This window comes from Phycisphaerae bacterium, assembly GCA_035275405.1.
Taxonomy (GTDB): Bacteria; Planctomycetota; Phycisphaerae; order UBA1845; family UTPLA1; genus DATEMU01.
In genome coordinates this window covers 172,387-230,057 of sequence record DATEMU010000013.1, presented here as the reverse complement: position 1 = coordinate 230,057, position 57,671 = coordinate 172,387, and the positions used below count along the sequence as shown (strand labels likewise).

The following is a 57,671-nucleotide window of genomic DNA, read 5'->3' as shown; positions in this document are numbered from 1 at the left end:
CTTGGCGCCGTGCAGTTCACGATTACCGAAGTGGGCAGCGACCTGGTGCCGACCAGGACCGAGTTCCAGGTTATGCACAATGGGCGAAGCCGTACAGTGTCGAGTGACGTCGGGATCATGCTAACGCCGACTTACGCCCGATCCCGCGGCTTCGACGTAGGCGAACTGCGTCGGCGCGGCTTGATCGTGGACCGGTCTTTAAGGCCAAACCGCACTGAGTCGGGCAACGGCCAAGGCAGCGCGAGGTGATGGCGAACTAGGCCCAAGGAACTTGTACGGGCTGGAACTTAAGCCCCTGACGGGCGGAACCTACTCCCTCGTCGGCGGCTTCTGGCCCGCCGCGCCGTGTAGTTGCGTCGGCGATCTGAACTTCGACGACTAGGGAATCGGCCAAGACGTGCAAGGCTACGTCGATTGCGTGCTGAGCGACGGGAATAGCCCCAGCCGGCATTCTCCCTGGCCAGCCGCCTGATCAGCGCCCGGACGTTCCTGACAATCCTCGGTCGGCCGACGCGCCGGGGCTAGCGCCCTTCCCTTTGCTCCACGACCCACCGAGAATAGGTTTGAGGCGTGACGATGCCTCCCACGCTATGGTTTAATTCAGCACCGAGCGCCAACAGCCGGGCACGGTTATCCGGACTGGGGATGACGCGATTGCCGCCGAGCTTGCGGCGGAGAATCTCGACCTCGGCCTTGAGGAACCGGATGCGGGCATCCCGATGAGCCGCATTCGCTTCAACGAGGAGATGCGGAAGGATGTAGAGCCAGCGGAACATGTCTTGTGAACCTGGATTGAAAACCGGCAATCACGCAACAATGAGGGGCTCTCGACATTTTGGACCCGCGCTGGTGCCCGAACAACTCTCGGTGATGAAGAATCAAACGACGGGCCGTATGCGACTGCAATGGAAATCCAGTGGTGTTCGCTTGACCATGGTGATCCATGAAAACTATGCTGGTCTGAGTAAAGCCTCGGACATCACCGAGCTTAGTGCTAAATCCCGGTTCAGCCGGAAGTTGTGAAAATCAGCTTCCGCCATGCCATTACCTGGAGGCGCGGTACAATGGCTCCGCACGGCACGGCAGCGGAGCCGCGCCAGGTCATCTGGGAAATGCAGGTTCAGGAGACGCACATGAAGCGACTTACTAAGTCAATCAGCGTACTTCTAGTATTGGCCGGCGGGGTTGGCACCGCGTGGGCGGCAGAACCAGACGCTAGTCGAGAAGCGGTGGCGAAACTCAAGGCCGCCGCTCCCCAGGCGATCATCCACCAGGAAGGCTCCCGAATCACGCGTGTCGGCGGCCAGCCGCTCGCCTTCGGCGCCACACCCGAGGAGGCCGCTGAGCAGTTTCGACAAGTACACGCGGATGTTTTTGGGGTCGGTGTGGAGGACCTTGTAGCAGCACCCGTTACGGAGGGCGGCCGGTTCGTTCAGCCGGTCATGTACGAGCCGGAGCGGGGCGACTACAAATTCATGTTGGTGCGTTTCGGACAGCAGAAAGACGGGATTCCCGTCTTCCGGTCCGACCTGCGTTTGTTGTCGCGCAACGAGCCGGGTTTTCCGCTCGTACTTGCTGCGTCAGCCCTGCGAAACCTGGGCGGTTTTGTCCCGGACCAGACCACCCTACGGAACCCGTTTCAGCCCGCCGCCCATGTCGATCGGCCGCTGGAGTCGTTTTCAAACCCGCAAGTCGTGATCTGGGCCGGCGTCGATGATTCCGTCACGACGCCGGAGCTGGCGTACGCATTCGTCGCGGAAAAGGGGTCTTCCGGGGACGGGGACTACGAGAGGTGGCTGTATGTCGTCGACGCGGCCAACGGCAAGATCCTCTATCGCGAGAACCAGATAATCTTCACCGACCTCACCGGCAACGTGAGCGGAATGGCGACGACCGGCCCCAAAGCGGACTTCTGCGCGGCGGAGCAGGCCACCGCCCTGCCCTGGGCCATCGTAAGCGTCGTGGGTGGCAACAGCACGTTTGCCGACGCCGACGGCAACTTCACGATTCCCAACGGCGGCAGCGCTCAGGTCACGGTGCAGTCGCCGATGAGCGGGCAGTACTTCTTCGTCGACAACGTGCAAGGGGCCGAGGAGACGCTGTCTCTGGCGGTGACGCCGCCCGGCCCGGCGGACTTCATGCACAATGCCGCGAATACTGACGAGCAGGTCCGGGCGCAAATCAACGCCTATGTCCAGGCGAACGTCGTCCGCGATTTCTGTCTGACGTACAACCCCAGCTACCCGACGATCAGCACGCAGACGGACTTCCCGATCTACGTCAACCGCACTGATGGCTATTGCCCCGGCAACGCGTGGTATGACTACAGCTCCATCAACTTCTGCCTCTCGAGCGGCAGCTATCCCAACACAGCCTGGAGCAACATCGTCCACCACGAGTACGGCCACCACATGGTCACCTCAGGCGGCAGCGGGCAGGGACAGTACGGCGAAGGCATGTCCGACTGCATTGGCCTGCTCATCGCCGACGACCCGGTGTGCGGCTTCGGCTTCTTCGGCGACTGCAATTCGGGGCTGCGGAATGCGGACAACACGATTCAATACCCGTGCTCGGGCGAGATTCACGACTGCGGCCAGCTTATTTCCGGCTGCGTCTGGAGCACGCGGAACGAACTCCTCGCCACCAACCCCGCTACCTACCTCCAGATTCTCTCCAACCTGACGGTGAACTCGATTCTGCTCCACGGCGGGACCCAGATCACCCCGCAGATCACCATTGACTTCCTGACGCTCGACGACGACGACGGCAACATCAACAATGGCACGCCGCACCGGACGGAAATCTGCGCCGGCTTTGGCGCCCACAACATGGACTGCCCGCCGCTGCCGGTCGGGCTGAGCGTCATTCCGGCGACGGGCCTGGACTCGGCCGGACCCGTGGGCGGACCATTCTCGCCCGACAGCGTGACCTACACCCTGGAAAACCTGTACGACACGCCGATCGACTATAGCGTGTCCAAGACCGCGGCTTGGCTCGATTTGTCGAACATGTCGGGTACGCTGGCCGGACATGCCACGACGACCGTGATCGTGTCGATCAATTCCAGCGCCGACGGCCTGGCGACCGGTGCGTACACCGACACGGTGAGCTTCACGAACCTTACGGACCAGGTCGGCAACACGACACGTCCGGTGGCGCTGGCAGTCGGCGCCCCCAGCCTCCAGATAGAGTGGAACCTCGACACCAGTCCCGGCTGGAGCATGCAAGGTGAGTGGGGGTTCGGCCAGCCCACCGGCCAGGGTGGCGGCTACGGTTTCCCTGATCCGACGAGCGGATATAGCGGCACGAACGTGTATGGCATCAATCTGAATGGCAATTACTGGGTCTACGAACTCGTCGGCATGAACTACCTGACCGCGGGGCCGATCAACCTGAGCGGCATTGCCCTGGTCAATCTGAAATTCCGTCGTTGGCTCAACAGCGACTTTGAACCGTACGTGAATTGCACCGTCGAAGTCTCGAACAACGGCACGAACTGGACACAGGTCTGGTCGATCGGCGAGAGCGAGATCACGGAGGACGCCTGGTCGCTCCAGTCGTACGACATCAGCTCCGTCGCCGACAACCAGCCGAACGTGTACATCCGCTGGGGCCACGGCGTGGAAAACTTCGGGGCGGTCCCGTATTCCGGCTGGAACATCGACGACATCCAGATCTGGGGCGTTGGGTCGCAGGAGTCCACGCACACGCTCAACGTTGGCGCGGTCGGTCAGGGCAGCGTGGCGCTGAACCCGACCGGCCCGATCTACCCCGATGGCACCACAGTGACGCTGACCGCGAATCCGGCCGCGAACTGGCACTTTGATCATTGGACGGGCGATGTCACCGGTACGACCAACCCGGCCACGCTCGTCATGGACGCCGACAAGAACGTGACGGCGGTGTTCGCAGCGGACACGCGCACGCTGACGGTCAACGTCACCGGTCAGGGTACGGTTGCGCTCAACCCGCCGGGCGGGACCTACCCGTACGGGACGTCGGTGACGCTGACGGCAAATGCCGCCCCGGGCTGGCGCTTCGATCATTGGGAAGGCGCGCTGACCGGCTCGACGAACCCGAGGACGCTGTGGATGATCGTCGACTACACCGTGACGGCCGTGTTCGTGCAGGACACCTTCACGCTGACGGTGAACACTACCGGCCAGGGCAGCGTCGCGCTCAATCCCCCGGGTGGGAGCTATCTGTCGGGCACGACGGTGACGCTGACGGCGACGCCGGTCGCCGGCTGGCACTTCGATCATTGGGAAGGCGCGCTGACCGGCTCGACGAACCCGACAACGCTGCTGATGAACTCCAACAAGACCGTGACGGCGGTGTTCGTGCAGGACACCTACACGCTGACGGTCAACATCACCGGTCAGGGCAGCGTGGCGCTCAATCCCCCGGGTGGCAGCTATCTGTCGGGCACGACGGTGACGCTGACGGCGACGCCGGTGGCCGGCTGGACCTTCGATCGTTGGGAAGGCGCGCTGACCGGCTCGACGAACCCGACGACGCTGCTGATGAACTCCAACAAGACGGTGACGGCGGTTTTTCTGAACGTGCCACCCAACGCGCCGAGCAACGTGACCGCGACGGACCTCGGCGGCGGCCAGGCGCGCGTAACGTGGCAGGATAATTCCGGCAATGAGACCGGCTTCCAGATTGAGCGGCAGAAGCGCGTGGGCAGCAACTGGACGAATACGACGACGTTCAACGTCGGGGCCAATGTGACGACGTACACCGACGCGCCGGGCGCCGGCCAGTTCCGGTACCGCGTGCGGGCGTTCAACGGCAACGGCAACTCGGCCTGGTCCGCGTACGCGACAGTCAAAGTGAGATAGCGAACGAGCAACGAGAAGGGGATAGGTTCGATATTCCCAAACGTGAACCTATCCCCTTCTCCGGCTTAGGCTGTGCTAATCCAGCGCGAAGCAACGGACGTTGCGAAAACCGGCATTAAGGCACTCATAACCCGGAGGGTCTTTGTGATCCGCCGGTTCGCTGTTGTGTGAAGTTCATCACGTCTTCGCGGCGAATCTCGAATGATTTGCCAATCACCCGGCTAAGGAGCGAGATAGGCGACCACGAACGGAGCGATGTCCGCCCCGTTGACGACGGTGTCATGGTTCTTATCGAGCATGCAGATCAGGACCGGGTCCGTAATCTGGTCAAGGAGCAGGGCGACGAAGATGGCCAGATCTTCCGATTCAGGATCGCACTCATCCGGCAGGGCATTGAGGTTGCAGTCGGTGCTCGTCCCGAGAAAAAGGTCGCGTGCGTCATTCACCGAATTGCCGTTGCAGTCTCCCTGGGGACCGGCATAGACCGTCAGAAAAGCCGTGAAATCGTTGTCGTCAACATCGCCATCCTGATCAATGTCCATGATCGCGCAGGGGTCGTCGGGCGTATAGCCCCCGGATCCGTCGTAACAATCAGCCATTGCGATCAGATCGGCGGCGTCGATGTCGTTGTCGCCGTCGGCGTCGAACTCGGCGCGGCCGAGCGAATCCAGGAAGGCAATCACCTGCTGCTTCTGGGCCGGCAACAGGGCTGCGTACGCGGTCGCAGAGGGGAGGGCTTCGCTGCCGAAGCCGCCGTGCTCGGTAATCGCGGTCGTGATGCGCGAGGCAAAGGTACCGGCGGCGGCCCGGCCGTCGTGCAACATGGGGTCGCGTGCGCGAATTCCCCACAACGGCGGCGTTCGCATCTCCCGAACTTCGGCGTCGCCCTGACCGATGCCGTCGCCGAGGGCGCCCATGTCGTGAAGAAGAAAATCAGAGTAGGGCCGGATCGTTTTGTTGCGGATCGCCGTTTCCAGCGACGGGCTGTTCGACGTCACAAAGGAGGGAATGTGGCATTGAGCGCATCCGACCGAAACGAACAATGCTTCTCCGGCCATGCCCGACTTCGGGGTTTGGGGCGGTGAGGCGAGAAACCGCTGAAAATCGGTTACGCGATCGATGAAATCAAAGCCTTCGCCATCGGGTCCGTCCTCCGGATCCGCGACCGTGTCACATTCGCCGAGCGTGGGTGGATCGACGCCATTGGGATCGTTTTCGGCCAACACAAAGCGGTTGGTAATCCCCATTTCGTTTAGCGCGGCGTCAGCGGAAAAGGTCAGCACCGTGGCGACCTGGGCCTTCCAGCCGAACCGGCCGACGCGAAGCGGGCTACCCGGCGGATCCTCAAAGGCGGTCACCATGTGCGCGCGGCCGCTGATCGTTGGTCCGGGACTTTCATTCGCGAGAAGGTCCGCGTCCGGGATGGCCTCGAGCAAGCCGATGCCGAGGGAAGAGGTGGTGATTCGAAGCGTCGTGACGTTGGCCCCGGGGGGAATGACTTCGGCGCAGGTTTCGTTGATGGCGAGATTCTGGAGAAGCGATCCGCCTTGCGATTCCATCGGAAAGAAGCCGCCGCCTTTTTCGTCGAACAAGCCAAAGCGCGTAACGGCAATGGACCCGGAGCCGCCCACCGGGTTGTTGTGGCAACTCGCGCAACTCTGCTGGTTCATGATCGGGCCGAGCCCCTCTTCGATCGTGAACGTCTTTTCGAATGCCGTCTTGCCGGTGTTGAAGCGAGCCAGTTCGACGGGCGACATTCCGGCGAGTGGTTGCCCCATGCGCGGCTGAGGGTCGACGGCCCAAAGCGCACCGGCGTAGATCAGTGTCGCCAGGATGGCCGACACTCGAATCGCGATGTGTCTCCCACGCATGGTGAAAATTGTCCCCTCCGGAATCATCAAGGTGGACATTCGTCGCCGACGAGAAGCGTATCAACAAATAGTGGAATATCGGCGTCCTGCATACCCACCGTCCCGTCGAGGTTTCCGCAAGCGCAGTTGGATCCCCCGCCCAAAAAGCACGCAAGGAACTCCTGAATGTCCAACCCGGAGCGCTGTTGGTCGCCATTCAAATCGGCAGGGCAGGCGCACGGGGATGCGCAGACATATTTGGATATTTCGACGACGTCGATCGCCGCCTCCGTGACCGAGTTATTCGGTGTATCCTGAATCGAGAATCGCACCCGGACATTGGCCGACAGCGGCTGCCCGGGAAAGAAATCGCCGACTTGGAAGCTATTCGTCTGCCAATTTGCTGAATCAGTGGTGAAGGCCTCGACCTGGGTCCAGTTGGCGCCATCGTTGTTTGAGACGGAGACGATCAGTGAATCCGGCGTTGACGCTCCGCCCGTCGAGCTGTAAACCCAGCGCGCATAGGAAATGATCGCGTCCGAGTCCGTCAGGTCGATGAGTGGCGAGATCAGGTGGGTCGGGCCCCCGTCGACGTCGTTAGCGCCGGCGGCGCCGCCAACCGGACCGTCGTCCGAGACAAAGCAATAAACTTTGTCGGTGCCCGCCTGGGCATCATCCTCGGGAGCGGCCGGGGCGGTGGAATTCAACGTCCCGTTGGGGTCCGCGCGTTCCCAGATTCCCAGAGTAATCCCGTTTTCATTCAAGACTGTCCAACCACCGGCTCCGCTTTCGAAATCTTCAACCGTGGATTCGAGGCCAATCGCGGCGACGGCGGAATGGTGCGATCCCGGTGCCCCCGGCGGCCCGGTAAAGGCCCCGCCGCCAACGGCATCCGCGCTGAAATAATAATCGATGCGCTGCGGACAGGGCGCGGAAGGCAAGACCGCCTCATAGAGACCGGGCGGTCCGAGCGCGGTCAGTCGTTGCGAACTCCAGGCGCCGCCGTTGATTCGGTAAAAAACGGCCACGCTCTCTTCGTCGAAGATGGTGCCTTCGACGCCGGTCGCCTGAACTTGAAACGTGGAGATCATTCCAGGCGGGACATTGGAAGGCAACCCTTCTGGATACGTGAAGAGGACGCCGGTCGGAGGTACGTTGATCCAGACCTCGGTGGTGTTGCAACGCCCGATCACGAGATCGAGCCAGTTGTCGCCGTTGATGTCGAAGACGGCGAAGTTGTGCACGCCGACCAGCATGTTGGACGGGATATCTCCGGGATCGGCGACGAAGGTAACACTGGGCGCGTTTCCATTGTTGCGAAGGATGTCGCCCTGACGCGATCCGCACGGACCTATATCCACGTCCACGTCGGAGATAAGGACGTCTTTCCAGTTGTCGCGGTCCAAGTCGGCGGCGACGGACTGGCTGCCGAAACCGCCTGTGGCGGCGGGAAAGGTGAACGTGCTGAACGTGGCCAGGCCCTGGACGTTGTTGCCGTTGTTGAGAAGGTAACGATCGGTCGCGTCATCCGTTACGATGAGGTCCATCCGATTGTCATTGTTCAAATCCGCGGGCGTCACAAAGTACGGCGCCGAGGTGTAGACGCTCTGGTAAGTGTCAAAGAAACCGGGCGTCGCCAGCTTGTTGTAGGCGATTCCAATGTATTGCGGAGGGTTCAGCGAAGTTTGCTTGACGATGTCCAGTTTTCCGTCGTTGTTCATGTCGACGATGGCCGCCGCGGCGCCGAAGGCCGATCGCCGGAACGGATAGGGCGTGCCGCCGACGGTAATGGTGCCGGAGAACCGCGTCGGGGTTTCATCCGTGAAGAACCCGTTACCGTTGTTGATCAGCAATCGGTCGTCAAAATCAGCGCCCGCGGGTTCGGAGACACCGCCGGCGCCGCTGCTGTCGTAATCGCCGAACCAAAGTTCCGGCGCGCCGTCCCCGGTCAGGTCCCCAGCGGCCACGCTGCAAAAACGCGGGTTGAAGCTGCCGCCCGTCAGGCTCGTCATTGTCGGAATTCTCGAATTCTCGAAGCGGAAACCCTGCCAGACGCCGCCGGATTCGGTCTTGTTGATGTAAATGCGGGGATGGCCGATGTGCTTCGGGTCCCCGTCGCTGATCGTCGTCGCCGTGACGATGTCGAGCCAGGTGTCGAGATTGACGTCCACGAGCAGGACGTCGCGATCGTTCGTCGGCGTCAGAAACCCCATGTCCCCGACGACATCCGCTTCAGTCGCATACAGCGAGGTGCGATCGGTCAGCACCCCGCCTTCGTTCATGTAGAGTACGTTCGTCCGTTTGCCGGCCGACGTGAAGGGTTCCTTCCGCACACTCACCAGGTCGATGTCCCCGTCTTTATCGACGTCGCCCCACGCGTAATCCTTCTCATCCACGTCATTCGTGCCGTTGGCCGGAACGGCCGAGAGCCGGGTGGCGGACTCGTTGTTGAAACGGACCCATTGTCCCTGCGCCGGATAGCAAAATAAGAAAATGACTATGGGGGCGAAGAAGAAAGACCGTGAATTCAATCGAACCATTCTGGTTGCCCCGACGCTGGCTATGGAGTTTCAAAAAGTCCGATCCGAGCCTCAGTTTAACGTTTACCCGGCGTTATTTCAATGCGCCGATAAAGCGCTCACCGCGCGTCGGGGCGCTGGGCATTCAAGCGTTCCATGAACGCCGCGTCGTCCGGGCGTGCTCGCGATCGAAGGTCGCGCGCCAGGTCCGCGAGATTCCTCGGTACGTCAAAATACCAGCGACCGGGAAAGACGCTTCGCTTGTGCGGTGGCACACGGTCGCCCCCGTAAGTAGACGCATCCGATACCAGATCGTCCAAACCCACTTTTCCGATGTAGATGACTTGGAGCTTCCCGGCCGAATCCACCAGCAAACTAAGCGGCAAAGATGCCAGGCCCTCTCGGTCGCGCACGTGCTTAAGGACGGCATCAAGCGCTTCGATCGTACCCGGCGCGGCCTCCAACGATTGCCAGTCGGCGGAATCCTTCCCCGTCTTTATGGCGCGCTCAAACACAGCCGCTGCTTTCGTGCGATCCTCCGGCTTGTCGACGTTCAGCGGGCAGACGCGGAGCCCGACTTCCGCGAGCCTCGTTTTTTCGCGAGCGAGTTCCTGCAGCTCGGAGAGGCATGGCGCGCACCAACTTGCCCAGAGCGCAATCAGGGAAGCACGATTGGAGTCCCGCGACGCACCAGTTTCGGCGAGCAACCCCGGCGGCAATGAGAATGGAACTTTCAAAACCAACCTCGCTGAGGCCGGCGGCTCCGCCGGCTCGATCGGCCGATCTTCCAGTCGCGAACGGCGGTCCGGAAGGCGCTCCGGACGATCCGAGCCTTGCGTGATGCGGTAGCGGGCGTTCGCCTCAAGTCCGGTGAATTCGCTGGACGGACCGCCGGGCCACTTTACAGTGACCCGTTGGATGTCACCCGTCTCCGGCAGACCGAACTGCAGCCACTTGCTGGACTGCGATAAATAACCATCACCGGCGGCGACCGCGCGTATGGCGCGTTGACCGCCGATTTCCAACAACACCTTTCCGCCGATGGCGTCGCGGTTGCACGACTTTCCAACCAGTTGAAATGCGACCCAGCGGCTAGCGGGGGGTTGATCGTTTCGCAAAAAGCGAATCTGCGGTCCGGAGCGGAACTTCATCCATAGATCAAGGTCACCGTCACCGTCCCAGTCGGTCGTCGCAACGGCGCGGCCGTCTTCCACATAATCAATTCCCGATAGCGCTGACACATCCGCGAAGCTGCCGTCCCGCAGATTGAGGAACACGCATTTGCGCTCCCGCCCGCTCCAGGAAAAGCCGCACAACATCAAGCGACTCATGTCGGCCCAACTGGTGAAGTAGGGCTGCTCGGCGGGGGACCGGCGCGAGCCAAATCCACTGGACTTCCGCGACGCGACGCGCCGCCAGAAAAAACTTCACAGGTCGTCCGGTCGCGGACCGGTTAGAAACCCGTTGGGGCAAACGATATCATCCCATCCGTCATTGTTGATATCTACGAATTTCGCCCCCCAAGCCCATCGCCCCATGGCGGCGCCGGCCCCGTCGCTGGCCGTTTTGAACCGTCCATTTCCCTGGTTGATGAGCAGCGTGTTACCGCGCGTGTGCCTTTGAATCCCTTGAAGCGTCGAGGGCGCGGCCTTCTCGTGAAAGCGCGGTTGATAAGCGATCCGGTTGCCGGCGCCGGAATACATGTTGCTGACATAAAGGTCGAGGTCGCCATCGCGATCGTAGTCCGACCAGCTGACGCCCATGCCGGCGGCCTGGTCATCGACGCCGGCCTCGGCCGCGACATCGACAAAGCGGCCGCCGTCGTTGCGATAAAGATTGTTGCGGCCGAAGTCGTTGGATACGTACAGATCGGGATCGCCGTCATCGTCGTAATCCGCCCAGGCGGCCGCGGTGCTGAAGCGCCGGTTATTCTGGTCGATACCGGATGACAAGGTGATGTCGGCGAATCCGCGGGGACCGTCGTTGCGCAGGAGGATGTTCGGAGGCCCATTGTTCGCATCTTCGAAGGGCACCGGGATACTGACCCCGTATTGCACTTCCACATAACGGCAACCGTAAATGTCCAGGTCGCCGTCCAGGTCGTAGTCCGCGGCCGCGAGCGAGAAAAATGCGCCGTTCGTGGACGCCCGCGCGGCACCGGCGGGCGTGAATCGCCCTCGGCCGTCGTTGATCGAGAAGAGGATGCTGGGGCCCATCGCACTGACGAGGTCCTGATCGCCGTCATTGTCGAAGTCGATGAGCAAAACGCCTTTCGTGTCATCGAGCCAGTCGACGGCGGCCTGCGCCGACGTTTCTTGAACCGTGCCGTCCGGCTGCTGAACGAGCAGCTTGTTGGGCAGTCCGGTCCCCATCGCGATATACAGGTCGTCCAGGTCGTCTCCGTTCACATCGCCGACGGCGATGCCCTGGTGTCCCATGAAATTCGTCTCACCGACGGCGTCGATACGGCCATACCAATAGTCGCAGCCATGGGACAGGATCGGGGACCAGGTCTCGTCGCGGGTGATCACCGCGCGCGTGCAATCGGTAAAGGCGGCCTTGGGAACGACGATTTCAGAAAAATCGACGGAGCTTATCCCCGCGATAACGGGCCGGTCCTCGCGATCGCCCTTGCGCCACTCCACGTGCCAGCGGGCGTTCTGTTGGAGTCGGCGCTGCGCGGTATGGGAAAACGTGTGGACCATGACGGTCGTCGTGAACGATCCCTCCTTGCCGGCCTCGACGCCAACGATCTTCATCTCCATCCGCAGCCCCTGACCCTCGTGGTGAGGTCGCAGAAAATCATCGAAGGCTATTGCGGGCGGGCGGAGCTTTTTCGAAGTGTCCGCTGGGCGGCAAACGCGCCAATCGCCGATGATTGCTTCCTTCAAAGAGCTCGGCCGCAAGGAGCCGATGCTGCATCCGGGGGCGAAGAATGCCCCGGCGGCTTCATCCGTGAGCGTATGGTCCTTGATCAGCGAATCCGCCAATTCGGACAAGCGGTGTTTGGCCTGGTCCGCCTGAACTTCGGACTGCCAATCATCGCGAGCGGGGTCTACGAATTTCGCGACTTGGGGTACGTCGGACGGGTCATCGCCGAGCGATGGAGATGGGCGTCCAATCCCGACCCAAAGGGCGAAACTTGCAACCCAGCCGACTGTTCGGAGGGCGGGTAATCGATAGAAACCGACACAGAGCGATGTCACAATCTGATCATAACTGGCCACACCTGGAATGACCAAGATGTCGCCATCAACTCGAACCAGGGATAATCCGTGTGACGCGTCGCGCGGGTCTATGGGCGAGGGTCCATAATGGTGATGGCCCTCCCGCCTGATCATGGAGTGTGATTTTCGAGGAATATGAATCGGCCGATGTGACGTCTGTCGGCGATGCGGAATCGCAAGATCTCCGCCCGCGTGAACCGACATTGTACTCAAACTTTACTGGCCGCGGATTTTCCTCGCTCGATCCTCGTGAATCGCGAGTTCCGACCCTTCTTAACGATCTCTCGGAGTAGAGCGCTGTAATGCGTGGCCGATGGTGTCTTGCCCGCCGGGCTGGACCACAGTCTCTGCTTGGTCATCCGAATATCGCGAAGATACGCGATCAGCTTGCCGCCCTGCCGCAGTGATGACGATTGATTTGGCTACTCCGGCAGCTTCAGGGCCATTCCGGAGGACAGGCGGGCGGGGTTGTTTTTGAGGGCGGCTTTATTGAGGCGGAAGATGTCTTCCCAGCGCTTGCTGCTGCCGTATTGCTTTCGGGCGATGGAGTAGAGCGTATCGCCGGTTTGCACGATGTAGGTTCGGCTGGGCGGGGGCGCGACCATGGTCGCGACGCTGGTGACGCGCACGTTGGGGTCCGGTGCGGCGGCCCGGGACACGGAAGTTTTGTCGAGAGCGGCGGCGGGCGATGCGGCGCGCGCGGTTGAACCGGTTGACGCCGGGAGCGTCAGCACGTCGCCGATCTTGAGATGCCGCGCGCTCTTCACGTGCGGGTTGGCGGCGAGGATGTCGTCCACGCGCGAGGTGTCGCCGAAATGCTGCTTGGAGATATCCGACAGGGTGTCACCTTCGGAGACCGTATGCGTCCGGCTGCTCCACATCGACTCGGGCATCTCCCTCAGGCTGGGCCTCCTGGAAGAACTGGACGAATCGGAGGCCGGTGTCGGCGATATGTTGACCACCTCTGGAGTACGAGAGACGACCATCGGCGCGCCGCGCGGGAGGGGTTGCGGCACGGTCGAGATAGGGGTCGCCTTCGGATTGGCCGGAGGATCATCGCTATTGGGGATATCGTTTTCGCGAAGGTTTTCCCTTGTGGCCTCGACCAGTTCCAACGAAGGGGCAGTCCGCAAAACAATGGGGGAATCGGAGGCCTTTGCGGCCGACGCGATTTCGACCGCCGGCTGCGTCGGTTGGGCGGTCGGCCGAATGGGCCGCATCGGCGGGGTCGACTGCGCGAGTTGATCGGTTGACTGGGCGGTGGGGGTGCGGCGCGGCGAACGCGCCACGCGCTGCGGCGCGGCAGGCGTTTTGTCCGCGACCTTGGGCGGGCGGTCGGCGGCGGGAGGAATCTTCGGCGGGAGGCTGACGCGCGTCGGCGTGGAGACGAGGATGCTGTCGTCGCTGGTGTCGCTGCCGTAAAAGAAATAGACGCTCGCCGAGACGACGATCATCAGCCCGGCGACGATTCCAACCCGCGTTTCGGTCGTCATGATGTCCTCCGTGACATTCGCTAGGAGCGCATCCTCGCGCTCTATGGCCTACGCCTTGTAATTGCACCGGCTATTAGCCGGTGCCACAAGGGCTACCGGGCACCGACCATGGCCACCAGCTTCTTCTTGACCAGGAACTGGCTGGCGATGGCGAACGAGCTGTAGGTTCCGGTCAGGATACCGATGAACATGGCGAAGTTGAAGCCATGGATACCGGGCCCGCCGAAGATGTACATGATCAAGATGGTGAAGAAGGTCGTCAAGCCCGTCAAGAGCGTCCGGGCCAGCGTTTGACTGATGGACTGGTTGAGCATGGTGGTACTGACGTCGGACAGCCGGCCGCGGTTCTCGCGGATACGGTCGAAGACGACGATGGTGTCGTTGACAGAGTAGCCGATGACCGTCATGAGCGCCGCGACGAGGGCGAGGTCCACGCGGAACTTGTCGAGGAGGAGGGCCTTGCCGATGGCGGTGTCGAAGAGGTAGTGGCTGGCGGCGATGGCGCCGATGGCGACGATGACGTCGTGGATCAGGGCCACGACGGCCGCGAGGCCCCAGCGGATGTTCCCGAAGCGGAACCAGACGTAAACAATGATGACCAACCAGCTCAAGGCGATGGCGATGTAGGCGTCGGTCTGTGCCTCGCCGGAAACCTGTTGGTCAAACTGGGTGATCTGGCTGAGGGAGGTCTGGCGCTGGAGGGCGGCCTGGAGGAGCCGCACTTCAGGTTCGGCGAGATCGGTGACCCAGGCCGAGGAAAGGGCGCCCTGCTCGTCGAGCAGCGGGTAGTTCTCGTCGGCCACAACGACCATGGCCTTGCTGAAGGTGTCGGCACCGGGCGACGAGGGCGTGAGGCCGAAGACGTCGGACTCGCGCCAGCCGTGGGATTCAAAACCGGGCTGGAGGCGCATGGAGCGCAGGCGGTTTTTCAGCGCCGTCAGGCTCTGGGGCGGTTGAATCTGTTCGAGGACGAGGGCCACGCCGCCGCGCCAGCCTTGCAGGTCAATGTTCGCCAGTTCGGCGCTGTCCAGGGAAACGCCAAGCTGTTTGGGGTCGTCGGTGCGGAGCGCGAAATAAGGCACGCCGCCGGCGCTGCGATCGTCGACGAGGTGGAAGGAGAGAGCGGGCTGAACGTCGAGTTCTCCCTGCAAGTTATCCATGATCGCGCCGACCACGATCTCCTTGTTGTTTTCGAGGGTGACGATTTCAAAGGAGCGACCGGCGACATCGCCCCGGCCGACGGTCTGGACGCCCTGAACCTGGGCCTTTTCCATCGCCTCGCCGGCGCGCGTGAAGCGCTCGGCGAATTCCTTTACATAGCCCTTCATCCTTTCGAGATCGATGTTTTCCTCTGCCCGCGTGGTGATCACCACCTCGGTTGCGTCGGGGTCGCTGTAGCGGACGGGATTGAGGTCGCTGAGCCGTTTATGGTCCGGAGTGTCCATCACGGATTTGATGACCGGTTCGAGCCGTGCGGCGGGTACGCCGGGGGTGTTGAGGGTAAAGGTCCCGGCGGTTCCAGCGACGGTGGCGGTGGAAAGCCCCTGGCCGTATTGGCGCAGGGTCTCGCCGCTTTTGGCAAGGCGTTCGGAGATCTGCGTCTGGTTGAGCGAGCCGGGGGTCTTCAGGTCGATCTGTGCGGCGGTTCCGCCGAGAAACTCAATGTCGTAGAGGTCTTCCTTCTTGATGTTGAAGAACATGAAGAGGCCGGCGATGGAGATGACGAGCGAGAAGGTAAAGAAGACGGGGCGCAGGCCGACCCAGTTGATGGCTGGGGCGCCGATGATGCGCATCATGGGCATTCGAGGCCGCTCGCCTTTTTGGAAGGCGGCGTGTATGGCTCGGCCGATCCACATGAGCGCGAAGAGGCCGATGATTCCTGGTCCGACGTAGATGAGCGCCCAGCCGAAGGCGATCAGCACGGAATGTTCGCGCGCCGGCCCGGCGTTCCACCAGTAGCCCAGCCCGTAAAGCAGGCCGCCGAATGCGGCGACGCCGATGCCGAAGAGGGCCGGATAGCGCTTGATCTCCTTGGGGATCGAGATCATCGACATCATCTCGAAGAACATGCGGGTGACGAAGTAGGCGGTGAAGAGGTTGATGGCCACGCCGATGCCGAGCGTGAGGCCGAACCCCTTGATCTCCTCGCTGCCGAGGAAATAGAGGATGACGCAGGTGAGCATGGTGGAGACGTTGGAGTCGAGGATGGCGCTGAACGCGCGTTCGTAGCCGAGGCGGATCGCCATGCGCATGGCCGTGCCCTTGGCGAGTTCCTCGCGCATGCGCTCGTTGATGAGTACGTTGGCGTCCACGGCCATGGCCATCGACAGGACGAGACCGGCGATGCCGGGCAGCGTCAGCGTAGCGCCCATGAGGGCCATCATCGCCATCGTGAAAAGCAAGTTGAGGGCGACCGCGATGACCGCCACGCCGCCGGCGTAGAAGTAGTAGCCGATCATGAAGACGGCGACGGCGATCGCGCCATACTTGGCGGACGTAAGCCCCGCGGCGCGGTTGGCCTCGCCGAGCGACGGGCCGATCGAGCGGACGCTGATCGGCGGGTCCTTGAGCTTGCGCGGCAGGCTGCCGGCGTTGAGCTTCTTGACCATGTCGTGGACTTCCTGCGGCGTGAAGCTGCCGTGGATGATGCCGCTGGTGCGGATGACCGACTCGATGGTGGCGGAGGAGATGGCCTGATCGTCGAGGAAGATGCACAACGGCTTTTTGAGATTGGTGCGGGTAAGCTGGGCGAACTTGTCGCCGCCGCGTTCGTCGAGCGTGAAGCCGATGGCGGGGCGGCCCATGTCATCGCGATCAAAGCGGGCGCCCTTAAGCGACCAGTCCTCTCCCAGGCGGCGGGTGAGGGCGTATTTGTCGCCGATTCGCGCGAGCACGTAGTACTTGTTTCCGAAGCGCTCGGCGATGACTCGCAGGGCCGCCTTCTGCGCCTCGAAGTCCCGGTCGAGTTTGTCGATCTTCAGAAAATCCGCCGGGTCCTCAATCTCGAACCATTGATATTCGTCTTCGCCGGGGGCCTTGCGCGGGCCGCGGTTTTTCATGGCCTCGCGATAGCTGTTGTAAAAATCCGGATTGCTGTCATCGCGCTCGGCAAGGATGCGGAACTCCAGCACGCCCGCGCCTTTGAGGAGGCGCTGCAGGTCCGCCGGATCCTCGAGGCGGCCTTCGCCGCGGCGCTGCGTGCGAAGCTGGTCCGTCGCCTTGACCATGCCGTCGATCATGCCGGCCATGCTCGGGTGCTGTGTGGTGAGCTTTTTGAGCTCCTGCTCGCGAAACGCGTCGCCGGGCTTGGCTTCGAGGACGGTCTGGAGCTTTCCGATGTCGAGGTTGGTGGCCAGCACGTCGGCAACGGCCTTGTCGAACTCTTCCTCCTTTTGCACGACCTGGTTAATCGTGACGCCTTCGCTCAGCTTGTTGGGATCGACGTTGGCGTCGAGGACCTTGGCGATCGCGGTTTCGAAGGCGGTCGTTTTTTCGCCATAGGCCTGGACGACTTCGGCGGCAGGCTCTTTGCCGTCGGCGGGGCGAGTGGTGGACTCGGCGGCGGCGAGCGCGTCGGCGGCCTTCGCGGCTTCTTCCAAGAGGGCGCGGCGCGCGGGGATACCGCGGATGAGAGACTCAAAGGCGGCGGAGCGCTCCGCAGCGGGTTTTTTCACGGCCGCGAGGACGTCTTCCCGCGAGAGATTGTCCTTGCTGATCGAGGCCACGCGGGCGTCATATTCCTTTTGCAGGTTCTGGTAGGCGTCGTAGTTCGTTGCCGCGGCGGTCAGGAGCGGTCGGCGCGTTTCCACGCCGTGGACAAGGGCGTCAAACGCGGCCGGGCGCTGATCGGCGGGCTTGGCGACGGCGCGCAGGACATCCGTGCGGCGCACGATCGTGTTCTGGATCTCCTCCTGAAGCTGCTCGTATTTCTGGCGCCCCTCGACGATCTCTTTGCTGGGCCGGGGCATCTGGATTTCCAGCCGGTTGTGACCGACCGGCCGCCAGACGAGGTTGAAGACGCCCTTGGGGTCGACGCGTTCGCGGAGGACTTTCATGACCTCTTCGGCCAGCCCCTGCTTTTCGAAGCCTTCGAGGCCGGTGTCGTCAATTTCATAGAGGAGGCTGTAGCCGCCGTACAGATCGATGCCGTATTTGAGCTTCTGGTCCAGCGGCCAGATGCTGGCGAAGCCGAGGGCGGCGAGCGCCCCGACGATCACAATTTTCCACCACAAGTCGCGTTCGTGCATAAGTCACCTGCGTTTGTATCAGAAGACGATCCGCCCACGGCGGAAAGTCCGATTGCCATTTTCGAGATTCTTGCCCCTGCCAGTACGGACGGCGCGGATCGCTGGGGTCCGGCCACTCAAAACGAATTCGATTGAAGGGGCGGGGCGTGCGCTTGATAGGATGGGCGATGCAGCGATGCCTTCAATTCGCAAGGCGGCGGCGCGTCGCCCGACGGCCGCAGCGCGGCGGCCGGAATGTCGACGTTATTCGAGGAGAGGCACAAGTTGAGGCTGGAGGAATCGGTATCGGCGGGCTTGGCAGCACTGGGGGCGACGAGACCGGCGGACGAGGCATCCGGCTTTTCGTCGGGCGACTTTTGGTCCGGGCGGCCATCGGGAGAGGCGTCCGGCGTCGCCGCGCGGGTGCGTTTCTTTGATTCGGCGTCTTTGCGGGCGAGGCGCTCCATCGACTCGGCCTGCGCGGCCCAGGCGGCCGGTCCGCCGGCGAGGGCCAGCGAGGCGAGGACGGAGATCGTGGTGTAGGGCAGTTTACTCGTCATGATCTTTGCCGCAATTCCGAGCCACGAAGTCTAACCGGGCCAGGGGAAAGGGGCAACGCGAGGTAGCGGGTGGCACGGTCTGGCTGCTGCCAGACCGTGACGCCGCAACGCAGCCCCGAATGTGGCGTCCCGCCGAGCCGGGACGGAGCGATGCCATGATTGCGAACGCAGTAACCACGGCCTGGCTGCTGCCAGACCGTGCCAACCCCCTATCAGCGTCGCAGCAGTGTGTCGGTGACCGCCGCGAGGGCCAGGAGCAGGCTCACGCAGCCGTTGAGCGTGAAGAAGGCGAGGTTGACGCGGGAGAGGTCGTCGGGCTTTACGACCGCCTGTTCGGCGGCGAGGAGGATCGCTGTCACGATCACACCCGACCAGTAGATCCAGCCGAGACCGGTGACGACGCCGAGTGCGATCAACAGGCCGACAGCCGCGACGTGGCAGGCGCGGGAGAGGACCAGCGCGGGCCCGATGCCGAACCGGGCGGGGATGGAGAAGAGACCGTCGCGGCGGTCCACGTCCACGTCCTGGCAGGCGTAGATGATGTCGAAGCCGGCGATCCAGAAGAACACCGTGCCGGTCAGCAGGATCGCTGGCCAGCCGAGCGAGGGGGGGTGGATGGCGATCCACGCGGCCATCGGTGCGAAGGCGATGCCGGCGCCGAGGACGAAATGCGCGAGGGCGGTGAAGCGCTTGGTATAGGAATAGCCCGCGAGCCAGAGAAGCGTCGGCGCGGCCAGGACAAGCGGCCAGAGGTTGCCGTCGCGCACAAGGAAGCCGGCGCAGGCGGCGAAGAAGATCAACGCGGCGAGGATCGTGAAGAGCCAGGCCTGGCCGAGCGAGATGCGACCGGTCTGGAGGGGACGCGTGGCGGTGCGCGGATTGCGGGCGTCGATGTGCCGGTCGGCGATGCGGTTGAAGGTCATGGCGAAACTGCGTGCGGCGATCATGCAGGTGAGGATGAGGAGGAGCTGGGCGAATGAAGGCAGGCGATCGGGCAGACTTCTGGCGGCAAGGAAGACGGCTATGAGGGCGAAGGGGAGTGCGAAGACGGAGTGGGAGAAGCGGACGAGTTCGGCCCAGGTGCGGAGGGTCGATGTGGTGGCGGCGTTCACGCGGGGATTCTAAGCAGAAAGGGAACAGGGGACAGAGAAGGAAGTCGGCTACTCGTCGGTGCGTTGGAGACCGGCCTGGATGCGGGTGACGAGGTCGCGGAGTTCGTCGAGCTTGGCGGAGAGGGCGTCGGCGACGTGGTCATTGGCGGCCTGTTCGATCTGGGCGGAGTGGTCGCGGAGGGCGACGTAACCGCAGGAGTCGCCGCGATCGCCGAGGTCGCGGGCGATGGCGCGGACCTGGTCGTAGGCGCCAGACCGCATGGCGTTCTCAATCGCAGCCATGCGGATCGGCAGAATGCGGACAAAGTCTTCGACCACGTCCCCAAGCTGCGGGCTCTGGGCGAGGAGCGTCGAGAAAAGCGGCTCGTCGCCGGCGGGTTGTGGATCGGGCATCGCGGCGGACATGGGCAGTTCCTTATAAGGTCCGTCAGGAACATCGAGCGATTGGCGAGCGATCTTGAGATGGCGGCGCCGCGAATATCAGCGGAGTCCTATATCAATTGAGGCAGAAGCCGCGCTACAGCGGGCAGTGCGGGCCGTGGCAATTAGCCCTGAATTCGCCCGTGATTTCATCGTAGAACCACGAACTCGATCCGCATGAACCGGTGCCCAGGTCATCGGCGTCGGTGAAGGGGTTGATCGGGATCTTGTTGAGAAAAGGACCCAGTGTGGGTGAGCCGCCCAGGCTGCCGTCCGGGTTGGTCATGCCGGTCATCTGCGCTTCAAACTGGGCGAAGGTCGGAACGGCGCCATTGTGCTGGAGTCGATAGGTCTCGATCTGCTTACGTACTATTTCCAGTTGGCTGATGAGCGTGCTGAGCTTGGTATCGGCGGTGGCGTCGGAGAATTGGGGGATGACGAGCGCGGCGAGAATGCCCAGGATCACCACGACAATCAGCAGCTCAACGAGCGTGAATGACCGCGCCCGCCAAACGGCATGATGGCGTACCTCTCGACGTGCGCCGTGCGTAAGCATCCGCTTATACCCGCGAAGGGAAAAGACCCAGGCTCTAATGGGACTATCGGCGGAAGTCGCCGACCGGCTTTGGACGGCTCGCGCTCGCAAACAAGGCGCGCCCCGGCGATCAAAAACGGAGCTTGGACGGTTCGTTGCGAGTCTCAAAGTCGTAAATTCGCCGAGGCTTCTCGCGGCGCCGGACAATGACCTCGGCCCCACGGCGCAGCAAAGGGGAGGCACTATGAGCGATTTTTAATACGGGATTAAGTTCGGCGTCATCGGTGCGTCCCTAGCATCCCCTCGTCGGACGAGGTGTGGGCATGAAAGGGACGCTGACGGAAAAGCACATGGGCTTTGAAGTCGCCGGATTCGCAGATGGCGGGGCGATTCCGGATCGATTCACGGCGGACGGTCTCGACGTGTCGCCGGCGCTGAAATGGACGGGAGTTCCGGAGATTGCCGCGGAATTGGTGATCATCGTCGAAGACCCGGATGCGCCGCGGGACCGGCCGTTCGTGCATTGGCTGGCGTACAAGATACCGACCGACGCGGATGGACTAAAGGAGGCATTGTTGCCGACGGCGCGGGTGGAATCGCCGGCGGGGATGATGCAGGGTCGCAACGATTTCGGGAAGTTGGGATACGGGGGACCGGCGCCGCCGAGGGGGCACGGTGTCCATCACTATCACTTCCGCCTTTACGCACTGGATACCAAGCTGAACATCGGCGCGGGGTGCCGGGCGGACGAGTTGCAACGGGCGATGCGCGGGCATGTTCTGACCGAGGCGGATTATGTGGGGACGTACGAACGTAGACGGTGAAGAAACAGGTGTTCGAAGAATTTGTGGCCGTACGGAAAGTGAGGATACACACATGCGTCGCTATCCATTGTCCATCCCGGAATTGGCGATCATCTCAGGGACGCGAGCCGCGTTGGGGGCGGGACTGGGGCTGCTGTTGGGTGATCGTATTGTGGCGGACAAGCGGCGTGCCGCGGGGTGGTCGCTGTTCCTGGTGGGCGCGGCGTCGACGGTGCCGATACTGGTGCAACTGTTCCGCAGCCGGCCGCTGATCGCGGGCAGCTCGTCGCGAAATGTGGGGCGCCGGACCAGAAGGGTTGGGCGGCGATCGCGCCGGCTGGCGGGCGCGCACCACGGCAATCACGCACTGCGCAAACGAATGGGAGCGCTGAATCATGCTCGCCACTAAGTCCGTCGCCTACTTTGTGTTCTTGGAGTCGTCGTCGGGGATGAGATCGTCTTCGGCGATCTCTTCGAGGTTCTCGATTTCGTCGATGACGCCGGAGGAGCCGGCGATGTCGTCGATGTCGAAATCACTGAGGTCCTCTGAGTCGAGTTCCTCGAGCTGGTCGAGGTCGAGTTCTTCGGAGCCGGTGTCGGCCGCGGCGGGCGCGCCGATACGCGTGGTCGCTTCGGGCGGAGCCTTGGCAACCGAGGCGCCGGGGGGAGGCGGAGCGATCTTTGCGGGCACCCCGTCGATCTGCACCGTGAACTGAACCGGTCCGACGCGGATGCGATCACCCGGCTTCAGGACGGCATCGGAGACTTTCTGGTCGTTGACAAAGGTTCCGTTGCTGCTGCCCAGGTCACGAACCATGACCTTCTTGCCGCTGACGGAGATTTGGCAATGCGAGCGGGAGACGTCGCTGACGGGGATGCGGATGTCGGTCTCGGGGCTTCGACCGATGACCTGCGAACGGTCGCCGATGGCGAATTCCTTGAGCGCGCCTTTACGAGTGAACGTGACGAGGGCGACCTTCATGTGCGTCTCTTGAAACGGCGAGGAGGGCAGCCGTACGGAGGCTGAATGTTCCTTTGCGCTGGCCGCCATGCCTCAAATCTAACGGAAAACCGCCGGATTATCAAGCCGACCGCCTTCCCCGCACTCCCGCGAGTGCGGCGGGGCCGGTAACATTTCACCATGTCCGGTCCAGCGATGCAACGACCCGCCGAGCCAGCAGCCGAAGGCGGCTGCTCTCCAACAGGTAAATCCGCCGAGGGCGGCAACAGCCCGACCGACCGGCCGATTGGGTGGTATGTCCATCTGCCTTTTTGCACGACGAAGTGCGGGTATTGTGATTTCTATTCGCTGCCGACGATCCCGGGGCTGATCGACGATCTGGTGGGGGCCGTGGTCGACGAGCTGCGGCGGCGCGATCCTGGGCGGACGGTGGAGACGGTGTTTATCGGAGGGGGGACGCCGACGGTACTGCCGGGACCGGCGTTGGAGCGGCTCCTTTCAGAAATATCGCGCCGGGCCGGGGGCGTCGCGGAATTTACGGTGGAAGCGAACCCGTCGAGCACGGATGAGTTGAAGCTGGGGCTGTTGAAGCGCCACGGGGTAACGCGGGTGTCGTTTGGGGCGCAGTCGTTTAATCCGGACGAGTTGAAGGTGCTGGAGCGGATCCATGATCCGCGGCATATCTTCGAGTCCGTGGCGGCGGCGCGGGCCAGCGGTTTCGACAACATCAATCTTGATCTGATCTACGCGATTCCCGGACAGACGATGGCGTCCTGGAAGGCGACGCTGGCGCGGGCGATCGACGTGGGCACGGAGCACCTGTCATGTTATGCCCTCATGTACGAGCCGGGAACGTCTCTAACGAAGTTAAGGAATGAGGGGCGGGTCATTCCAAGCGACGAGGACGTTGAGGCCGACATGTTTGATTGCACGATCGAGTTGTTGACGGCGGCGGGGTTCGAGCATTACGAGGTGAGCAACTTCGCGCGGGCCGGGCGGCGGTGCCGGGCGAACATGATCTACTGGGAGAACCGGGAGTATCTGGGGATCGGGCCGTCGGCGGTGTCGTATCTGGATGGCGTGCGGCAGAAAAATGTGGCGGATGTGCGGAGGTATGTGGAGGGGATGCGGAGTGACCCGGCGGCGGTTGTGGCGGAGTGCGAGGCGCTTTCGCCGCAGGGCCGTGCGGGCGAGACGGCGGTGCAGATGCTGCGGCTGACGGAGGGGATCGATCGGGCGCGGTTTCGGGAGCAGACAGGGTTGGATGCGGGGGAGTTGTTCGCAGAGCGGATTAAAGAGTTTTCATCGCTCGGATTGTTGGCTGCGGATGAGCGGACGATTCGATTGACGCGGCGGGGGATGCTGGTGGCGAACCGGGTGATGGCGGAGTTTCTGCCAGAGCCAGTCTAGATTCCCGCGGATGCCCGGCCTGCTGCTGCGAGACTGTGCCACCCTATTCAGTCGGGCTGGGGTTTCCAACCGTATTCGTGGTAGCGGTAATCGAACGTGCCGTCAGCGCGGAGGTCGAAGATGCCGAAGCCTTCGGGGATGCCGCGGTGCGGGCCCTTCCACCATCCGCCGCAAACAGCGCCGTCGTTGATGAAGGTCGTGCCCCAATAGTCGACGCGGTCGCGTTCGTGAATGTGGCCAGAGAGGGCGAGGCAAACGTTGCGCGTGCGCAGGAGCGGGAGGCGCTGGGCGGTATCGCCGCAGACGAGGGCGTCGTTGAATCGCCAGTGTTTGTCCTCGTGCAGGTCATCGTGGCCGAAGCCGGTAACGGTGATCAGCGGGATGTGTTCGCAGGTGACGATCGGCGTTTTGGGGTCGGTCTTCTGCAATTCTGCTTTGAACCAGTCGAACTGCACGGGGTCGAGCCCGCCAAGGTAGGGGTAGCGTTCGTCACCGCCGGGCAGGATGTTGTCGAGGCAGAAGAATCGCCAGCCTTTGTGCTCGAAGGCGTGGTAGATTTCGTTCAGCTGCAATTTGTCCTTGACGAGGGCCTTGCCGTAGCCGGCGGTTTTGGGGGAGATGCCGGATTGGGGATGCCAGCCGAAAACGTCGTGGTTGCCGATGGTGTTGTAGACTTTGAGCGAGGTGTTGTCGGCGATGACTTTCTGGTAGAGGTCGAAGAGCATCGTGGCGCGTTCGTGCGGAACTTCGAGAACGTCGAAGACGAGGTCGCCGCCGGTGAGGATGAAATCGGGGCGAGGCTTCAACGCTTCGACGGCCTTGAGGGCCTTGGCGAAACCTTCGTGACCATGGCGCTCGCGCTGGACGTGAATGTCGGTGAGGTGGACGAAGCGGAAGGATTGCGGGGTCTCCTTGGGCGCGGCTTGCAGGGTAGGCAGGTCGAAGAAAGAAGCTGCGGCGGCCCCGGCGATGGTCTTGAGAACGTCTCGACGGGAAAGACGATTATTCATTGGAAGGTCTCCAATTGAGTAAACGGCACTCTGTCGTTCGATCGCGGACTGATTAGCAGGCAGAGATTAATGTCGGCGTGTGCGTCGTGCCAGCGAGGCGGCGAGCAGGAGCAGCAGCGCCGTGGCCGGCTCGGGGATGTGCGCCACCCACGCGTCAGTAGCGCCGGCCGGATCGGTCCCCCACCCGACGATCGTCAAACCATCGGCCGACACGTCTCGCGCCTCCGCCAGAATCCACCCGGTGAGGTCCAATCCGAAGTCATTTGTCAACACGGAGCGAAGGCTGCGCATTCCGTTTGTACTGTCCCAGATAAATGCCTCCTGACCGGCCGCCGAAATACTCTCTCCAACAACAACTGAGCCATCGCCGGATGTGCCGTAGGCTTTACTTAGGGCGGTACCACCCGGCAATTCACCCAAGGCAACCATGCCATCGCCGCTGGTCCAGCGAAAGGCCTCGGCCGTGAAAGCGAATGCAGAGGAACCCCATCCAACAACGACGGAGCCATCGCCTGAGGTATCAAACGCCACACTGTTAAAGCCAGCGCCCGGCAGATCGCCCAGACCCGCCATTCCGCCGTCGTTCGTCCAACGAAAAGCCTCCAGGCCGAGTGCAGAGTCACCAGTTCCAACGACCACTGCACCGTCGCCCGAGACAGCGTGTGCGGTAGCGGAGACCCGACCACCCGGCAAATCACCCAGGCCAATCATGCCGCCGCCGCTGGTCCAGCGAAAGGCTTCGCCACCGGACGCCGAAGTACATTTACCAACAACCACGAGACCATCCGCGGAAATGCCGTATGCATCACTTGAAGTGGCTCCACCCGGCACATCGCCAAGACCTATCATGCCGGTACCGCTGGTCCATAGGAACGCTTCGGAACCTGTCGCGGATCTGCTTTCTCCAACAATCGCGAGGCCGTCGCTGGAGGTGCTGTATGCCACACTGCTAAATTCACCACCCGGTAAGTCGCCCAAGCCCAGCATGCCCCCGTCGCTCGTCCATCGGAAAGCTTCGAAACCATCTGATGCGAACCTACCGTACCCAACAACGGTAGAGCCGTCGCCGGAGATACCGAGCGCCGAACTGGAGTAGCCACCGGGCAGGGAGCCCAGGCCCATGAAGGATGGTGAACCAGCAGCGGCACGGGCGGCCCCAAAGTAGGGATTCGTCTCGTCCGGCGATATTTTGAAATCGTCTGCCGACATCGCTGGGCAAAGTGATGCTACGACGAAAAATGTGCAAATTGCCATGCTCATAGACCACGCTCCCGATGTTTCCGGCTTCTCTCGGCCGAGCGCCTATCTCTAAGCTCTCCTTTGTTTTGACTCTTGCTTGGCTAGTCAGTTTTGACTCTTGCTTGGCTAGTCAGAAAGAACTTATGAGAGCTCCCTAGCAAAAAGCGTGCCAAGCCAAACCACTAAAAGCCTGCCAGTTGATTATTCGGCGTCCCCGAGTGTCGCAAAACCCGCAATTCGTTAAACCACAGTAGGTTCCGGTTCGTCGAGCCTGCATACGCCTCACCGGCCCACACGATGGCAGATGTTATGAGTTGAAAAGGCTGGCGTTCATCGCATTGCAATCGGCAGACGGCGTAATCCCGAGGTGCTCGTAGGCTTTGCTCGTCGCGCAGCGGCCCTGGCGCGTGCGGGTGACGAAGGCGCGCTGGAGGAGGAAGGGTTCGACCATGTCTTCGAGCGTGTCGCGGGATTGGCCCATCGTGGCGGCAAGGGCCTCGATGCCCGCCGGGCCGCCGTGGTAGACGTCAATCAGTGCGGTGAGGAACGCGCGGTCGAGCCGGTCGAGGCCGACGCCGTCGATTTCCTCGATGGCCAGGGCTTTTTCGACGACGCCGACGCCGAGCTTGCCGTCGGCGCGGACCTGGGCGTAGTCGCGAACGCGGCGGAGGAGGCGGTTGGCGACGCGCGGCGTGCCGCGCGAGCGTTCGGCGATCATGCGCAGGGCGTCTTCCTCGGCCTTTACTTCGAGTCGATGCGCCGAGCGGCGGAGGATTTCGAGCAGGTCGTCAGATTCGTAGAAATCGAGGTGATAGCGCAGTCCGAACCGATCGCGGATCGCCGCCGTCAACATTCCGGCGCGCGTCGTCGCGCCGATCAGCGTGAAACGCTTGAGCTGGAAATTAACGGTGCGACCGGAAAGGCCGCCTTCGATCGTGTAGTCGACGCGAAAGTCCTCCATGGCCGGATACAGGAACTCCTCGACGACGGTGTTGAGGCGATGGACTTCATCGATAAAGAGGACATCGCCGGTTTCGAGGTTGGTCAGCGTGCTCATCAGGTCGGCCTGCTTGACGATGGCCGGGCCGCTGGTGACGCGGATGCGGTCGGCGACGCCCATTTCCTCGGCGATGACGTGGGCGAGCGTGGTCTTGCCCAGGCCGGGCGGGCCGTCGAGGAGGACGTGCTCCAAGGGTTCCTTGCGCTTCTTCGCGGCGTCGAGGGCGATGCGAAGCTGCTCGATGACCTGGCGCTGGCCGATGCAGTCAGCGAGTCGCTTGGGGCGGAGGGCCCAGTTGGTCTGCTCCTCGCGCTCGGAGGCGGGCTCGGTGGAGATCATTCGCTCGCGGCTCATGGAATCCCCCCAAGGGCAAATAGCGAATAGCGAATGGCGAATAGCGAATGGCGCGGGAGGCGGCGTTGGCTTGCTCTTCTTTCGCTATTCGCTATTCGCAATTCGTCATTCCTCATGCTTCTGCTCCGCTCTTGATTCGATACGCCGCCCGGACCCAGGCCTCCGCCGCGGTGATGTTATCGTGGAGTTGGCCGGCGCGCGCGATCCAGCGCTCGGCGTCGGCGCGATGATCGCCCCAGGCGACGAGGATCTCGATCGCGTCGCGCTGCTCGGCGGACCAGCCGCTCTGGGCGGCGGGCGGGGGCGTGGATGCCGCAAAGGCGTGCTCTTTCACCTTGCCGCGCAGCTCGGCGATGATCTGATCGGCCATGCGACGGCCGATGCCGGGAAGGCGCGCCAGGGCGACCGCGTCGCCCGCTTCGATGTCGGCGGCAATCCGCGCGACCGGCGCGGCCAGGGCGCGGAGCGCCTTGCGGACCCCGACACCTTTGACGGTCAGGAATTGCCTGAAAAAGGCGCGATCCTCGGAGTGAAGGAAGCCCACGGTGCGCGGCGTCATGTTGCCGCCGGCGGCGTTGCCTTCGAGGTATTGCAAAGTGTGGAGCGTGACGGACGAGCCGCGACAGGCCGAGAGTTCTGTCAATGCATAGGCAGGGACGAGGACCTCGTAAGCCAAACCGTCACGGTCGAGGACGGCAGAGTCCTCGTCGATCTCACTGAGTGTGCCTTGCAGACGGACGATCATGACCGGTTCGACTTTCTTATTTCACTAGTTGCGCACCAGGCGACGGCTAATGCATCGGCGACGTCCGAGGGCTCCGGAAGGCGCGGAAGAGAAAGCGTCGTCATGATGGCGCGTTGCATTTGGTCCTTGCTCGCATGGCCGTTGCCGGTCAGGAAGCGCTTCACTCGGGTCGATGGTAGATTGAGCACGTCGATTCTGTTTTTGGCGGCGAGGTACAGAAGAACTCCGCGGACGTGGCCCATCAGGATCGCCGTACGCGGATGCTTGTAATGAGCATAAAGGTCTTCGACGGCGACGAGGCCGGGTCGATGCTCGGCGATGACTTCTTCCAATCCGGAGGCCAGTTCGGTCAGCCGTTCGGGCAGCGGTGCCTTGGTCGACGAACGAAACAACCCCGCGTCGAGCACGCGGCCCTGGGGTGCGACGATGACGCCGTAGCCAGTTCGTTCCAGGCCGGGGTCGATGCCAAGGATGATTGTGGAGCGGGCCGACGCGGAGATGACGCGGGGACGCGGCGTCGAAACTCCACGAGCCGCCCGAGTTTTCAACGGTGTCAGGCTCGTCGCCATAGCGTGCCATCCTGGCGGTCTTCAAGCTGGAAGCCCAGATCGGCGAGCTGCCCGCGGATGCGGTCGGCGATCTGGAACTGCTTGGCGTCCCTGGCCATCTTGCGAACTTCGATCAATAAGTCCATCAGCTTGCCGCAATCGCCATCCTGACCGGCCGCGGCGCGGGGTTTTTCGACGAGTAAACCGAGCAGGCGGGCCAGTCCAACAAATGTGCCGCCGCCGGCGTGGACCACGTTGCGGACCTGATCGCTCGGATTGGACTCCACGCGACTGGCGTCGATGAAGCGATTGAGGTGATTGGCCATGTCGAAGAGGACGCCGATGGCCCCGGCGGTGTTGAAGTCGTCGTCCATGGCCTCGAGGAAGCGGACCTGCTCGTCCATGATCTTTTTGACGAATTCCTGGGCGGCCGCGTCATGTGGAGTGTCGCGGGTTTTCTCGATCGACAAGGTCAGTGCGTACGGGTCCAGAGTCAGCGCGCGGCCGAGTCGCTCCATCAGGCGGTAGAAAGTATCGAGCGCGGTCTTGGAGGCGGCCAGCGCCTGTTCGGAAAAGTCGATTGGTGAGCGGTATTGCGACTGGAGGATGAGAAAGCGGAGAAGCTCGGCCGGATAGTTCGCGAGCAAATTGGAGATTTGCAGCGAGCCCATCACCTTCTCGAACTCGGGATCGGACTTGGAGATCTTCTTGGTGTTGAAGCGGGTGAGACCGTTGTGCAGCCAGAACTTGGCGAAGGGCTTGCCCGTGTCGGATTCGGCCTGGGCGATTTCGTTTTCGTGGTGGGGGAATTTGAGGTCCATGCCGCCGCCGTGGATGTCAAAGGTCTCGCCGAGCAATTTCATGGCCATCGCCGAGCATTCGATGTGCCAGCCGGGGCGGCCCTTGCCCCACGGCGAGTCGTACTGCACTTCCGGCGGCTCGTCAGGTTTGGCGGCCTTCCACAGCGCGAAGTCGCCGGGATTGCGCTTGGCGGATTGGACGAGCCCTTCGCGCGTTCCCGCGAATTGCTCCTCCGGCTTGCGATGGGCAAGCTTGCCGTAGTCGGCGTCCTTGGTGACATCGAAGTAGACATCGCCGCCGGCCGCATAGGCCACGCCCTTGCCGATCAGGCGCTGGATATGTTCGATGATCTCTTTGATGTTTTCGCTGGCCCGCGGCATGTGGTCGATCGAGCGGACGCCCAGCGCGGCCATGGCTTCCACGTAGCGGTTTTCCAATTCCCGCGCGAGCTTGAGGACGCTTGTGCCCGCCTCGGCCGCCGCGGCGATCAGCTTGTCTTCGACGTCCGTGACGTTTACGACCCAGGTGACCTGAAAGCCCTTGAAGGTGAGATATCGCTTGATGACGTCGAAGATGACCGGTCCGACAGCGTGGCCGATGTGCGCCGGCTTATAGACCGTGGGGCCGCAGAGATAGATACCGACCTTGCCGGGCTGGACCGGTTGGAACAGTTCCTTCTCGCCGGAAAGGGTGTTGTAAACGCGCAGCGCCATACGTAAGGCGGGCTCTGCCCGCTGCTCCTTGTGATGTTGCTACTTTACTGGCGATCCGGCCGTCAGGCCAACTATGGCGGTGCAGGCGATGGCCTCGCCGCGGCCGACGGCGTCCAGCCCCTCGCCGGTCTTGGCCTTTATGCCGACGCGATCGGGCGGCAGGTCGAGGATGTCGGCGAGGCACATGCGGATGGCGTCCTTGAAGCCGGTCAGCTTGGGACGCTCGGCGTGGATGACGAGATCGACCTGCGCGACGGCGTGACCGCGGGTGCGGACGTCGTCCAGCACCAGTTTGAGCAGCCCGCGGCTGTCTGCCCCCTTATACGCCAAGTCAGTGTCGGGAAAGCGCTCGCCGATGTCCGGAAGACCGAAGGCCCCGAGCAGGGCGTCGGTGACGGCGTGCAGGACCACATCGCCGTCGCTGTGACCGGCAGCGTGCTTGTCGAAGGGTATGTCGACACCTCCGATCCGCAGAGGGCCGCCGGGCTCCAGGCGATGGAGGTCAGTGCCGAGGCCGATGCGATGGATGCTTAGTTCGGACAATCCGAATTCTCACTAATTGTTGACCTTAAGCAGGCTTGGGTCGAATGAATTTCCACATTCCGGACAACGAGGCAGAGTCTGAGCTGAGATGTCATATCCGCAAAACTCGCAAGTATCGACTTTGTGCTTACGCTTTCGGTCAATCCACCACAAAAGAGGCGTTGCGATGAGCAAGAGGGCCCCCGGAAAGGAGAGCGGAACGATTACGCGACTGCGCAATTTGTGAAATCCCCAATAAAGTAAGCCATTCTCCTTTGACGAAAGGTCATCCTCGGTAGACCAGCCAAATTGTTCGGGTCCTTCTTTTGAAAACTCAAGTGCCGAATAGATAAGGCGGATCCGACCACAAGGTGTATCCAAGACATAGGCGGTATCGACAGACACCGTGCAGGCACCGATAGTGGCGATTAACATTGACAACGCGAACCATTTCGAGAATCGGAGAAATGGCCGGCGCTTTTTCATTTCTCATACTTCTTGGATTCGCCATTCACCATTGAATACCTCGGTTGCCGGGCCCGTCTTGAAGACGCTGTTCGTCGCTTCGTCCCACTCGATTTCGAGATCCCCACCGGGCAGGTGGATGAGCGCGGAGCGTTCGAGCCGGCCCTCGAGGACCCCGGCGACGAGGACGGAGCAGGCCCCGGTCCCGCAGGCCTGGGTGAGACCCGTGCCGCGTTCCCAGGTTCGCATCGTGACTTCGCAGCGCGAGACGGCCTCCGCGACGTGGACGTTGATGCGGTTGGGAAAGACGGGGTGGCGTTCGATGATCGGGCCGAGTCGGGCGAGGTCCATCGCCTCAAGGGACGGCAAATAGAAGACGGCGTGGGGGTTGCCCATGGAGACGCAGGTCATTTCGTACTGTTCCTCGCCGACAGAGAGCGGCTGGCGGACGCAGCGCGGGCCGTCCATCGTCACGGGGATGTCGGTGGGCTTCAGGATCGGCTCGCCCATGTTGACGCGGACGCGGTCGATCTTGCCGTCGGGACTGCGATGGCAGGTTAGGTCGAGGACGCCGCGGTCGGTTTCGACGCGGAGTGAGGCTTGAGGCTTGAGGCCTGAGGCTTGAGGTTTCGCCAAGCCGCGTTCGAGGACGTATTTGGCGACGCAGCGGATGCCGTTGCCGCACATCTCGCCGCGCGAGCCGTCAGCGTTGTACATCTCCATGCGGACGTCGGCGGCGGCGCCGGGCGAGGGCGGGCGGATGAGGATGAGACCGTCGGCGCCGATGCCCTTGTGGCGGTCGCTCATCCTGCGGCAGAGGGCGGGGGCGTCGAGGTCGTCGAGGGGCTGGGTGAAGCCTTCGACGTAGATGTAGTCGTTGCCGAGCCCGTGCATTTTGGTGAATTTCAGGCTGGTTGGATGAGAGGCCAAGATATTAATTTCCTAATATGGTAGCTCGAGGGAGATTTGCAAGGTTCTCATTGGATCTCAGGTCCTGGCGGAGATAGGTAGCTTTCGTAACGTTATCGTACGCGATGACGAAGCGATCGGGGCCGGGACTCGAAGCCTTCTTTAGGAAATCATACAGCTCGAGATCATGGTGACGATATTCTTGTTCTACTCTCTCGGCGAATCTTCTCCGGAAAATCTCTAGATCGTAATCCTTATAGGGGTCGAGAGTCCATCCAGACTCGTGTAGGGCACTTTGAGCATGCTCATAGGCCATTATGTAACGAACTTTTTCGTTCCGATTGGGATCGCTAAGTGAACAACCGATCAAATTATAAGAGATCAGATGCGTGAAGCAGGCATATAAATGATTTGGATGAAATCTCCGCACAGCCATGAGCGTTATCTCAGAAAGGTCAACCTAGATCCGAAGTTCTTCATTTCGTAGATGGTAATCCCATCGACGGACAAAAACCCGTCTGCCATTACAGTCGGCGTCGGGCCATCGTCGTGGCGGGTGATGACGGCCTGAACCTCCACGCGGCGGTTGGAAGGGATGATCTGGCCGCGGTAGGCCCAGGTGTGGGGCGTGCCGGCGGCAATGGGTTCGAAGCGGTGGGTCGCCGCCAAATCCGGCCAACGGTCGAGGGCGAAGACCTTGAGGAGTTGCAGGAAGGACTCCAGCCCCAGCGAACCGGGCCAGACGGGGTCCTGGTAGAAGTGGGCCTTGAAGAACCACGCCGCCGGATCGACGCGGGTCGAGCCCTGGATGAAGCCGAGACCGTGCGGGCCGCCGTCGGGGAGGAGCACGTCGATCTGGTCGATCATGCGGAAGGCGCGGGCGGGCAGAAAGGCCTGAGGCCTGAGGCTTGAGGCTTGAGGCGAAGCTGTCGCATCGTCGGGTGTGAATGGCGGATCGTTCGGCAGGCTGAATCGATCTCTGCGCCTCTGCGCCTCTGCGTGAGGTGGGACGTAGATGCGGTCTTTGGCGTCGCGGATGCCGACTTGCTGGGCGAGCGAGGCCTTTGAGAAAAAGCCGAACGACGTCTTTCCGTCGTAAACGAGCCGGTGGCCGCGCCAGACCTGCATGTCGAACTGCTCAATGATCATGCCACCGGCGCTGGAGACGTCGGTCATGCGCACGCGGACCCGGAGCGTGCCGCAGTCGGCGAAGAGTTCTTCGTGCAGCGTCGCCGTGCCGCCGAGGTTGCGGAAGGAGAGGTCCGTCTCGCTCGTCAATGCCGAGCCGGCGTACGCCGCAAGGAAGCCACAGGGTTGCAGGGCGATTTCCAGCAGCACGGCGAAAGGCATTGACGTTTGGCGGTTCGCCGCGAAGTACCAGGCATCGCGCGGCACGTCGTATTCGCACTCGATCCAGCCGCCGGGCTCGAGGGCGAAGGGTTCGGGTTCCGCAGACACCACGCGATCCAAAAAGCAGTACGGCGGGCCGGGGAGGCGGGCACATTTTCGATGGCGGTCGAAGATGCGAAAGGGTTCGCCGAAACAGTCGGACGGATTGCCGATGCAGAAGGCGAGGATCTGATCGCGGGTGAAAAGGGGCGCGGAGGATGTTTTCGTGGTAAAGCCCGTGGCAAGCTTGCCACGGGTCCTCCCCTCGCGCAGCCGCCAGATTTGTTCAATTCGCTCGCGGTTTGTGCCGGACATTTGCAGGGACATGTTTGTCATGCGGACGATGGCCTCGCCGTCGGCGTACATCATGGCGTCGGCAAGAACGTAGGGCTCCGGTCGGTAGCCAATCTCCTTGATTTCCACCTGGTAGGTGACAATCTTTGTTTTCGGCGTCACGGGGCCACGGCAGCGAAGGGAACTGGCCACGCCGGGTACAGGCTCGTAACAGATTTCGGCGTGCTCGCCGACCCAGCCCATGCGCAGGAGGAACATCCGCAGGGTATGGGCGCAGCATTCGTACATGAGCGTGCCGGGCATGACCATGTCGTCGACGAAATGGCACGTCAGGAACCAGTCGTCGGAGTGGATGTCGGCCTCCGCGCGGATGACGCCCAGACCGTAGCGACCGCCGGTCGGATCGAGCTGTGTGACGCGATCAATCAACTTCATACGACCGCCGGGGAGCTTGAGCGGGTCGGCAATGGGAAGGTTTGTGAAGACCGGGCCGAAGCAACCGGCGAGGTCGCCGCCGCGCAGGGCCGTCAAATTCGCCTCGTCGTAGGATTCGGCCGACATGGAAACAAGCGGTCGCCAGTCGGCGGGGAGTGTGCCCGTTGTCGGGGCCAATTCTTCCGGCGTTAACACGATCCCTCGCGAGTTGCGGATTTCATCGGCCGTAAAGAAGCCGGCGCAGCCATTTCGCATGGTCAGCACCGGCACGTCGTTTACCGTACCGTCGAATTGGAAGAAGAAAAGATACGTCTCGCCCTGGCGGACGAATTTTTCGATGCGGATGTCGTAGCGGATCGTCTCGCCGGGTCGGGGCAGGCCGCGGTGGAAGGTGACCGTCGCGTCGAGGAGGCGATAGGTCCGCAGGCCCTTCGTAATTCGGTCGATGCCGAGGTAGGCGGAGAGAAAGAGGTCGGCCTGACCGGCCTCGACGGTGATGCAGATCGGGGCGCGACCGCCGTCGAGGTACCAGGCATCGGCGAGGACGTCGTGCTCAGTGACGACGCGACCGCTGGTCATCGAGCCTTTGACGCCGTCGATCTCCATGATGCGGTCGACGAGCATGAGTGGCTCATCGGGCAGGCGGACGCGGGTGGCGTGGCGGTCCACTTCGGCGAATTCGGGGCCGAGAACTTTGGCGACGGATCCGCGGGCGAATTCGAGGCAGAGGTCTCGTGAAAGAACCGGCTTGTTCAGAGCCGTGACTGTAAAGGAGCGCCGCGCGACATCCGAAGGCCCACTCGGCGCTCCCTTGCGCGAGGGGCTCTGATCGGGGATCAGATCGGCCAGTGCAATTGTTCCGTCACCCGCGCCGACCATGGATTCGAGGATTTGCGACTGAAAGGCGAGAGCCGAGGCCATTCCCCCGGCGGCCGCTTCGGAGAATTGCAGATACGCGCGATGGGCGGAGGCGCAGGCTGCGGCCGTGCGCGACCATTCGGCGACGACAGTGTTATCGGAGTATTCGCCTGCCGCTACAGGTACGGGTTCAACGGTACGGGCAGGCGGTGCGGCTCCGCGCTGCGGCGGTCGCGATCGTTTAACGGGGAGCGGCGGCACGGACAGCTTCCGCCCGATTTCGACGGTAACGGTCTTGGCGGGCTTCTCAGGCGACAGATCTTCGGCTTCAGAGGTGGCTTCCCCCAGCAGGAGGTCCATGTCGACCGGGATGCGCTCGGCGATCATCGCGGCGGCGAGTTGGAAGACGTCGCGCACTTCGTTGTCCCCGCTTGACGACGCAGAGCGGGCAAAATGTGGGCGGCCGGCGAGGATTCGGCCGATCATCCGCGTGCAGGAGGCCTGTGGGCCGACTTCGACGAAGAGGCGGACGCCGTCGGCGTAGGCCTGCTCGATCAATGCGGGGAAGTCAAAACCGTGCAGGGCCTGGGCCGTGATCGATTCGGCGGCGCTGGCGCGGGTGACGTCGTAGGCGCGGGCCGCGGCGGCACTGTAGAAACGGACGCCGGCGGGCGGCTTGGTTTCCAATAGGTGCAAGTCGCGATACGCCTCTTCGACCTCGCGCACGGCCTCGAAATGGACCGTGGGAATGCCTTCGAGCAGAACTGCCCGCGACTTCAGGCGACGGGTGACTTCGGCCATGTCCGGACGAAGGCCCCCGATGACGCATTCCCGGGGCGAGTTGACCATCAGCAGCCGCGCGTGTTCTACTCCTCGGAGCGCCTCGCGGACCTGTTCGACCGGTCGGCCAACGACGGCGACGGTCCAATCGACCGGACAATCGTCGGGGATGTTCCAGGCAGCGCGGATGGCGCGGCACTGGCCGGCGAGATCGGATTTGAAGAGCGGGCTGCGGGTCATGCGTTGGAACATCTCGTCGCGGTCGGGCCAGGCCCGGAGGGCGAAGAGACTGGCGGATTCGCCGAGGCTGTAGCCGATCACGGCGTCGGGCTGGAGTCCGAAGCGGCGGAGGAGATCGCTCATCAAAACGCAATAAGAGACTTGGCGGAAGATGTTGCGATGGACACTGTCATCGGCAGACGGGTCGTCGGGCGATGCGCCGAGGATTAAGTGGCTACGCAGCCGCTGCGTAACATGGTCAAGGGCACGGGGGATGTCGGGCCAACGAAGGGCGATGCCCTTGCCCATGTCAGGGAAGTGGTTGCCGGAGCCGGGGAAGACGAAGGCGAGTTGGCCGGTCGGGCCGAGCGGCGTCGGGTTGTAGAACGCACCCTTGCGGCCGTCGAGCGGTTGGTCGGGATCGTTCGATAGGGCCGATCGCGCGGTGGAAAGGGCGTCGGTCAGTTCTTCGTGCGAGGACGCGACGATGGAGACGGCGAGGCGGCGATCGCGCGCCGGGCGATGCTGATCGTGCCATTGTCGGGCGAGATTGGAGAGGTCTTCACTGCGATGGGAAGCGAGGTCGCCCAGACCGGCTAGGAGTCCTATTACATTGTCAGCTTCGATGGCGAAGAGCGCGTCGCGGTAGAGACGGGGCATTGGAATCGGCTTCGCTGGGATCGAGGATTGCTCGAATCCCTCAAGAACGATGCAAACGTCGGCACCGTCGATGGACTTGGCTTCCACGGCGGCGCGGCGGGGGCCGTCGGCGCGATCGTGCCACCAATAGGTTGGTAAATCGGAGTCGTCGCATGGGAGCAATATTTCGTGGTGGAGGCACAGGGCAGCCATAACGAGCGAGGCCATTCCGTCGGCCGCGCCGGTGCGACCGACGAATTCCCGCGCCGAGATCCTGGTGGCCTCAGCGCGGGCTGTATCCTCTGTGGGGTTTAGGACCGCGTAGATGCGATCGCCCGCCGCCTGGGCGTCATCGAGGCGCTTCAACACGGCGGCGCCGGCGCCTTCGCCGATGAAATCCGCGTCTCCGCGATCAGTTCGGTCGCGGAGCATCGCCGATGTGACGACGTTCCGAACATCGCCGGCCAGATCGACGGCCCCGACGACGGCTGCATCGATCTCGCCGCGGGCCAGCGCGCGGGCCGCGATCTCGACCGCCTTGAGACCGGAGGCCTCGTCGCAGGAGACCGCGTAGCTGGGTCCGCCGAGTTGGAATTCGCGGGCGATGCGGCTGGCGATCATGCCGCCGAGCGCGCCGAGGGTCCGCGCGGCGTTCAGGGCCGGACCGGCCGCATCCTTGAGTGCCGTGATCCATTGCTCAAATTCGTCGTCATCGAGATCGAGTCCCAACCGCTCCGCCCATTGGCGGGCCTGGCCTTCGATCCACCAGCGGAGGTGAAAGTTCGTGGTCCCGAAATCGAGGGCCATGCCGATGATTGCGCTGACGCGCGGGCGCTTCTCGCGGAGGGGGAGTCGCGCGTTTTCGAGCGCGGCGGCGCAGACATCGAGCAGCAGGAGTTGCTGGGGCAGGACTTCGGGGATTTCCGTCGGGGGCAGGCGGTATTTTCCGATGGGGATCGCCAGGCGTTCCAGGTAGGCGCCGCGCGCGCCATCCCCACCGATCCACTGCCGCGCGAGGTTGTCGCCGCCTTCCCAGCGGTCGGTGGGGCGCGCATGGAACCCCGCGCGGTTGTTGAGTATTTTTTGTTCGAAGTGTCGGAGGGAGTTGGCGGCGCCGAAGTGTGCGGCCACGCCGACGATGGCGATCGGCTGGCTCGCGTTATTAGGACTGCTGGCCTTCGACGAATCGCGCGGCGCTCCCTTGCGGGAGCGGTTCTGATGGGCCATGTGGTCGATGCATTCTTCGACGAGCACGTGGGCGTTGATGCCGCCGAAGCCGAAGGCGCTGATGGCGGCGCGACGCGGGCGGTCACGGTGGTGCGGCCAGGACTCCGATTGCGTCTGCACCCGGAAAGGGCTGTCCGCGAGCGGGATCACGCGGCCGCTGTCACTATAGTTGGCGGAAGGCGGTAGTGTGCCTTCGCGCATGGCCAGGAGGACTTTGATGAACCCGGCGGCTCCCGCACCCGTCAGGAGGTGACCGATCATGGATTTGACTGAGCCGATCGGGCAGCGGGCGGGCGGGTCTTCGAGGCCTTGCCAGAGCGTTCGCAGGCTAGCGATCTCGACGGCGTCACCGGTGGGGGTGCCGGTGCCGTGGCACTCGATGAGATCGACGACATCGGGAGACCAGCCGGCTTGTTCGTAGGCGGCGCGCATGGCGCGGAGCTGCCCCTCGGAGTCGGGGGCGAGGAGGCTGCCGCCGATGTCGTTGGAGAGGCCGATGCCACGGATGACGCCGTAGATGCGGTCACCGTCGCGCATCGCGTCGTCGAGCCGCTTGAGCACAACGATGCCAGCACCCTCGCCGACGATGAGACCGTCGCAGGAGTCGTCGAAGGGGGCGCAGCGGCCGGACTTGGACAGGGCGAGGAGCTGCGAGAAGCCCATCTGCGTGTAGAGACATTCGGGTCGCGAGACGCCGCCGGCGAGCATGGCGTCGGCGCGGCCTTCGCGGAGTTCATCGCAGGCGAGCTTGAGGGCATAGAGCGATGACGCGCAGGCGGCGTCGAGCGTGTAGCTTCCGCCGCCGAGTTGGAGGGCCTGTGCAAGCAAGGCCGCGGGCAGGCCAGTGACGCGGCTGTTGAGCGGATGGGTGCGGAGTTGAGTCGGTGCCTCGCGGTGGTCGCCCTGTTGGGCGAACAGTCGATCCTCGAACGCCTGCCCGAGGATCTCGCGGGTGATGGCTGAGGAGTCGTCCGTCGGCAGGGCGATGGCGGCGAGGATGACTCCTACGCGTCGGCGATCGAGGGAACTCGTTATGGCGTCGTTGAATGCGGCGCGGCCGGCATGGAGGACGAGGTGATAAAGGGGATCGAGCAATTGGAGCAGGCCCGGATCGATCGCCAGTCCGGCTGGATCGCACTCGAAGTTGTCAACAAAGCATCCGCGAAGCGAATACACGCGGTCGGGTTTGGGGCCGTCGGCCAGTGCCCGGGAAGGGTGCAAAATCCATCGGTTTGGAGGAACGTCGCGTGTTGTGTCGAGACCGGCGACGATGTTCCGCCAGAACGCGGCCAAATCAGTAGCGCCGGGGAAGATTCCTCCCATGCCGACGACGGCAATGGCCGGTTGATGGTGCATTCGGCGGTCCTACGACACGGCGCCGGCGAACGAGCGGCGCTGGAAAGCGGGGATGAGCGAGAGATCGACAGTGCATTCGTAGCCGTCGATCTTCGCGACGAGGCGACCGGCGGCGTCGAAGAAACCGAGGTCGGCGGCGACGCTGTGCGCCGACGCGCGGCGGATTTCCAGTGCGAGGGTGACGCCATCGGCGGGAAACGCGCCGCGGTATTGGCGATAGCGACTGCAACGGCTGGGCAGCGACGGCGCGCCCATCTCCTCGCGACACCACACAATCGCGGCCTGAAACGCGGCGTCAAGCGCAAGCGGGTCGGTCAGCCAGACGCTGCGCAACGGATCGGCCATCCATTCGCGCGGCGCCAGCGCGGTCACCAGGTCGGCGATCAGGCCGCGCGGACCGCAGCCGCGGATGGCGGCGATGCCTTCGAGGCGCTCACCATGGAAAAGCACGTCGGCGTAGATTTCGTCCTTGGTACGGCCATAGGCCCGCTCGGCGAGTGTCGGATCGATGGTTGCCAACGGCGCAGCGGGCAACCGCGTCGCCAGAACGACCGTCGCCTTGGCGTGAGGGACTTCACGCTGTGCATCAACGCTTCGCATTGCCACGTCTATCTCGAATAAGTCGCCGCTTCGCCGGGCCCTCGAGGCGAAGAAGCGAAGTGTGACCGATTGGTCGTGCAGGATGACGCCTTTGAGCACGTGAAAGTCGTCGATGCCGTGGAGCAGCAGTCCGGGGTTGGCGTGCAAGGCGGCATGGGCGAGCCATTCCATCATCATTGCGGCGGGGAGGACAGGGTTTCCGCCGATCACGTGGGAACGCAGAAACTCATGGCGCGTCAGGTCGAGGCGGCGCTCGAAGGCGACGTGGATTTCGGCCTCGGCCGGCGGCGCGACTGCACTTTGGCGGAGCGATGTCGTTACGTTGGTTGGGGTCAGTCCACCGCCGACGATAACTTCGACGGGCCGACCGGTGCAGGCGAGTTCGTTGATCAGGCAACGCGCGCCGGCGTCGAGCGGAATCAGCTCCACGCCGCGTTTGGCGAATTCGCGCTTCAACGACGTGTTGACCATGCCGCCGTCCCAGGGGCCCCAGTTGATTGACGTCACGCGGCAATTCGGAAGGCGGCGGGCGAGTTGTCGCGCGGCTTTGTTCAGCACTTCGTTGGCCATCGCGTAGTCGGCCTGACCGGCGTTGCCGAAGCGTGCGCTGACAGAGGAGAAGAGGATGACATGCCGTAGCTCGGTTTGATCGAGGCTATCGAGAAGGTTGCGGAGCCCGGCTACCTTCGTGTCAAACACGCGGTCGAACTGTTCGGCGGTCTTGTCCGCGATGAGCCGGTCTTCCAGGACGCCGGCGGCGTGGATCAGGCCTCGGATGGAGCCGCGTTGCCGGCGAATGCGATCGATGGTCGTCTTAACCGCGTCGTTGTCGCGGACATCGACGCATTCGTATTGGACGTCCGCGCCGGTCTCGGCAATCCGCGCGAGATTGGTGCGGATTTCGCGGGCGGCGATGTACCGATTGAAGACGGATTTCAGCTCGGCGGGGGTGGGATTCGGTCGTCCGGCGAATTCGTGGCGAAGGATCGCTTGTTTGATCTCCGTTTCGTTGGCAAGCGGTTTCAACCAGGCCGGTTCGTCGGTGGGCTGGGGCGAGCGACCGAGGATGACGAGCGTGGGTCGGCATGTTCGGGCCAGCTCCACGGCCGTTTCGGCGGTGACGCCGCGCGCCCCGCCGGTGATGATGAATACATCGCCGGGATTGGTAGTGACTTGTTCCGTGGTGATCGTCGCCGGAACGAGTTCGAGACCGCGTCGGTGGCCCGGCGCGAGGCCGACTTCGATCGGGCCGTCAGATACCAACTCTTGAATGATCGCGGCGGCGGCGGCGTCCACGTCCCAGTCAAGGGCGATGTCAATCGCGCGACAGGCGACGTCCGGCCACTCATGGGCGGCGGTCTTCGCCAGACCGGCGAGGCCGCCCTGCGTCGGATCGAAATCGCCGCCGATGAGGCCGAAGGCGCCGTCCATGCGGCTGATCGTGGCGAAGATCGCACCACCGTCCTTCGCGGCGGATCGCAATCCGTCAGCGGCGGACTTCGCGGCGAGGAAGGCGCGACGCAGGGCTATTTCGGATTCCCGCGTCCATCGGCCGTCTTTGGTGGGACACGGAGGGGCAAGAAGAATCAGTCCGCCAACGCGCTCGTCGCCGGCGCGGTGGACTATGTCGTCGGCAGGCAGCAGCAAGGCCCTAATTCCGCGATTTTGAATAGCCGTTTGGATGCTCTGCGCGAGCGGCGAGCCGTCGTCGGTGATCCAAATCTCGCGGCCGGGGGCCAGCGTAAGCCTAACGTCCTCTCCAGGGGAAAGTTCGATGATTTCGAGAACGGATCGTTGTACCGGTTTTTTCGTTGCAATCGATCTTGTCGCCGGCGATGCCGGCGCCGTGGCGACCACGGCATGTGCGGGAGTTGGCGACGACGACGCGTAGTATTCGACAATCTGACTCAGCGTCCGCAGGGCGCCCATGTTCTCGGGTTTGACCGGCGGAAGGTTGGGGATTTTGGCCTCGACGCCGGCGAGGATTTCGACGCGCTTGATGGAGTCGATGCCGAGGTCGGCCTCGAGGTCCATGTCGAGGTTGAGCATTTCACGGGGGTAGCCCGTCAGTTGGGCGACGACTTCGAGAAGCGTGCCCGCGAAGTCGATTCGACCGGCGGCGACTGGAGTTGATGCGGGTTGAGGAACGGGTGCAAGGACGAAGGCCGCGTCGGCGCTCGCCACTTCACCGGACGGGGACATGAAATCGACGATCTGGCGGAGTGTACGGAGACCGCCCATCTGATCGGGTTTCACGCTTGGCAGGCCCGGCATTTTTTCCTCAATGGCGGCGATGATCTCGACGCGCTTGATGGAGTCGATGCCCAGATCGGCCTCGATATCCATGTCGAGATTGATCATTTCGCGGGGATAGCCGGTCTTTTCGCAGACGACGTCGAGGACGAGGGAGTCGATGGAAGAGAATGCGGAATGCGGAATGTGGAATGCGGAATGATCGGCGGGGACAATCTTTGCTACTGCGGGTGCAATGGGTGCCGGGGGTAGATCGAGCTTCGTCGGCATAAGTGGAATTGCGGATTGAGGAGGCGGTTCCGTAATAGTCGCTGTTGGCGTCGGGATAGCCCAGCCCATCGATTGCGCGACAAGGCGTTGTTGGCCTTCGAGCATGGATTGGATGGCGCGGTGGGCCTGCTCCTGGCTTTGGAGAAATCGTTCGTGCGCGGCGGCGGTCTGCTGTTGCAGGGCCTGCATCGATCGCAAGCCGTCCTGGACCAGCCGCAGGGCGTCTGCCAGCATCGGGTTTTGATTCGGCGCGGCGGGAATCGTCGCGGGTGTCGGCGGCGCAGCGTGTGCGTTGTTTTCCTTTGGAGCAGGCGGCACAGTGCGTGGCGAGATCGGAGTCCCCGTGTCCGGGAGATCGCGGGCGATGGTCGGGACCTGGGTCGAAACCAGCTTTCGATCAATCTCCTTCATGGCGGGCACGCCGCGGGGGATTTGGGGCAGCTTTTCGTCGGCTGTCGTCTTGAGAGCAATTCGTTCCAGGTGTCCGCTTACTCGCATTTTGGCCGCAATCCTCTTTGATGCCGGTGCGCGATAGTTCGCGCCGACCAGTGGCACGACCATCTTCGGCTTGCGCGGTTCGGCGGCAGGGCGTTCCCAGCGCGTCAATTCGACGGCGTAGCCCATCGCGGCCAGGTGGCTCAGCACTCGCGCCAAGCCCAGCACGTCGGATTCCCGACCGGCCGCGGCGTCCATCGCAATGGCGACATGCGGCCGCTCGCCCAGGATCGCGCCCGCAAGACTCGTGAGCACCGATTTCGGGCCGACCTCCACGAAAGTCCGTGCACCGGCATGATACAGTCCCTCGATTTGTTTCACGAAATCGACGGGGCGGACCAATTGATGCGCTAAGAGGTCTTTCGTTGCGGAGGCTTGTGTCAGATACGGCTCGCCGGTGGTGTTGGCGTACACGGGACAGCGGCCATCCTTGAACGCGACGGCTTCGAGGGCGTTGCGGAGGGGCGTGACGGCGGATTGCATCGATGAGGTGTGGAAAGCGCCGGAGACGTTGAGCACCTTGCCGGCGAGGCCGCGTTCCTTGCACACCGCGGCGGCCTTGGCGATTTGCTCACGCGGGCCGGAGAGCACGCCCTGCGCCGGGCTGTTGCGGTTGGCGAGAACGACGTCGAGTTTTTCCTCCTCGATAAGCCTTTCGATTTTTTCCAACGGCCCTTGTACGGCCAACATGGCGCCGCGATCGCCATCGCCTGCCGCCATGAGTCGTCCACGAAGCCGACTGAGTCGATGGAGCGCGCCGGCGTCGTAGCAGCCCGCGACGCACAGGGCGACGAGTTCGCCGTAGCTGTGACCGGCGGCGAGGTCCGGGCGGAGGCCGAATCGCTCAAGGATGCGGGCCATGCCGAGGTCGATGGCGCCGAGGGCACGCTGGGCATTTTCGGTGCGCGACAGCAAGGCGGATTGTTGGGTCTTGGCGTCATCGGTGAAGACCGCTGTTGGATAGAGGAGATCGGCGAGGGCGGGTTCATCGGAATTCGCATCGCGTGCCGCGTCCGTCATCGCGGCGTTCAACTCGGAGAAAGTGCAGGCGAGTTCGCGGAGCATGCCGACGTATTGGCTGCCTTGGCCCGGGAAGAGGTAAGCGAGTTGGCCGGGGGTGCCGGTTGCGTAGTAGATGCCACTGCGGGCCGCGGCCGGGTCCCGATTTTTTGCAGCCGTTGTGAGTTTCTCAGGGGCAAGGGCCAGTTTCGCGGCAAGGTCGTCGTCAGATTCAACGACGATAACCAGGCGGTGGGCATGTGCGGCGCGGAACGATTGCCGAGAAGACGCGGCATGATAGGCGAGTTGCAAGGCATCAAATTCGTCGGTGGCGGCGAGTTCGCGCCATTTCACCAGTGATTCGCGGAGGCCTTCGATCGATTCGGCGGAGAGGGCGATGATCTGCACGCTGCCGTCCCACGCGGGTTCGGCGACGGCGGCGGGTTGTTCTTCGAGGACGGCGTGGAAGTTACTTCCTCCGAAACCGAAGGAGCTGACGCCGGCGCGGCGGGGGCGGTTTTCCTGAGTCACCCACGGACGTGACTGCGTATTGAGATAGAACGGGCTTTGCTCAATGCCGAGGTTGGGATTGGGCCGCTTGATCTTGATCGTCGGCGGAAGCGAGCGGTGATAGAGGGCGAGGGCGGCCTTGATGAGACCAGCTGCGCCGGCGGCGGCTTTCGTGTGGCCGATCTGCGATTTGACGGAGCCGAGGGCGCACCATTGGCCCTCGCGGCGCGATTCTCGAAAGACGGTCTTGAGGGCCTCGAACTCCGACGCGTCACCGACTTTGGTGCCGGTGCCGTGCGCTTCAATCAGATCAACGCTGTCGGGATCGATGCCCGCCGCATCGTACGCGTTGCGCAAGCAGCGGGCCTGACCGGCCGAATGCGGGGCGTAGATGCTCTGTGAGCGTCCGTCGCTGGAGGTTCCGATGGCGCGGATGACGGCGTAGATACGATCGCCATCGCGCCGGGCGTCGTCGAGGCGTTTGAGCACCAACATGCCGATGCCTTCGCCGAGCACCGTGCCGTCGGCGGATTCGTCGAAGGGCCGGGCGTCGCCGGTCGGCGAAAGCGCGGGCGTCTTGGAAAAGCACATGTGCATGAAGATATCGTTGAGCGTGTCCGCCCCGCCGGTGAGGGCCATGTCGCAGCGGCCGGTGGCCAGTTCCATCGTGGCGAGATGAACAGCGCCCAGGGAGCTGGCGCACGCGGCATCGACGACGCAGTTTGTCCCGCGGAGATTCAGGCGATTGGCGATGCGACCGGCGACGACGTTGCCGAGCAGGCCGGGGAAGGAGTTTTCCTGCCAGGAGACGTAGCCGTCCGCGATGCGGGCGATGATGTCTTCGGCGATGTCCGGCGCGACGCCGGCTTCGGCCAGCGCTCGCCGCCACAAGGGGTGGCCCAATCGCGCCGCAAGAGGGATGACCAATTCTTGTGTGCCGGTAATCCCGAGGATGACGCCGACGCGCTCACGATTGAAATCGCGTTCGTCGCCGTATCCGGCATCGTCCAACGCCGCCTTGGCGACGACGAGCGACAAGAGCTGCGAGGTATCGGTCGCCTCCAGGATCGTGGGCGGGATTCCGAACTCGGTTGGATCGAAGGGAACAGTGGGCAGGAAGCCGCCGCGCGTACAGTACGTATGGTCCGGCCGCTTGGGGTCCGCGTCGAAATAGTCCTCCGGCGTCCAGTGCGTGGGCGGAACCTCGCGGATGCCGTCCTCGCCGCGCCGCAGCGAGCGCCAGAATTCGGTCAGGTTTCGCGCGTTGGGCATCAGGCAGCCCATGCCGATGATGGCGATGGGGCATTGCCCGGGACCCGCGCCTTGTCCTCGAGTGCTCAACGGAGGCCTTTGCTTTCTAAAAGTGGAGGGGGCGGGTCGTGAAACGAGCCGCCGCTACTCGCTCGGTTGATTCATCCGGGGGCGATTATACGGTCAGGCTTGGAGAAGTGTCGAGATGGCGTCCATTTCCAGGGGGCGATAGTGCTGCGCTGCGGCGGGGAGTTGCAATCCCTGGGTTTTCAGCCAATTGGCGCGGGTGAGGACCGCCGCGCCGAGCATCAGGTTCATGGCCACTGTCACAACGGTTCGATTATCCGGCTTTTCCAAAAAGCTGCCGCGGACCCATTCGTTGAACGCGCCCATGGCCGGACCGCACCAGATTTGATAATCCGCCTTGCGCGACGGCTCGCCCTTATTGGCCCAGTCCGACGAGCGGCCCAGGTACGAGCGAAAGACCAGGGCCATCTTATGCTTCGCGTCTTTTTCCGCGCGGGCGATCTGCGCGGGATCGCGGACTTCGAAGAAGCTCCGCGTCTGGCTCCACGCCTCCTCCAGCGTGCAGCGGAAATAGTCCTTTTCCAATACTGCGCGGTCGCGCGGCGGTATTTCTTCCAGTGCGCCGTGTGCGCGATAGAGGTCGTACAGCTTGCGGGCGCGTACGGCGAACATCGTCCCCCACTTGAGCACCTGCACCTTGACGCCCATCTCAAACATGTCCGCGGCGGGGGCCATGGCGACGTCCGCCGGGCCGGCCTGCGCCAGCATCTCGCGAACCGCCTGCGATGTGCCCGCCTCGACGCACGCCTGGTTGACCGAGCCGGTCAGGATGTAGGCCGCCCCCATCGCAAAGGCGGCGGCGGCGGATGCGGGGGTTGAAATACCTCCCGCGGCGCCGACGCGCAGCGGTTCGGCATATTCGTATTTGGCCTGCAATTCATCGCGCAGAGCGATCATGCTGGGAATCAGGGAAATCGCCGGGCGATTGTCCGTGTGACCGCCGGAGTCGGCTTCGACCGTGATGTCCGTGGCCATAGGGATCGATTCGGCCCAGCGGGCTTGATCTGGCGTGATCTCGCGGGCGTCGACCAGCGCCTTCAGGAACGTCTCGGGGGGAGGCGACATGAATTTGCGCGCGACTTCGGCGCGCGAGACCTTGGCGACGACGGTTTGTGGACAGGCGACGCGACCGTCCGGATCGCGGCGAATTCCCTTGACGCGATAGCGAACGAGCGGCAACGTCAGGTCGAGATAGGCCGAGGCGTCGACGAGCCGAATACCGCGGCGCAGGTAAAGGTCCACCACGCCGGTTTCCAGCCCCGGCTCGTTGGGGCTGTGGATCAAATTGAAGCCGTATGGCGCGTCGCCCAGGTTCTTTTGTATCCGATCAATCGCCTTTTCCACGCGATCGAGCGACAGGCCGGCCGCGCCGAAGAACGCCAGCATCCCCGCGCGGCCCATGGCCTCGACGATTTCCTCGGAGCCGATGCCGTTGGCCATGGCCCCGGCGACATAGGCGTACTTGAGGCGGTGGGCCGAGCGAAAGGCAGGATCGCCTAGCTGCTGCGGCGAAAGGACCGGGGCGAAGGCGTGGAGCGGATAACTCGGCTCGATGTTGATCGTCCCGTCGCCCAGGAGGCTTCGACCGCCAAGTCCGACCGCCATCCTGCCGCGCGCCGCGACGACGTGGATGGGTCGGCTCACTTGACCCAGCGCTGCGACCAGCGATCCGGCGGATTCGTCCGGCGGTGTTCCGTCCGGAATCCACCAACCCATGGGTGGCGGGCCAGTGAATCGACGATGTTCATCGGCCGCGGAGTCGGTCAACTCACCGGCGGTTCCTTCGAGCGGCAGGTGACGGGCCGCCTTAACGCCCAGATCGAGCAGCAGATTGCAGCCGGCGAAGAAACTGCCCACGGCCAGCTTTGCGCCGGTCTTGGCCCCGGACGTCGCGGCGTTGATGGCGGAGGCGCCGGTATCGAGCGCGGACTTGGCAAGATTCCCCAATTTGGCCGTCCTCGTTTCGGTCGGTTCTGCCATGAGATCTCCGCAGCCGCCGTACGAGCGGGTTCGAGGCGGTTTTTGGCCGTGAAAGCGGACAAAAGCCACGTCAGCGTAACCGACATCGCGGGCGAAGGAAATGACGACGGCTGCAGGGAGAATACAAAGAGCCCGGCCCTTGCAGATTGAGGCGGGCGCGGTATGCTTCCCGATTCGTTTTCACCCGGTTATCCACCGCAACGACAAGGAGTTGCACCACATGATGAAGTGGTTTCGTGCCCATACCAAGCAGATCATGGTCGTGGTTGTTCTCCTCGCCATGTTTTCGTTTGTCGGCGGTTCGGCGCTGGTGACTTTCCTCCAGCCGGATCCAGCGAAGGCGGCGTTCGGCGAGGCCTTTGGCACGGAATTCACCCAGGGGGAGATCGGCGAGGCCCAACGGGACGTTAGCGCGATGGAGACGGTGTTCGGTTTTGGAACCCCAGAGGAATATCGACGACAGTACGGGACGATATGGCAGTTCGGCCGCAAGGACCTGAGCTTCATCCACTGGTATCTCCTGGCGAAAGAGGCCGAGCGGGCGGGAATTGAGGTTTCGGATCAGGAGATTGACGAGCAGTTTCAGAACTTTCCGCCCGATTTCATGGAGCAGCTTCGAACGCGCTTTCGGATCATCCCGGCCGAGCTTCGCCGCGCGCTTCGGCGGCAGCTTTCCATCGAGAAGAACGGCCGGCGTGTGATGAGCGCGGCCGTACCCTCCGAGGCCCAGATTCGCCACTACGTAAAGGAAACCGAAGAGAAGACCAAGGTGCGGTTCGTTGCGCTGGACGCCGAGAAGTTTATCGATGAGAAGGAGCCCGTAACGGCGGAGGAAGTCGCGGCGCAATTCGAGAAGTACAAGGACCTCGATCCCGCCAAGAGCGAGGACGGGTACGGCTATCGCTACCCTCCGCGCGTCAAGCTGCAGTACATCGTCGCGCAGATCCCGTTGATCGCCCCGGGTGTGGAAATTTCGCAGGAGGCTATTCGCAGCACATGGAAGGCCAACAAGGCCAAGTACAAAAAGGTCATCTACGTCGATCCGCCGACCAGCGCGCCCGCGACCAGCGCTCCGACGACCGGGCCGACGTCCCAACCGGCGAAGCCCCAGCCGGTGCCCCAGACGGTGGAGAAAAACTTTAGCGAGGCGCAGTCGGACGTCGAGCGCGAGCTTCGCCAAAAGGCCGCGCAGCAGGCCGCCGACCAGGCGCTTCGCAAGATTCAGACCTACCTTCAGCGGCCGTGGCTGGATGAAAAGACCGACCCGAAGACGGGTTTCAAGCCAATTCCCGAGTCGGCGAAAGACCCGGCGGCCATGAAGGCGGCCTACGAACGTTTTTCGGCGGAATTCAAGATCCCTTTGGAGTACGGCGAGACGCCCCTGGTGACCAGGGATGAACTGGCCAAGATGAAGATCATCAGTGGCGCCATCCTGGAGGGGGCCAAAGGCGCCGGTGAGAGTCTGCGGATCGAGGAATACGCCTTTCACGTTCCGCCGCTCTTTGTGCCCTCCGAGGCGTCCGAGACCACGCCGAGTCTACAACTGTTCCAGGTTCCGGATCTGCCGCTGTCCGTATCTTCCTATCAATTCGCGGGCGGGGCCTTTGAATCCACGATACAAAAGTTTGTACTCTTTCGGGTCGTGGAGGCGCGCGAGTCCGCCGCGCCGGTCTCGCTGGACGAGGTCCGCGCCGACGTCGAGCGCGATGTGCGGCTGATGAAGGCCTTCCGGCGTGCGGAACCCATAGCGAGGGAGCTGTTTGTCGCCGGCCGCCGGCTGGGACTCGAACCGGCGTTCGGGTTATTTACCGATCTCCGCGAGAAGTACGGCGCCAGCGTCAGTACGCCGCCGCCGTTTGCCCGGTTGACGAAGCAGACCGATCCACGGCTTCGCGACAAGATACTTTCCGACGAGCCGACACTCGACCCGCCGAGTGTGCCGGGTGTGGGCGTGTCCAGGGAATTCGTCCAAGCCTGCTTTGAGATGGCCTCCGACGACTGGAGCCCGCCGCCCATTGAAACGCCCAAATCGGAACGCATGGACGCTGCAACCACCCGACCGGCGGTCTTGCCGACGCCGAAGGTGCGCATGGTGGGACTGCCGGCCCAGAAAAAATGGCTGGTGGTGGAACTGATCGCGACCGAACCGGTGGACGAGGGGCAATATCAGACCAAACACCGGCAGACCGCATATTACGGCCTGATGAGCGAGCGGAATCTGGTGCTGCGCAACGAGTGGTACAAGCCGGAGCATATCGAGAAGCGGTGCGGCTTTAAGCGGATTGCCCCCGACGGAGAGATTTCACCGGTCGAAGGCGTATCGCGCCCGCCGCCGACCCCGTACTTCTGAACCACCATAAATGCCGGGGAACCGTTACGGCTGCCGTTTGATTTCCTGCGGCTTGCGCTGATCGTCCACGCAGACATAGACGATTTCGGCGGAGGTGACCGGCACGCGCTGGGACGGGGAATCCCAACGATCGGCCTCCACCGCGACGCGGACGTGGATGGAGGTCCGTCCGACAGAGACGAGTTCGGTGTAAAAGCTGAGGACGTCGCCGACGAAGACGGGTTGCTTAAACTCGACGCGGTCCATGGCGACGGTGACGACGCGACCGCAGCCGAGCTTGCGGGCCTCGATGGCGCCGGCCTGGTCAAGGTGGGAGAGGATGACGCCGCCGAAGATGGTGCCGTGGGCGTTGGTGTCGCGGGGCATCATCATGACGCGGATGGCGGGTTCGGGTTTGGGGGGGTTGGAGGAGGTCATGTGCGGGCCTCGAAAGGACGGGGATGAGTTGTACCACTTAATCGTAAAGGGTTGAAACAGAGGTGTCGACTTGAACCTGTCGCGATTGAGTTTCAAAAACTCGGCAAGGCGGCTCGGAATTCCCAGTATGACTTGCGAATCCGAATTGATCTGGTCCTCCGATTTGGCCGAAGGCTCAGCGAACTCGCTAATCTCCGCCGGCTCCTCACGAAGGAGGAGAGAAAGACAGCGATTGCAGTTAGCGATGATGGCTCGGGAAGGACAGCTCGAAAAGCTTCGACTTCACCGCTTGGATTGTAGCCCGTGCCTACAATCGTCGTTCCATCCGACGAGACAGCGCTCGCGCTGCTTAGAATCCAACCGGAGAGATCGAGCCCGTATTCTTGTGTGAGCACCTGAGCCAGATCGCGCATGCCGTACTGTGTATCCCAAATAAACGCACGATAGCCGGTTGAGCCAATGCTCGAACCAACGATGAGCGAGCCATCGGCACTTGTTCCCAAGGCGCGACTCTCGAAGAATCCGCCGGGAAAATCCCCAAGCGGAACAAGGCCCGTAGTGATTGTCCACCGAAAGGCTTCGAAGTATCCATCGCTTGTATGCGAGTTACCGCTGCTGCTCATACCGACTATTGTGCTACCGTCGGCTGAAATCGCATTGGCAATGCTTTCGAATCTTCCCCCAGGCAGATCGCCGAGTGCAATCATGCCGGACGCTTCTGTCCACCGAAACGCTTCGGTATAGGGAGAGGAGCTTGCACTCATGCTCTCGCCAACGACGATTTCTCCATCCCCCGATGCACCATAGGCGATGCTTAAAACCTGTCCGCCCGGTAGATCTCCGAGCGACAAGGGTCCTTCTGACTGCCTCCAACGGAAAGCTGCAAAGCTACTCTGTCCGACGACTGTCGATCCGTCCTCCGAAATGTCATTGGCATCGCCCCCTACGCAGGAGTTATCGAGTCGTCGAAGGCAGTCCAATCCGTCTGCCTGAATCCAGCGCGCGGTACGAACGCCGGAAGAAACGCTTCCTATGCCCACGATGGATTGGCCGTTTCCTGAAACTCCATATGGAATGCTAAGAAAGCTGCCACCCGTAAAGTCACCGAGTGGCTCCATACCACCTGCCAACGTCCAGCGGTAAGCCTCATATAGGCTTCCCGAAGCAGTTGACCGGCTTGCCCCGATTACCACCCTGCCGTCCGCCGAGACATCGTTCGCACTACTGTAAATTCCACCACCGGGAAGATCTCCAAGGCCCATGAAACTGGGGCTTGGCAGAGCGTAACTTGTATCAACTATTGTGACCCCGCCAATCAAAAGCGCGAGCCAGTTTAGGTGTCGTGGTGATCTTAATGTGGGCACGTTCTATCCCCCTTGGACTCCAACGATACACAGTTGCAATGATACCGGTTCCATACCCTTTTCGGAAGCGCTAAATGGTCAAACCTTGCAAATCCACCTTCTCCCGATCTGTCCGCGGCAGGGAATCATAGAACTGCCACACGTCGGGGAGCATGTAGGCCGGCAATTTGTCGCGGCAGTGTTCGATGAGTTCGGACTCGCTGGGCCGCGCGCCTTCGCGCGGGGCGATGCAGGCCTTGAGGCGGTTGCCGAAGATGGGATCGGGCAGGGCGACGACCGCGACTTCCTTGACCTGCGGGTGGCGCACGATGGCCGCCTCGACTTCGCCCGGCTCTATGCGATGACCGCGGCATTTGATCATGCGGTCGATGCGGCCTTCGAACATCAGGATACCGTCGGATCGGCGGCGCACGCGATCGCCGGTGCGATAGGCCAAGCCGGCGCCGTCTGGGGCTGGGACGAGTCGATGCGCGGTCAGCTCCGCATCGCCGAAATAGCCACTCGTTACGATCGGACCGGCGACAAGCAGCTCGCCGGCATCGCCGCCAAAGATCGGGGTTCCAGATTCATCAACGATCCACAACCGCGTGTCGCTCAGCGCTCGACCGATAGGCAGCGGCCCGTCATCGTCCAGGTCCGTTTGGGTGACGCGGTGGTAGGTGCAGGCGTTGGTCTCCGTCGGGCCGTAGAGGTTGGTCCAGGAGGCGCCGGGAAGTTGTTGCGACAACTCTTTCAACGCCGGCTTGGGCAGGACCTCTCCGGCAAAGATGACATGCCGCAGCGCCGACAGGTCGTGGTCGGCGAGCTTTCCGCGGAGCTGCATCATCACCAGCGCCGAAGGTACGGAGTACCAAATGCTAACCCGTGTATCCGCGATCCATTTAGCCATCTGGTAGGGAAACATCTTCAACCGCTCCGGCACAGGGCACATCGTCGCACCCGCGCAGACCGCCGCGAAGATGTCGAGCGTGGAGAGGTCGAAGTTGTACGGCGCATGATTGGCGACGCGATCTTCCGGTGTCAGTTCAAAATACTCCGCTGCCCAATGGGAAAAATGCAGCAGGCTTTGCGTCGTGATCTGCACGCCCTTGGGCCGGCCGGTTGAGCCGGAGGTGTAAAGGATGTTGGCGAGGTCGTCGGCAGGCGGGACCGGCGGGCCCGACGCGGGGGGTTCCCGCCGCGCCAAAGACAATGCGATGCAGCGGTCGACGGCATTCGAGACGATCGAGGATTCAACACACGGAACGTTCGCGGGTGGATCGGTTCCCAGCCAAAGGCGAATCCCCGCGTCTTCGCAGATGGTCCTCTTGCGTTCGTCGGGCCAGGTCGGTTCGAGCGGCACGTAGGTCGCGCCGGTGCGAATGATCGCAAAGAGCGCGACGATTGCGTCGATGGACTTCTTGAAACAAAAGGCGACGCGGGCGCCGGGCGCGGCGCCGTGCCGCGTCAGCAGGGCCGCCAGTCGATCGCACTCCTCCAACATCTCGCCATAGGTCCGCCGCTCGGCGCCGAACTCCATTGCGGGCCGCGAATCGAACCGCCCCGCCGCATCTTGTAGCAATAGGTAAAGGGACTGCGACATGGCGGCCCACCGCGTAAAGATCGCGGCCTAACACCGCTGATGCTGACCGACCCACTCGACGATGGACGCAATGGACGAGACGCGCTCGGGCGTGACTTCGTGGTCCGGCAGATTCACGCCGAGTTTTTGCTCGATGTAGACCAGAAGCTGCATCAGGCGCAGCGAGTCCAGCCCGTGCGCATAGAGATCGGCGTCATCCGCCGGCCAGACCTCGCGGGCCGTGGGCATCAATGTGCCGAAGAGATGCTGCCGAAGTTGTTCGCGCGCGTCCAGTTTCATACCAGCGATTGAGATTAAAAACATGCCCCTCGGCTGTCAACTCAAACCAGCGTTCGCTCGGCGTCATTGAGTGACCAGCAGGCCGATGAAGGGTTCGATATCCGATTCGTCGACCGCTCCATTCTGATCCACATCCGCCGCGCAGGCCGCTTCACTCGGCGCGGTGGGCGCCAACAACTCGTTGACCAACGCGGGAATGTCTGCGGCATCGATCCGTGAATCGCGGCTGACATCTCCGCTGCCCTGGACGGACGCCGGCACGTTGCAGCCGCACAGGCCAGGGACGATTCTCCCGGGATCGTTCGGGCAGCCGTCGTTGCAATCGGCCGTTCCATCGCCATCGGCGTCCGTCGCACAAGGATCGACCACGCGCAGGTCCATGACGATCGGCAGGTGATCCGACGAGTTTTGAGGAAGCGTGTCGCCGGCCTGCAGGCCGGCGGCGGCGAGCGCGGACGGCGTCATGGCGTCTGTATTGAGTATGAATTTGTTCGCCACGGTGAAGGCGCTGTCCGTGACCATGAAGCGATCCAGCGCCGAGGGGGGAAAGGATTGGCTGCCCTGCCAGGTGAAGTTGTTTCCGGTGAAGGGATCGAGCGGGTTGAGGTTGGTGAGGTCGGACACGTCCCAATCGCCCTTCACGTCGGTCCCAAAGGTGGCGTTGTCAATGATGTTGCCGGTCAGGAGCGTGTTCTCCGGCTGGGGCCCGCCGACGAGATTGAAGTCCCCGAGCACGATCATCGGCGTGTTGGGCGGCAGCACGATGTTGTTGCCCGACGGCCGCGCGGCGCCGCGGGCATCGCCCAGCCAGTTGGCGATGGCGTCGGCGCTGCGTTGGCGGTCGGCGTCCTCCGAGCCGCCGGCGTTGCCGCAGCACTTGAGATGCACGCCGTGCAAATACACATCCACGGGATGTGTCGCATTCGGCAGGTCGGCAAGGGCAATAGTGACGCCGCGGGTCGATGACTCGGGGATCGTATCGATGCGCGTTTGCGAGAGCGGAAACCGCGAAGCCAGCACGTTTCGTGTTCCGCCGGATTTGCCGAGGTGAATCTGCCAACCCGCGCCGCCAATCGGAATAATCGAATTGAGGCGGCTCGCGATCGTACCGGACGAAAGAGAGGTATTGATCTCCTCGAAGCAGATAATGTCAGGCCTTAGCGCAATCAGGATGCGGTTGAATTCGGGGTCGGCGGCAGGATCCGTGATGAAATTACCTTGTGTGTTGTAAGCGACGATGCGGACATCAAGGAGGTTGTCCTTCGAGTAGTCCCCGGCGAGCGGGTTGAGGGCGAAGACCGGGCGGGCCAGCAGGAGGATCGACAGTCCCGCCGCTAACCGAGCGCGGTTGGGGTACCGATTGTCGCGAGAAAAAAACGAATGAGCGGCAGCCATCAGGTCCTTCCCCCTTCGAAGTCAAATCGCCACCCGGCCCGCGGCTGAACCTTTACTGGAAGCTGATCGATCAATATAACAAGTACGGACGCGCGTTTCAAATTCGCCGACGCCGTGGCGGAGGACTGCCCCGCGCAGAAAACAGCCCCGCGATTGCTCCGCGGGGCCGCTGGATCAAGCATTATCCGCTCGAATTCACGTGGCCTCGCTCGGCCCGGCCCCTGCGCCGGCCAGTTCCGGCTCGACTTCGCCCGCCGGGCCGCCCTCGGTCGGGTCAAAGCTGAGCTTCTTCTCGCCGCCGACGTCGACCAGCGCGACATGAATGTCTTTCTTGCCCTTGTATTTTCCGCGAAGGAGGTTTTCGCTGAGCGGGTCTTCCAGGTGCTGCTCGATGGCCCGGCGTAGCGGCCGCGCCCCGAACTTTTCATCGGTTCCCTTTTCCAACAGAAACTCTTTGGCCTCGTTCGACAGCTCGAGCGTCAGACCGTGCTCGATCAGTCGCTTCGCGACCTTCTTGATCTCCAGCTCCACGATCCGGGTCAGGTCCGCATGGTTCAGCTTGTGGAAGACGACGACCTCGTCGACGCGGTTGAGGAACTCCGGCCGGAAATGATGCTCCAGCTCGACCTTCAGGACGTTGCGCATCTTCTCGTAACTGACGTTCTCGTCGCGCTTCTCGAAGCCGAAGGTAGACTGGTGGGTGATCTTGTCGGCCCCGATATTGCTGGTCATGATCAGGACCACGTTGCGGAAGTCGACGTGGCGACCGAACGAATCCGTCAGTCGGCCTTCTTCCATGATCTGCAGCAACATGTTGAAACAATCGGGGTGCGCTTTTTCAATCTCATCCAGGAGCACCACGGCATACGGCCGGCGGCGGATCCGCTCGGTGAGCTGTCCGCCCTCCTCGTAGCCGACGTAGCCCGGAGGCGCGCCGATCAAACGGCTGACGTTGTGTTTTTCCATGTACTCCGACATGTCGATGGAGATCAGGGCCTCTTCCGCACCGAACATGAACTCGGCGAGGCTCTTGGCCAGCAGCGTCTTGCCGACGCCGGAGGGGCCGATGAAAATGAAGCTGCCCATCGGGCGGTTCGGGTCTTTCAAGCCGCTGCGCGAGCGGCGGACGCTTCGGGCGACCGCGCTGATGGCCTCCTGCTGGCTGATGACGCGCTTGTGCAGCTCCGTCTCCAATTCCAATAGGCGCTCCGCCTCTTCCTTCTCCAGCCTCGTCAGCGGCACGCCGGTCATCTTGCTGACGACCTCGGCGACAACTTCTTCGTCCACCACGCCGTCGATCTCGTTACGGTGATCGTGCCACTGCTTTTCCATTTTCTCTTTGTCGGCGGCGAGGCTGATCGCCTTGTCGCGGAGGTCCGCGGCCCGCTCGTAGTCGGCATTGCGGACGGATTCATCTTTCTCGAGGTTGAGCTTCTTGATCTCTTCCTCGAGTTTGGAGAGGTCTTCCGGCTTGGTCATGGCCTTGAGCCGTACCCGCGCGCCGGCTTCGTCGATCACATCGATCGCCTTGTCCGGCAACACTCGGCCGGGAATGTAGCGCATCGACAACTCGACGGCGCCGGAGAGCGCCCCATCGGTGATCTGCACGCGATGGTGCGCCTCGTATCGATCACGCAGGCCTTTGAGGATTTCCAGCGTTTCAACCTTCGAGGGCGGCTCGACGATGATCTGCTGGAAGCGGCGCTCCAGCGCGCCATCCTTCTCAATGTATTTGCGGTATTCGTCCAGGGTCGTTGCCCCGATGCACTGCAATTCCCCGCGCGACAGCGCCGGCTTGAGCACGTTCGATGCGTCGATGGCCCCTTCGGCCCCGCCCGCGCCGACCAGGGTATGCAACTCGTCAATAAAGAGGATGATGTTGCGGGCCCGGCGGACTTCGTTCATGACCGCCTTGATCCGCTCCTCGAATTGTCCGCGGTATTTGGTCCCGGCGACCATCATCGCGAGATCGAGGACCACGATGCGCTTATCCGCGAGGAGTTCGGGAACGTCGTTGGAGACGACGCGCTGGGCCAGTCCCTCGACGATCGCCGTCTTGCCGACGCCCGCTTCGCCGAGCAGCACCGGGTTATTTTTATAGCGCCGGCACAGCACGACGAGGAGGCGTTCAATCTCGTTCTCGCGCCCGATGACCGGGTCGAGTTTTCCGCTCTTGGCCATCTCGGTGAGGTCGCGCCCGAAGGAATCCAACGCCGGCGTCCGGGATTTGGAACCCTTCCGACCGGTCGTCTCCTGACTGCCTGCGCCGCCCCCCGTTGCTTCTTCGTTTTCCACACCGGCACCTAGTAGATTCAATACCTCTTCACGGACTTCTTCAAGTTTGATGCCCAGATTCATCAGCACCTGGGCGGCCAC

36 protein-coding genes (2 of these 36 only partly in view) are annotated in these 57,671 nt (G+C 62.8%); 6 read left to right on the top strand and 30 right to left on the bottom strand.

Translation table 11 applies throughout. The annotated features are described in order from the left end of the window. Window positions 1-249, top strand: partial view of an SBBP repeat-containing protein gene (locus VJZ71_16385; protein HKQ49652.1) — the end only. The gene continues 4,647 nt to the left of window position 1, outside the view; only the last 249 of its 4,896 coding nucleotides appear in the window; the start codon falls outside the window, past its left edge; it ends in the stop codon at window positions 247-249. 272 nt (window positions 250-521) lie between these two features. Here VJZ71_16385 and VJZ71_16380 read toward each other — a convergent pair whose 3' ends face one another. Next, window positions 522-776 carry a hypothetical protein gene (locus VJZ71_16380; GenBank protein HKQ49651.1) on the bottom strand — a complete coding sequence of 85 codons (255 nt, stop codon included), beginning with the start codon at window positions 774-776 and terminating at the stop codon, window positions 522-524. 357 nt (window positions 777-1,133) lie between these two features. Between VJZ71_16380 and VJZ71_16375 the strand changes: the two genes are divergently transcribed. Continuing rightward, a complete protein-coding gene (locus VJZ71_16375) occupies window positions 1,134-4,844 on the top strand; it encodes a fibronectin type III domain-containing protein (GenBank protein ID HKQ49650.1) in 3,711 nt (1,236 codons plus the stop codon). A 221-nt stretch (window positions 4,845-5,065) separates the two neighbouring features. Here VJZ71_16375 and VJZ71_16370 read toward each other — a convergent pair whose 3' ends face one another. The 10 genes from VJZ71_16370 to VJZ71_16325 form a co-directional block, all read right to left on the bottom strand. After that, window positions 5,066-6,715, bottom strand: coding sequence for a di-heme oxidoredictase family protein (locus VJZ71_16370; protein ID HKQ49649.1), 1,650 nt, complete (start codon window positions 6,713-6,715; stop codon window positions 5,066-5,068). Between the two features lie 26 nt (window positions 6,716-6,741). Beyond that, window positions 6,742-9,225: a VCBS repeat-containing protein gene (locus VJZ71_16365; GenBank protein ID HKQ49648.1), complete on the bottom strand. Its 2,484-nt coding sequence runs from the start codon at window positions 9,223-9,225 to the stop codon at window positions 6,742-6,744. Between the two features lie 107 nt (window positions 9,226-9,332). Continuing rightward, complete coding sequence (locus VJZ71_16360; protein HKQ49647.1) at window positions 9,333-10,544, bottom strand: ASPIC/UnbV domain-containing protein; 1,212 nt, start codon at window positions 10,542-10,544, stop codon at window positions 9,333-9,335. 96 nt (window positions 10,545-10,640) lie between these two features. Continuing rightward, window positions 10,641-12,419, bottom strand: coding sequence for a VCBS repeat-containing protein (locus VJZ71_16355; protein HKQ49646.1), 1,779 nt, complete (start codon window positions 12,417-12,419; stop codon window positions 10,641-10,643). Window positions 12,420-12,862: 443 nt separating this feature from the next. Next, window positions 12,863-13,933: a LysM peptidoglycan-binding domain-containing protein gene (locus tag VJZ71_16350; GenBank protein ID HKQ49645.1), complete on the bottom strand. Its 1,071-nt coding sequence runs from the start codon at window positions 13,931-13,933 to the stop codon at window positions 12,863-12,865. A gap of 92 nt (window positions 13,934-14,025) precedes the next feature. Beyond that, on the bottom strand, window positions 14,026-18,180 hold the full coding sequence (secD, locus tag VJZ71_16345) for a protein translocase subunit SecD (GenBank protein HKQ49644.1): 4,155 nt from the start codon (window positions 18,178-18,180) through the stop codon (window positions 14,026-14,028). 116 nt (window positions 18,181-18,296) lie between these two features. Beyond that, window positions 18,297-18,719, bottom strand: a complete 423-nt coding sequence (locus tag VJZ71_16340) for a hypothetical protein (protein HKQ49643.1) — start codon at window positions 18,717-18,719, stop codon at window positions 18,297-18,299. Window positions 18,720-18,931: 212 nt separating this feature from the next. Further along, the gene (locus VJZ71_16335; protein HKQ49642.1) at window positions 18,932-19,831 is read right to left on the bottom strand and encodes a UbiA-like polyprenyltransferase; all 900 of its coding nucleotides are present in this window, start codon (window positions 19,829-19,831) and stop codon (window positions 18,932-18,934) included. Window positions 19,832-19,879: 48 nt separating this feature from the next. Continuing rightward, window positions 19,880-20,236: a hypothetical protein gene (locus VJZ71_16330; GenBank protein ID HKQ49641.1), complete on the bottom strand. Its 357-nt coding sequence runs from the start codon at window positions 20,234-20,236 to the stop codon at window positions 19,880-19,882. A gap of 112 nt (window positions 20,237-20,348) precedes the next feature. Then, window positions 20,349-20,807 carry a prepilin-type N-terminal cleavage/methylation domain-containing protein gene (locus VJZ71_16325; protein ID HKQ49640.1) on the bottom strand — a complete coding sequence of 153 codons (459 nt, stop codon included), beginning with the start codon at window positions 20,805-20,807 and terminating at the stop codon, window positions 20,349-20,351. Window positions 20,808-21,109: 302 nt separating this feature from the next. Here VJZ71_16325 and VJZ71_16320 point away from each other — a divergent pair, with 302 nt between their 5' ends. Beyond that, the gene (locus VJZ71_16320; GenBank protein HKQ49639.1) at window positions 21,110-21,610 is read left to right on the top strand and encodes a YbhB/YbcL family Raf kinase inhibitor-like protein; all 501 of its coding nucleotides are present in this window, start codon (window positions 21,110-21,112) and stop codon (window positions 21,608-21,610) included. A 52-nt stretch (window positions 21,611-21,662) separates the two neighbouring features. Beyond that, window positions 21,663-21,998, top strand: a complete 336-nt coding sequence (locus VJZ71_16315; GenBank protein ID HKQ49638.1) for a hypothetical protein — start codon at window positions 21,663-21,665, stop codon at window positions 21,996-21,998. 9 nt (window positions 21,999-22,007) lie between these two features. Here VJZ71_16315 and VJZ71_16310 read toward each other — a convergent pair whose 3' ends face one another. Next, on the bottom strand, window positions 22,008-22,640 hold the full coding sequence (locus VJZ71_16310) for an FHA domain-containing protein (GenBank protein HKQ49637.1): 633 nt from the start codon (window positions 22,638-22,640) through the stop codon (window positions 22,008-22,010). 90 nt (window positions 22,641-22,730) lie between these two features. On the opposite strand from VJZ71_16310, the gene hemW reads away from it, so the two are divergent. Then, a complete protein-coding gene (gene hemW / locus VJZ71_16305; protein ID HKQ49636.1) occupies window positions 22,731-23,960 on the top strand; it encodes a radical SAM family heme chaperone HemW in 1,230 nt (409 codons plus the stop codon). A gap of 47 nt (window positions 23,961-24,007) precedes the next feature. On the opposite strand, the gene VJZ71_16300 is transcribed toward hemW, so the two are convergent. From VJZ71_16300 to VJZ71_16245, 12 genes are all read right to left on the bottom strand, one after another. Further along, window positions 24,008-24,970, bottom strand: coding sequence for a metallophosphoesterase (locus tag VJZ71_16300; GenBank protein HKQ49635.1), 963 nt, complete (start codon window positions 24,968-24,970; stop codon window positions 24,008-24,010). 66 nt (window positions 24,971-25,036) lie between these two features. Continuing rightward, window positions 25,037-26,230, bottom strand: coding sequence for a PEP-CTERM sorting domain-containing protein (locus VJZ71_16295; GenBank protein HKQ49634.1), 1,194 nt, complete (start codon window positions 26,228-26,230; stop codon window positions 25,037-25,039). Window positions 26,231-26,516: 286 nt separating this feature from the next. Beyond that, complete coding sequence (ruvB, locus tag VJZ71_16290) at window positions 26,517-27,563, bottom strand: Holliday junction branch migration DNA helicase RuvB (GenBank protein ID HKQ49633.1); 1,047 nt, start codon at window positions 27,561-27,563, stop codon at window positions 26,517-26,519. A gap of 112 nt (window positions 27,564-27,675) precedes the next feature. Then, window positions 27,676-28,308 carry a Holliday junction branch migration protein RuvA gene (ruvA, locus tag VJZ71_16285; GenBank protein HKQ49632.1) on the bottom strand — a complete coding sequence of 211 codons (633 nt, stop codon included), beginning with the start codon at window positions 28,306-28,308 and terminating at the stop codon, window positions 27,676-27,678. Then, window positions 28,305-28,877, bottom strand: coding sequence for a crossover junction endodeoxyribonuclease RuvC (locus VJZ71_16280; GenBank protein HKQ49631.1), 573 nt, complete (start codon window positions 28,875-28,877; stop codon window positions 28,305-28,307). Before VJZ71_16280 ends, ruvA begins: the two co-directional genes overlap by 4 nt. Next, on the bottom strand, window positions 28,862-30,370 hold the full coding sequence (cysS, locus tag VJZ71_16275; protein HKQ49630.1) for a cysteine--tRNA ligase: 1,509 nt from the start codon (window positions 30,368-30,370) through the stop codon (window positions 28,862-28,864). Before cysS ends, VJZ71_16280 begins: the two co-directional genes overlap by 16 nt. Window positions 30,371-30,409: 39 nt before the next feature. Continuing rightward, the gene (gene ispF, locus VJZ71_16270; GenBank protein HKQ49629.1) at window positions 30,410-30,913 is read right to left on the bottom strand and encodes a 2-C-methyl-D-erythritol 2,4-cyclodiphosphate synthase; all 504 of its coding nucleotides are present in this window, start codon (window positions 30,911-30,913) and stop codon (window positions 30,410-30,412) included. Between the two features lie 12 nt (window positions 30,914-30,925). After that, window positions 30,926-31,378, bottom strand: a complete 453-nt coding sequence (locus VJZ71_16265; GenBank protein HKQ49628.1) for a hypothetical protein — start codon at window positions 31,376-31,378, stop codon at window positions 30,926-30,928. 3 nt (window positions 31,379-31,381) lie between these two features. Continuing rightward, window positions 31,382-32,266 (bottom strand): diaminopimelate epimerase, encoded by an 885-nt coding sequence (gene dapF, locus VJZ71_16260; protein ID HKQ49627.1) that lies wholly within the window; start codon window positions 32,264-32,266, stop codon window positions 31,382-31,384. A 441-nt stretch (window positions 32,267-32,707) separates the two neighbouring features. Further along, window positions 32,708-39,463 (bottom strand): beta-ketoacyl synthase N-terminal-like domain-containing protein, encoded by a 6,756-nt coding sequence (locus VJZ71_16255; GenBank protein HKQ49626.1) that lies wholly within the window; start codon window positions 39,461-39,463, stop codon window positions 32,708-32,710. Between the two features lie 9 nt (window positions 39,464-39,472). Continuing rightward, window positions 39,473-45,931, bottom strand: a complete 6,459-nt coding sequence (locus VJZ71_16250; GenBank protein ID HKQ49625.1) for an SDR family oxidoreductase — start codon at window positions 45,929-45,931, stop codon at window positions 39,473-39,475. A gap of 93 nt (window positions 45,932-46,024) precedes the next feature. Further along, on the bottom strand, window positions 46,025-47,908 hold the full coding sequence (locus VJZ71_16245) for a PfaD family polyunsaturated fatty acid/polyketide biosynthesis protein (protein HKQ49624.1): 1,884 nt from the start codon (window positions 47,906-47,908) through the stop codon (window positions 46,025-46,027). Window positions 47,909-48,128: 220 nt separating this feature from the next. Here VJZ71_16245 and VJZ71_16240 point away from each other — a divergent pair, with 220 nt between their 5' ends. After that, the gene (locus tag VJZ71_16240; GenBank protein HKQ49623.1) at window positions 48,129-50,258 is read left to right on the top strand and encodes a SurA N-terminal domain-containing protein; all 2,130 of its coding nucleotides are present in this window, start codon (window positions 48,129-48,131) and stop codon (window positions 50,256-50,258) included. Window positions 50,259-50,282: 24 nt separating this feature from the next. Here VJZ71_16240 and VJZ71_16235 read toward each other — a convergent pair whose 3' ends face one another. From VJZ71_16235 to VJZ71_16210, 6 genes are all read right to left on the bottom strand, one after another. After that, window positions 50,283-50,675, bottom strand: coding sequence for an acyl-CoA thioesterase (locus VJZ71_16235; GenBank protein HKQ49622.1), 393 nt, complete (start codon window positions 50,673-50,675; stop codon window positions 50,283-50,285). A gap of 92 nt (window positions 50,676-50,767) precedes the next feature. After that, window positions 50,768-51,526, bottom strand: coding sequence for a hypothetical protein (locus tag VJZ71_16230; protein HKQ49621.1), 759 nt, complete (start codon window positions 51,524-51,526; stop codon window positions 50,768-50,770). Window positions 51,527-52,109: 583 nt separating this feature from the next. Then, a complete protein-coding gene (locus tag VJZ71_16225) occupies window positions 52,110-53,621 on the bottom strand; it encodes an amino acid adenylation domain-containing protein (protein HKQ49620.1) in 1,512 nt (503 codons plus the stop codon). A 27-nt stretch (window positions 53,622-53,648) separates the two neighbouring features. After that, the gene (locus tag VJZ71_16220) at window positions 53,649-53,900 is read right to left on the bottom strand and encodes a phosphopantetheine-binding protein (protein ID HKQ49619.1); all 252 of its coding nucleotides are present in this window, start codon (window positions 53,898-53,900) and stop codon (window positions 53,649-53,651) included. 63 nt (window positions 53,901-53,963) lie between these two features. Beyond that, on the bottom strand, window positions 53,964-55,295 hold the full coding sequence (locus VJZ71_16215; GenBank protein HKQ49618.1) for an endonuclease/exonuclease/phosphatase family protein: 1,332 nt from the start codon (window positions 55,293-55,295) through the stop codon (window positions 53,964-53,966). A gap of 195 nt (window positions 55,296-55,490) precedes the next feature. Then, window positions 55,491-57,671, bottom strand: partial view of an ATP-dependent Clp protease ATP-binding subunit gene (locus tag VJZ71_16210; GenBank protein ID HKQ49617.1) — the 3' portion only. Its footprint extends 357 nt past the window's final position; only the last 2,181 of its 2,538 coding nucleotides appear in the window; the start codon falls outside the window, past its right edge; its stop codon occupies window positions 55,491-55,493.

What these genes read in the sequence shown, in the direction of transcription:
- VJZ71_16380 (HKQ49651.1), bottom strand. Translation starts at nt 776, where the DNA reads ATGTTCCGCTGGCTCTACATCCTTCCGCATCTCCTCGTTGAAGCGAAT.
- VJZ71_16375 (HKQ49650.1), top strand. Translation starts at nt 1,134, where the DNA reads ATGAAGCGACTTACTAAGTCAATCAGCGTACTTCTAGTATTGGCCGGC.
- VJZ71_16370 (HKQ49649.1), bottom strand. Translation starts at nt 6,715, where the DNA reads ATGCGTGGGAGACACATCGCGATTCGAGTGTCGGCCATCCTGGCGACA.
- VJZ71_16360 (HKQ49647.1), bottom strand. Translation starts at nt 10,544, where the DNA reads ATGAGTCGCTTGATGTTGTGCGGCTTTTCCTGGAGCGGGCGGGAGCGC.
- VJZ71_16350 (HKQ49645.1), bottom strand. Translation starts at nt 13,933, where the DNA reads ATGACGACCGAAACGCGGGTTGGAATCGTCGCCGGGCTGATGATCGTC.
- secD (HKQ49644.1), bottom strand. Translation starts at nt 18,180, where the DNA reads ATGCACGAACGCGACTTGTGGTGGAAAATTGTGATCGTCGGGGCGCTC.
- VJZ71_16340 (HKQ49643.1), bottom strand. Translation starts at nt 18,719, where the DNA reads ATGACGAGTAAACTGCCCTACACCACGATCTCCGTCCTCGCCTCGCTG.
- VJZ71_16330 (HKQ49641.1), bottom strand. Translation starts at nt 20,236, where the DNA reads ATGTCCGCCGCGATGCCCGATCCACAACCCGCCGGCGACGAGCCGCTT.
- VJZ71_16325 (HKQ49640.1), bottom strand. Translation starts at nt 20,807, where the DNA reads ATGCTTACGCACGGCGCACGTCGAGAGGTACGCCATCATGCCGTTTGG.
- VJZ71_16320 (HKQ49639.1), top strand. Translation starts at nt 21,110, where the DNA reads ATGAAAGGGACGCTGACGGAAAAGCACATGGGCTTTGAAGTCGCCGGA.
- VJZ71_16315 (HKQ49638.1), top strand. Translation starts at nt 21,663, where the DNA reads ATGCGTCGCTATCCATTGTCCATCCCGGAATTGGCGATCATCTCAGGG.
- VJZ71_16310 (HKQ49637.1), bottom strand. Translation starts at nt 22,640, where the DNA reads ATGGCGGCCAGCGCAAAGGAACATTCAGCCTCCGTACGGCTGCCCTCC.
- hemW (HKQ49636.1), top strand. Translation starts at nt 22,731, where the DNA reads ATGTCCGGTCCAGCGATGCAACGACCCGCCGAGCCAGCAGCCGAAGGC.
- VJZ71_16300 (HKQ49635.1), bottom strand. Translation starts at nt 24,970, where the DNA reads ATGAATAATCGTCTTTCCCGTCGAGACGTTCTCAAGACCATCGCCGGG.
- VJZ71_16295 (HKQ49634.1), bottom strand. Translation starts at nt 26,230, where the DNA reads ATGAGCATGGCAATTTGCACATTTTTCGTCGTAGCATCACTTTGCCCA.
- ruvB (HKQ49633.1), bottom strand. Translation starts at nt 27,563, where the DNA reads ATGAGCCGCGAGCGAATGATCTCCACCGAGCCCGCCTCCGAGCGCGAG.
- ruvA (HKQ49632.1), bottom strand. Translation starts at nt 28,308, where the DNA reads ATGATCGTCCGTCTGCAAGGCACACTCAGTGAGATCGACGAGGACTCT.
- VJZ71_16280 (HKQ49631.1), bottom strand. Translation starts at nt 28,877, where the DNA reads ATGGCGACGAGCCTGACACCGTTGAAAACTCGGGCGGCTCGTGGAGTT.
- cysS (HKQ49630.1), bottom strand. Translation starts at nt 30,370, where the DNA reads ATGGCGCTGCGCGTTTACAACACCCTTTCCGGCGAGAAGGAACTGTTC.
- VJZ71_16265 (HKQ49628.1), bottom strand. Translation starts at nt 31,378, where the DNA reads ATGAAAAAGCGCCGGCCATTTCTCCGATTCTCGAAATGGTTCGCGTTG.
- VJZ71_16255 (HKQ49626.1), bottom strand. Translation starts at nt 39,463, where the DNA reads ATGCACCATCAACCGGCCATTGCCGTCGTCGGCATGGGAGGAATCTTC.
- VJZ71_16245 (HKQ49624.1), bottom strand. Translation starts at nt 47,908, where the DNA reads ATGGCAGAACCGACCGAAACGAGGACGGCCAAATTGGGGAATCTTGCC.
- VJZ71_16240 (HKQ49623.1), top strand. Translation starts at nt 48,129, where the DNA reads ATGATGAAGTGGTTTCGTGCCCATACCAAGCAGATCATGGTCGTGGTT.
- VJZ71_16235 (HKQ49622.1), bottom strand. Translation starts at nt 50,675, where the DNA reads ATGACCTCCTCCAACCCCCCCAAACCCGAACCCGCCATCCGCGTCATG.
- VJZ71_16225 (HKQ49620.1), bottom strand. Translation starts at nt 53,621, where the DNA reads ATGTCGCAGTCCCTTTACCTATTGCTACAAGATGCGGCGGGGCGGTTC.
- VJZ71_16220 (HKQ49619.1), bottom strand. Translation starts at nt 53,900, where the DNA reads ATGAAACTGGACGCGCGCGAACAACTTCGGCAGCATCTCTTCGGCACA.
- VJZ71_16215 (HKQ49618.1), bottom strand. Translation starts at nt 55,295, where the DNA reads ATGGCTGCCGCTCATTCGTTTTTTTCTCGCGACAATCGGTACCCCAAC.